We start from the raw sequence: 44,502 nt of genomic DNA, 5'->3' as shown, positions 1-44,502 counted from the left end.
TAGGCGGCCGCACGGCGGAGGACCTCGTTCTCCTGCTCCAAGAGTCGGATCCGCTTGTTCGCTTCACGCAGCTGCTTGCGCTCGTCCTCGGTGATACCGGGACGGTTGCCGTCCTCGATGTCGGCCTGCTTCAACCAGTTGGTCAGCGAGCCTTCGGAGACGCCGAAGTCCTTCGCGATCTGTGCCAGCGGCGCCTGGCCCTTGCGGGCCACGGCCACGACGTCGTCGCGGAACTCCTTGGGGTAGGGCTTTGCCACGGGGACATCCTTCCGCCTGAGGCCGAAACCTCAGAGGTCAGGTGTCAACCAAACTCGGGGCAGACCCAGGAGCCCGGCCGTCAGCAGCGCGATGGCACCGAACTGCAGGGCGTGCACACCCTTCCAGTCGCCGCTATCGGCGTACCTCGCGAAGATCGACACGTGGTTGTTTGCGTCGCCACCAGTGTGGAACTGAGTGATGACGATGAAGAGCAGTTGGCCAGCAAGCAATAGCCTGGCGGCTAGACGCAGCGACGCGCCCTCAGTCGAGGCACCGGTCTGCCGCAGGCGTTGAGCGGTTGACATGGTGGATCCCTCCCTAAATCACCGAATGACATCGAAGTGCGCCATCATCCCCGCCGCATGGTGCTCAAGGATGTGGCAGTGATACATCCAACTGCCGGGACGATCGTCAGGCAGCCACGCGATGCGCACAGTGCCCTGTCCAGGCACGTTGACAGTGTCTTCCCACGACAAGTACGGCGGCGGGTCGACGTGTTTACCAAGCGCCAGCGCTCGACCTGGCCTGCGGCGACATCCAGCACCAGGTCAGCCCTGCCCTTCGTAAGACGGACATTGCCGAACCGTCCGTCGTGCTTTCCTCGAAGTCCGCCGAAGGGCGCCAAACGGCCCCTCTTGTCGAGTTTGACGTCATCGAGCATGAGCACCCGCTCACGATCGAGGACAGGCTCGTCAGGACCCCGAACGATCGAGGCGCCGTAGAGCCCATTCTCCAATTGCTCGGTCTCATTGGTGTGGGGGTGGCACCAAAACGTCGCAGCGTCAGGCAGCAAGAACCGATACTGGAAGGACCGCCCCGGTCGAACGGGCTTCTGAACTAATTCGGTGCCGTCCATGGCAGCCGGAACTCGCAGGCCGTGCCAATGGCTACTAGTCACTTCGGGAAGGTTTCGCAGCTCGATCGCGAAGGTGTCGCCGACCTTCCCGCGCAAGACCGGCCCCGGCACTTGTCCGTCGGAGCCGGAACCCTGCCCCCGTGAGCCCGAGTCACGCTCACACTCCACGCTGACCGGTGCCAGTTGGTGGCGGACTTCCCTGCCCGTAGCGCTCGCAGTCATCTGCGCTCCCGTGAGTTGACGCTTCAGGGCCCGGGAACCCTGACCCTTTTAAGTGTCATCTGTTCGAACCCGGTGTCAAGGTCCATGCCCTCCCACATTGAAACGCTCGCGCGTTAAGGCAGCGGTCGCGGCCGTCTGACTGCTGGTCCGCGCCAAGTCGATGCTCGGACGCTCAGGTAGAAACGGCATGGCCACGCCCCGCCAACTGTGCACGCCCCTTCCTCTCGAGCGAAGTGTGGCCGCTAGCGGGGGACGCTTTACGCAAGCGAAGACGTCCCGGACGTCCTACTTCCGTGGTTACGACGTCGTCGCGTTCACCAGCCAATGGAACAACGGGGTCGATTCGCTGACCTCGGCCGACTCTGCGAGGTCACCATGGGCTGGATCACCGATGACGGTCTGCATGAGGGACGTCTGGTCCCGGAGTTCCGTGACGGGCGACGAGGTACCGGTGTTATGGGAGGCGGCGTTCCGCTCAACCAGGTGATCGTCAAGGCCGACGATCTCGCGTACCGCCCGCGCTACGCGACGCGGCCCGGCGCAGAGGTCGTCGGGTGGCGAATCGTCTGCGATGGGGCTGCCGCGGACCGCGGGATGCACCAGGCCACGCGCGACCACTGGCACAGCGACCTCCTCCCTCGCGTGACGTTTCGCCAGCAGGAGGATCTCGATGAGGCCCGGCTCTGGGCATCCGATGCCGAGGTCGCGGTGCTCGAGGACCGCGAGGACGTTGGCGAGCTAGTGCGTTCACTCTGGCAGGAGCAGCACGTTCGGCCCGCCGATGCCCTCCGCATCCTCAAAGAAGCTCGAGTACGAGCCGCGCTCGCCAATCGTGATCTGGAGCGGGCGGTCGACTCGGCTCTCCACGTCGGGCTGAACGCCCACGAGATCGAGCGCGCGAGCGGTTTCTACCCGATGGTGCGACACCAGCGCTCCCTCCAGGTCGCGTCGCTTCCCCGGGCGCCCGGCTTCACCGCCCAGCGTTCGGGTCCGCAGCTGTGATGGTCGTGCACAAGCTCACTGCGGGCGACGGCTACACCTACCTGACGCGGCAGGTGGCGTCGGCCGATGAGCGGCGCGCCCGGGGCCAGTCGCTCGCGGACTACTACACCGCGCGGGGTAACCCGCCGGGCGTCTGGTTGGGACACGGATCGGTGGTTCTGAACATCCAGGGAATGACAGTGTCCGAGGCGCAGATGAAGGCACTGTTCGGCGCCGGCCGCCACCCGGACCGAGAAAGAATGCTGGCCGACGGGGCTGAGGAGCAGGCAACCAAGCTCGGCCGCGCCTACCCCAAGACTTCCGAGACCAAGGACGGCGACATACGCCGGCCCGTAGCCGGATATGACCTCGTCTTCACACCCGTGAAGTCTGCGTCTGTCCTGTGGGCGCTCGGCGGATCGGAGATTCGCCGGGCGGTCGAAGACGTTCACCACGAGGCGGTCGACAGCACGCTGATGTGGATCGAGCGACACGCCGCCTTCACTCGCGTGGGGCACGGCGGCGCGGCTCAGATCGACACCACCGGAATCATCGCTGCCGCTTTCGACCACTACGCGTCCCGCAGCGGCGACCCGGACCTGCACACGCACGTCGCGCTATCCAACAAGGTTCAGGGCAGCGACGGGAAGTGGCGCTCCCTCGACGGTCGAGTGCTCCACTCGCTTGGCGTTGCGGCATCTGAGCGTTACAACACCCGCTTCGAGGACGGCCTCCACCGGCGTCTTGGAGTCAGGTTCGCCGAGCGCTCCGGCCAAGCGGCTGGCAAGCGGCCGGTGCGCGAGATAGTCGGCGTGCCCCCGAGGCTGACGGGCCACTTCTCCAAAAGACGGGCGGCGATCGAGGATCGTCACGCGGAGCTGCTCCGCGACTACCGCAGCACCCATGGACGAGAGCCGAGCCGGGTCGCGCAGCTCCAGCTCGCGCAGTATGCGACCCTCGAAACTCGGGAGGCGAAGGGAACCGGCAAGACGCTTGCCGAGTACGTCGCGTGCTGGTCCGCTGAGGCGACCGAGGTGATCGGCCGCCGCGGCCTGGCCATGATGCTCGCCGAGGTGACCAAGCAGCCAACGCCTTCACTGACGGTTTCCGCCGAGCAGATCGAGCTGACCGCTCGCGAGGTGGTGCGAGTCGTGTCTCAGGAGCGCTCAACTTGGACACGGTGGAACGTCTACGCCGAAACCGAGCGTGCCCTGCGGGGTTACCGGTTCGAAGCTTCAGGGCTGTCGCGCGACGACGTGACGGAGGCCGTCGTCGCCGTGGCGACGAGCGACCAGTTCTCTATCCGTATCGACGAGCCGACCCTAGTCGCGGAGCCGGCCGCACTGTGCCGAGAGTCCGACCACCAAAGCGTGTATCGGATCCATGGCGGTGAGCGCTACACGAGCAGTGAGATCCTCACGGCCGAGGAGTCGCTGGTCGCGGCCGCGATGGCACATTCCGACGCCGTCGATCCCCTCGTCGCCGAGGCCGCGATCGCGGTCTACGAATCCGAGGACCACGTACACCTCGACTCCGGGCAGCGGCAGGTGGTCGAGTACTTCGCGACCTACCCGGCGGCGCTCACCGTCGGCATCGGTCCGGCGGGTGCCGGCAAGACCACCGCGATGCGGGCTTACGCCGCGGTGCTGGCAGCCGACGGGCGCCGGCTCATCCCGCTCGCCAGCAGCGCGAAGGCGGCCCAGGTCCTCGGCAGCGAGGTCGGCTCTCGCGCGGAGAACCTGCACAAGTTCCTCCACGAGCAGGACCGTGACTCCGCCGACGACTGGTTTCGACTGGGGCCGAGGGACGTCGTCCTCGTCGACGAGGCCGGCATGGCCGGCACTCTTCAACTGGCGCGCCTCGTCGCCGTCGCCGCACAGCAGGGAGCCGTTGTACGGCTGCTCGGCGATCCGTCTCAGCTCTCCGCCGTCGAGGCGGGCGGCGCGCTGAGGCTGCTCGACGCCGAGGTCGGAGCCGTCAGGCTGGATCACCTCCACCGATTCGCCGATCCTTCCGAGGCCGAGGCCAGCACCCAGCTGCGGGAGGGCGACCCGGGCGCCCTCACGTTCTACCTGCAGGACGACCGCGTACGGGACGGCAGCCGGAAGGCGATGCGCAGCGCCGCGTACGAGGCTTGGGCCGCGGACATGCGCGCCGGACTGACCTCGCTGGTGATCGTCACCAGCGCGCAAGACGTGCGCGCCCTCAACACCCGGGCGCGAACCGAGCGAATCGTGCTCGGTGAAGTAGAGGCCGACGGCGTGCTTCTGCATGACGACACGTCGGCCGGCCAAGGCGACTGGATCGTCACCCGACTCAACCTGCGGTCCGCAACGTGCCACCACGGTCGCGAATGGGTGAAGAACGGCGACACCTGGGCGATCCGCAAGCGGCACGACGACGGCTCGTTGACTGTCCGTCACGTCGTGCACCGTGGCCAGGTCCGGCTTCCCGCCGCTTACGTCGCCGAGAACGTCGAGCTCGCCTATGCATCCACCGCGCACCGCGCTCAAGGGGTCACGGTCGACACAGGTCATGCTCTTGTCACCGACGAGACCACCCGCGAGTCGCTCTACGTGGCTTCGACAAGGGGTCGACTCCGAAACACCTGGTACGTCGCCACCGACGATGCCCTCGAGACCGACACCGATCGCGTCCCCGAGCCGCCCCGGTCTCGCCATGAGCTGCTCACCCGTGTCCTCGCACGTAGTGGCGCGGAGAAGGCCGCCGTCACCACCATCCGGGAAGCGCATCGCGAGGCCTTCAGCTTGCCAGTACTCGTCGTTCGCTACCGGCACGCCTGGGAGCACGCCGCGATGGAAGCGCTGGCGTGCGCGGTCCGGACTATCCCACGGCACCTTGGAGAACGGATCCTCGCGGATCCTGCTCGTAAGCGTCTCGCCTTCGCCCTCGCTCGAGCGGCAGCATCCGGAACGGAGCCAGGCCAGCTTCTCTCGGCCGCCATCGCGTACGACGACCTGGGTGCTGCACGTTCCCCGGCTGCCGTTCTCACAAGCCGGATCACGGACGTCCCGCGAGAGCTCGGCGTGCCTGACCTTCCCGTTACAGAGAGCCCGCTCCCTTGGCTGCCCGCGGGGACCGTCGGGCACGCGGCTTGGGACCGATACCTCAGCGCTCGGGCACATCTCATCGCCGCCCGGGCCGGCGAGCTCGGGACCCTCACCGCCGCCTACCGCGAGCAATATGGGCTTACGGGACTGCCGCCTCGAGACCTCGGCGAACCACCGCCGCTCGACACCGCCCAGTACGTCGCTTGGCGGCACGCCCGACGCGAACAGGAAACGACCCGGGCATCGAGTCGCACTCCACGACAGGCGCTCTCCGCGCCCGCCCCGCTCCCCACCCGGCTCCCGTCTCGAGGCACACACCCGACGCGCTGACGCCGTTTCCGCACTGACCAGGCACGCCGCTCGAGGAGGTGGCCATGGTTTCGCACACCCAGAATCCGGACGACGAGGTGTCGTACGGCGCCCTACTAGCAATGGCGACGGAGGCTACCGCCGCCGCAGTCGCAACATCCACGTCACCATCTCGCGACCCCCAACAGGCCGCTGACTTGCTCGTCGACTTCGAGCGGTTCCTGGCCGTCGGCGGACGGCACCTGGCACTGCTCATGGCTCCGGCCAGTTCACGCGGCTCCGGAATCAGGCAGGCGCACCGTGACGCCTCGTATCGCCTGTCTGACCTGACGATGGAGCGGCGCGGAGACAACCCCTGGGCCGACGCCGGCGACTGGCTGGGGCTCGCCCACGACGTGCTGGCCACACACCTGAGCCCCACCGGTCAGTTGCGCACATCGGAAGTCGAGGTACTGCTCGAAGCGGGCGTCCAGGGCACGGCGGTCGCCCGGGTCATCTCCCTGCTCGAGGAGCCCCTGGCACGCAGTCACGGCCTCGTGACGCGGGTTCGAAGCATCCAGCCCGCGCGGGAACCGTTCTTCAGCCACAACCGCGCCTTCCGGCTGCGTCAACTCATGCAGTCAGCGCTACTCAGCCTCGCCAGCGCTCCACCGCTCCCGGTCGCCCCTGGTAGCGCGGTCGAAGCGGTCGACCATCTCCTACCGGCCGTCACCAGCGTCGGTGTCGGTTTCGAGGCGCTGGGCAATGGACTGACGGCGCTGCGCCTCCTTCGTCAGCTCTCCTATCGACAGAGCCAAGGAGACGAACGCGCCAATACCCACACCTTGACGGAGCTGTGCACCCTCGGCGCCACCGTGAGCCGAACCGCGCAAGAGCTACTTCCACTCGCTCACAACCCGCTCGATCGCGTTCACCGTGCGAATGCCGTTGACCAGCTGGCCACCGCAGAGGCCGCCTGGAGGGATCTCGGTCAGCACCTCTTTCCTCGCGTGCAGGGCCTCACCAGGGCGCCCACCCTGTACCGCGACGCGATCATCACCGTCACGTCCGATGCCAAGCGACGACCGGCAGTCACCGAGGCTGTGCTCGGCACGCTTCCGCAGCTGGCGGTCGACGCGAGCCGGACAGTTGGCCGCCTCCAGGCGCACGGTGAGCTCGTCTGGTGCGGGCGCCGCCCAGGGCAACTGGCCACACGATGGCATCCGCTCGACCCCACCCAGGCGCGTGTTCTCGCGAGCGGGTTCGCCGCGGCCGGGCGGTTGAGTCGCACGGCGTACGAGGTCTGGCGCCACTCCCCCGGCGGCTCGACCACAGAGCGTCTCTCGTCCGCCCACACAGGGGGACAACGGCGGCTCGAGCTGGGAGCGACCTCGTGACAATCGCGCGCGAACGGCTTATCACCGCCCATGATGTGGCGGCTGGCTACTTCCGCCAGATGCTCGAGTGCCCACGCGGTGAAGGCCCTCGCCGCTACCTGACGAGCCGCGGACTCGACCAGATCCTCGACGACCCGCGCTGGACGGTCGGCTATGCGCCGCCGGGCTGGACCGGCATGCAGAGCCTCCTTCATGACCACGGGTTCAGCGACACCGAGATCCTGGCGGCTGGCCTCGCCACCACCGCGCGCACGGGATCCCTCATCGACCGCTTCCGGGAACGGCTCGTCCTCGGCGTCCGCAACTGCAGGGGCGAGCTCGTCGGGTTCATCGGCCGAGCCGCTCCCAATGGTCGGCCGGATGCACCGCGCTATCTCAACACCCCGACCACCGAGGTGTTTCGGAAGGGCGAGCTGCTGTTCGGCCTGGCCGAGCAGCGCGACCGCCTGTCCGCCGGCGCCGCTCCGGTCATCGTGGAGGGCCCGCTCGATGTCTTGGCTGTCGCGTCCGCGACCACGGAATTCGTCGCCGTCTCGACCTGCGGCATCTCGCTGCGAGCCGAGCAGGTCACGGCACTTCGGTTCTTCGTCAACACCCAGACCGTTCACGTCGCCTACGACGGGGATCACGCTGGCGAGAAGGCGAGTCGCCGCGCGTACCCGCTTCTGATCGGGGCCTTCGCTCTGCCGCGTGGCGCTCGCTTCTACGACGGTCAGGATCCGGCTTCAGTGGGTGCGGAGAGCCCGACAGCCCTTGTCCGGACGTTGCGCGCCTCGGATCCCCTCGCCGACTTCCTCATCGATCACTGCGTCAGCCGGCATCCCGATCATGCGACCAACGTGGACACCCGAATCGACGCCCTCCACGAGTCAGCTCGACTCATCGCGACCCTGCTCCCCGCCGACATCCCACGCCAGGTGGCTCGAACCGCGGACAAGCTCGGGCTCCATCACTCCGAGGTCAGCAATGACCTGGCATCTGCAATCCGGCAGGCCCAGGTGCCGTCCACCGTTCGTCCCGCGGCTCAGCTCTCACCGTCGCGCCGAGAACCGCTGCCCACGCTTCGTCCTAGTGCCTGAACCTCGAACATCCCAGAAGGAGCACACCGTGAACAGGACCGACGAACTCGACCGCCTCTACGGCCTCCTCGTCGCCCTCGGCGAGAACCACGCTGCGGCACCCGAGCCCGATCTGATGGACGCTTTCGCCATTGTCGCCGACCGGCACCAGCCGACGACCCTGATGCTTCCGCAGGAACAGGACAACGACACTCTGATGTCGCTCGCCGCCAGGCTGCTGCTGCACCTCGCGGAGACGGCGACCGTGCTCGGCGAAGCCCTCGACATGTACGACGCCTGGACGCTGGTGACGTCGGTCATCGAGAACCGCGGCAAGCCATGACGTACGGCGACGAACAGGAAGCAGCCTGCAGCGCGCTGCTCTCGGTGCTCCGTGCGGATCCCCCGCGCCGCGAGATCCCTCTGTTGCTGGCTTGTCGTCGGCAGTCGCAGCTCGCTGTCGGAGACCGGATCGGCGCGCTGAGGATCCGCAGGCGCCTCGAGCTGCCTCAACGGGCGCGCCAGACCCTCGACGCGACCAAGTACCCGGTGGAGCTCCTCGCCGACGTACACCGAACGATGCCGAGGCCCGATGTCCCTGATCTCGCGCCGACCGACATCTTGATCGGGCCGACCGCCGAGGCGGCGGTTGCGGGATGGCAGGCGGTGGCTCGGCACCTCACGCTGGCCAACGCAGACCTCCGCCGCTGGGCGGACGACCCATACCGGACCGACAACCGCCGCTGGCACCTCATCGCCGACCTCGCCACTGTCGTCGAGGCCCTGGTCGTCGCCGACCAGCAGCTTGCCGAGGCCGGCCACCTGGCACCCCGTGGCCGCGATGACTACATCGAGTCCCGACTTGCCGTGGCGAACGTCGCACGGGTGACCTCCTGGCGCGACATCGACCCCTCCCCGGACCATGCGGTGCCGGACGCTCCGACCGTTACCACCGCCCGCGGCGGCATGGTCTCCCTCATCACGCGGTCCGAGGACTACCCCTTCGCCCAGCGGCACCTCGCTCGACTGCTTCGCCCCGTCGCACCGAGCGACTGGGCGTACAACGACGTCGAACGGCATGGACTCCGTGCCGCGCGAGCCGTGGCCAGCGGCCAGATCCGCCTGGCGACCGTGTTCGGCGAGTGGGCCGACCGAGCGAGCGCACCGCTCCTGGCCGCTCGCTTCCGCGAGCGCATCGACGCGTACGCCGCTTTCGACTGCGCCATGAAGCGGCTCGCGGAGAGAAACCCCATGCCATCGCCCTATGTGGTCACCCAACAGTCCGAGATGGTGCGACAGCTTCGCAAGCACCGCGAGCAGCAACCGACCCCGTCTACGCTCACCGCGCTCGACGCCGCCACCCATGAGGTCGCGGTCAATGTCGGCCTGTCGCTGCGCCGCGAGACCATGGCACGCAGGAACATCCAGATCTTCGACGAGAACGAGCGGACCCTCCGCCCCATCACCAGCAGCCGCGAGCGCTTCTACGTTGCCTGCCGGCGGCTGGCCGAGGAGCCTGCCATCGAACCGGAGATGCTCATCGCGTCGCGGCATCACCGCGATGATCTGGCCGCTGCGCTCGCCCAGCGTTCGTCTGCCCCGCGGCGCGGCCACCGTCTCAGTCAGATGCCGGCCGCCCGCTGATCCGAAACGCCGTTGGCGTCCTCGTAGTCTCAGAGCGCTCACATGTAGCCGTCACACGACAACGACATCGAGAGGTCCGCCGGTCGGCGTACTCTCGATGGAGGTTCTCTCTTCTCGCCGAGGTGAGTCATGACAGCACCGAGTCGCCCCAGCCGCGTGGTGATCGTGGACGCGGACAACCCGCTCGTCGAGATCCAGGGCGAGTTCTTCTGGCGCGAGGACCACGAGGCCGCGCTCGCCGCCGCACGCGCGGAGGCGTACCGAAGCGGCTATCGGGCCGGCTACGGCGACGCGGCGAGCCGCGGCATGCCCCCGACCGTCGCCTACGTTCGGCGCCCGTCGCGAGTCGGCCGCGTCAAGGAGTCACTGCTGTGGCTTCTCTTCGTCGTCGGGCTTCTCATCGTCGCGATCACGGTCGGTCAGCAGCTGATCAGCCAGCGCTGATCCACAGGGCCGGAGAACTCGCGCACACGACCCCGAGTTATCCACAGATCGGGATTGACGGGTCCCGCTACCGCTCATCGAGCGCGCATGGTCGAAGGGACCCATCACCTTCGATCCGTCTCGGGAGTCGGTCACATGAAGGTCGTCACGCTCGCTGTCGCACCGCTCGTCGCGGTCATGGCGCTTCTGCTCGGGGTCGTTGTCGTGATCGCGCCCGACAAGTCGGCGCACGACTGCGGGACCACAGTCGACACGGTCATCGTCAACGCCGCCAACACCGCGGTTGGCGATGAGCAGCGCGCCAACGCCGCCACCATCATCGCGGTGGCGAAGGCGCAGGGTGTGCCGCCGTACGGCTGGGTCGTCGGCATCACAGCCGCGCTCCAAGAGTCCGGTCTGAGGAACCTGCCGCACGGCGACCGCGACTCGCTCGGGCTCTTCCAGCAGCGGCCCTCAGCCGGCTGGGGAAGCCCCGCCCAAGTCATGGACCCGGTCTACGCGTCGACCGCGTTCTTCACACACCTGCTGCGTGTCACTGGCTGGCAGGAGATGTCGGTCGCAGCAGCAGCTCAAGCAGTCCAGCGCAGCGCGTTCCCGGACGCGTACGCCAGCCACGAGGGACAGGCCCGAGGGCTGATCGCCGAGCTCGCCCCCGGCATCCCAGCCACATCCGCCGCGGCAGCCTCCGCATGCACGATGGCCGATGGCACCGTCGTCGCGCCGCTTAGGCCCGGGACGTACACGGACCTACACAACTACGGTCACACCTCGAGCCTGTGGACGTCGATCCACACCGGCGACGACCTGGCCGCACCCTGCGGGACACCGGTTCTGGCTGCGACCTCCGGCACGATCGTCATCGAGTCGGGCGGCGGATGGTCGTGGTCGGGACGATGGCTGGTCAAGGTCGAGATACAACCAGGCGGCTTGACCACCTGGTACGGCCACATGCGCTCCCTCGCCGTCCACGACGGTCAGGTCATCAGGGCGGGCGAGCAGATCGGCGAAGTGGGCGAGCTCGGCAACGCGACCGGCTGTCATCTTCACTTCGAGGTGCATCCACACGATGGCGGCTACCTCGACGACCAAGTCGACGCCGGCGCCTGGCTCGCCGCCCACGCCGGCCACGCCGGCCAGGCGGACGTGCTCCCGGCCGCCGCCGGTTCTGGCTCTTTCCGGTTGGCCAGCTTCAACGTGCTCGGCAGCAGTCACACCGGGCGGTCAGGTGACCAGCACCGCGGCTGGCCCGTCGGAGTCCAGCGCATCGTCGGCGCGATCAGCCTCCTCGACGCCCGCGGCGTCTCCGTCGCAGGGCTTCAGGAGTTCGAGGGGCCGCAGCACGACGTGTTCGCTCGTCGCTACGCCGGCCGGTGGGATGCATGGTTCGCCGGCGGCGACTCTCGCAATGCGGTCATCTGGCGCGCTGACACCTGGAGCCTTCTGGCGAGTCGGTCCTTCTCGATCCCCTACATCACCGGGACCGACGAGATGCCGGTCGTCCTGCTGCGCAACCGCACGACCGGCGCTCAGCTCTATGTCGTCAACGTCCACAACCCCTCGGACATGTACGCGCAGCTCGGCGGTCAGCGCGAGAGGGCCCTCCACATTGAATCCAGGCTGATCGACCAGCTATCGGTGACGGGCACCCCGATCGTCTTCACCGGCGACTTCAACGACCGAGACGCGCCCGGCTGCGCTTTCACACCCCGGCTGGGAAGCGCCTTCGACAGTCCCCGTGGCCACTGCGGCGCCAGGCCAGGCGAGGGCATCGACCACATCTTCGGTGCTCACGTCACCTTCAGCCAGACACGCAGCGACCCGTCCCCGCATCGACGACTGATCAGCGACCACGACCTCCTCACCACGACGGTCAGCACAACCAACGGTTGAGAACAGAAGGAGCCAGTCATGCACGCCAACGACCTGATCCCGCTCGTCGGGGTCAACCCCGACCCCGGCAAGCTTCCCGGCGGCCCCCAGATCCAGACGCTCCTCGACGGTCTGGGCGGCTGGGCTCTCCTCGCCAGTCTCGCCGGACTCCTGATCAGCAGCATGGCGTGGGCGCTCGGCAGCTTCGGCGGCAACTACCACGCCGTCTCTCGCGGCAAGACCGGTGTGCTGGTGTGCGCGGCCTGCGCTCTCATCGCCGGAGCCGCAGCACCGATCATCAACTTCTTCGCCACGCTCGGCTCGCAGGTCCAGTAATGCTTCCCGACCTTCCGGACCCGTTTCCGGACGGCGACGGCTGCAAGTGGTGGAACCTCGCCTGCCAGGGCAGCGAGCAGGTCGTCGACTCCGGGTTGAGCGCCATCACCAGAGCAACCGCATCCGGCGCGGGCCAGCTGCTCGGCGAGATCGTCAAGGTCGTCGACGAGTCCACCCAGGTCCCGCTGGCCGACCCGACGTACCGCGGCATCTACGCCGGCTTCCTCGCTCTCGCGGTGCCGCTCATCGGCCTCGTCCTGTTCGTCGCCCTCGCGCTCGCCGCGTTGAGACGAGACCCGGGGACGCTCGCGCGCGCGGTCTCCGGGCTGGTCGTCGCAACCCTCGGCGGGGCGTTCTACATCGTCTTCGCACAGCTCTTGGTCGGAATCGACAACTACTTGTCGCACGGTGTCGTCCGGGTGACGGGTCGCGACCTCACCGGCTCGCTCACCGAAACGGCCCAGGGATTCAAGAACGTCGCCGGGATGGACGGCGAGGTCAGCGCGAACATGCTCCTCATCGTCCTGATGATGATCATGCTCTTCGCCGGCCTGATGCTGTGGTTCCTCCTCGTCCTGCGCAAGATTGCGATCCTCGTGGTCGTCGCGTTCGCGCCGCTGCTCATCGCGGGCTACCTGTGGGAACCCACTCGCGGCTGGGTACGCCGCGCCACCGAAGTGCTCGTCGCGCTGATCTTCACGAAGACAGCCATCTACTCGCTCTTCGGCATCGGCCTCGCCCTGCTCGCGCGCGGCTCGGATCAAGGCATCAGCGACCTCGTCGGTTCGGCGATCCTCGTCACCGGCGCCTGCTTCGCGCCGTTCATGATGCTGCGACTGGTCCACTTCGCCGGCAACACCCACCTCGCCGGGGAGATGTTCGGCACCCTGCGCGGCGGCATGCAACCGGTCGTCAGCCACCTCCCGACTCCGGGTTCGGGCCGTCACGACATGGCCAGGCAGGCCGGCCAAGGAGCGCCACCGATGCAGCGGCCGAGCCCGGCGTCATCGGGCGCGGCGAACCCCATCCCGGCAGCCTCCATCCCGCTCGGCTCAGCGAGCGGCGGCACGGCCGAGGCGGCGAGCACTGCTGGTGGCCCAGCAGCAGTCGCCGTCGTCGCCACCTACGAGAGCGCCAGCAAGGCGCACGGGGCGGTCGGCCGGGTCGCCGACGCTGCGACGGACGCCGCTGAGCCACCGCTGACGGGACCACCACCCTCGGACCAGTCGCGGCCCGGCCCAAGTCCTCAGGAGCGTGAGTCATGACAGCACAGGCGGAACCGACGACCTACGTCTTCGGCATGCGAGACCGCGGCGGGCTTCTCCTGGGCTTCCGTGCACCTCAGCTCGCACTGCTGGGCGTCGGTGCTGCAGTGACCTTGATGGGCTTCCTCAGCGCAGGCGGCCGGGGCGGGATGGTCGGGGCCGCCCTGGCGGGCGCCGCCGCGTTCCTTGCGCTGTTCCCCGTGCAGGGCCGCTGTCTCATCGACTGGTGCGGCCCGCTCCTCGGCTACGGCTACCAGCGGATCACCGGCCAGGGCCGATACCTGGGCGGACCGACCGCGCTCCACCGCGCCCGCCATCTTCCGCAGCTCGATCTCCCAGGGCTGGCACAAGGGCTCAAGGTCTATGAGGCCAGCACTCCCCGGGGTGACGTTGCGGTCTTGAAGCTGAGGGACCGCTGGACCGTCGTGCTCGAGGTCCTCTCCCCCACCTACGTACTGGCTGACCGGGCTAGCCAGGAACGGCGGGTTGCGGCGTGGGGCGCCTTGCTCGCTCAGTGCGGGCAAGAAGGCTCCCGGGTAGCCGGACTTCAATGGCTCGAGCGCACCATTCCTGACACAGGGCGCGGTCTCCACGAGTGGTGGGAGGAGGCCGGACACCCCGAGACGCCCTTCGGTCCCGCCTACGAGCGTCTGATCGACGAGGCTGGACCGACCGCCACCCGACACGAGACCTACCTCGCTGTCTCCCTCGACACCCATCGCATCCACCGGCTGATGAAACAGGCAGGCGGAGGCCCAGAGGGCGCGGCCAAGGTCGTCCTGGCCGAGGTCGCCTGGATCCACCAGGCGCTCACCCGCGCCGAGCTCGACGTCCGTGCAGTGCTCGACAGCCACGACATCGCGGGGCTCGTCCGCACCCAGTACGACTCGAGTGCCACCCGCTTGGACCAGGACCGGCGGGGACGACGTACTCCCCTCTTCGCCGCCGGCCCCATGGCAGCGGTCGCCGAGTGGAGCCGCTACTGCACCGACGGTGATCTTCACGCCGTCTACTGGATCGCGGAGTGGCCGGCCGTCCCCGTCGAGGCTGCGTGGTGCTATCCGTTGCTGGCCCTCTCCGGCGTGCGTCGCACCGTGTCGGTGACGTCGGCACCGATCCCACCATCGAAGTCGATGCGCGACACTCGTGGCCACCGGGTCGCGAAGAGGGCCGACGCCGCCCAACGCCGCAGGCTCGGCCAGATCGAGACCGCGCAGGACGACGAGGAGCAGATCGCTCTCGAGCGGCGTGAGCAGGAGCTGGTCCACGGCCACACGGAGTACCGGTTCACCGGTTGGGTCACGGTTACGGCCACCACGGCAGACGATCTGGACGCCGCATGCGCTCTCGTGGAGCAGTCGGCCGTGCGATCGGCGCTGATCCTGCGCCGCGTCTACGGCGTGGTGGACCAGGCCTTCACCGCCGCCGCTCTCCCCCTCAACGAAGGAGTCCGCTCATGAAGCGCTGGGACACGACGTCGCGCCGAGGTTCCGGGCGGGGCAAGGCGCTCCTGCCGCTGCGCACACCGGCGCATCGCGCCACCACACGGAACCTCCAGGCCCTCTACCCGTTCGTCATCGACTCCGGTCTCGGAACGAAGGGCGTCTACATCGGACGGCAGACCAGCACCGACGCATCATTCGTGCACGACCCGTGGCAGCACTACCGCAGTGGAGTGGTGACCAACCCGAACATGCTGCTCGCCGGTGTCATCGGACGCGGCAAGTCCGCCCTCGCCAAGTCCCTCGCACTCCGGCTCTCCGCCTTCGGCGTCAGAATCTACGTCCCCGGTGACCCCAAGGGCGAGTGGGCGCCGGTCGCCCAAGCCCTGGGGACACGGCCGATCACCCTCGGCCGCGGCTTGCCGACCCGGATCAACCCACTCGACCCTGGCGTACGTCCCCGCGGCATGGCGGAGTCTGACTGGCTCCGCGAGGTCCAGGTACGTCGTCTCAGCCTCCTTGCCGCGCTGGCTGAGACCACGCTCGACCGACGCCTCACCCCTGTCGAGCGCACGGCGCTGGTTCTGGCCGTCGAGGCCGTCTCAGCCAATCGGGCGCCGATCCTGCCCGAGATCGTGCACGCCCTCATGAGCCCGCATCCCGACGCCGGCGCCTCGGTCAACATGACCGCCCGCGAGCTCATCGACGAATCCCGCAACCTGTCCCTCGAACTTCGCCGCCTCGTCGTCGGTGATCTGGCCGGACTCTTCGACGGCCCGACCACGCATGCTCTCGACTTCACCGCGCCCATCCAGGTGCTCGACACCTCGCGTCTCGCCGGCGATGACACGGCTATCGCTCTGCTCATGACCTGCGCCTCGGCGTGGATGGAGACCGCCCTGCACTCGCCCGACGGGCGCCAACGGCTCGTCGTCTACGACGAGGCCTGGCGCATGCTCCGTCACCTCGCGCTCGTCCGTCGCATGCAGTCGCAGTGGAAGTTGTCCCGCGCACTCGGGGTCGCCAACCTGGCCGTCGTCCACCGCATCAGCGACCTGGGCGCGGTCGGCGCTTCGGGCTCCGAGGCCGTCGCCCTGGCCCAGGGCTTGCTCGCCGACTGCTCGACCCGGATCGTCTACGCCCAGGAGTCCGACCAGGTCGACATCACCGCCTCCGCGCTCGGGCTCACGGACGTGGAGGCCGAGCAGCTCGTCCACCTTCCGCGCGGCCGCGGACTGTGGAAGGTCGGAAGGCACTCGGCCATCGTCGATCACATCCTCGGCGCCGATGAGATGCCGATCGTCGACACGGACCAGCGCATGCGCGGTCAGGAACGAGTCCAGCCGTGATCGGACAATCCAGCCGCGCCGACGCCGACAGCGATCTGTCGGCCGGCGTCATCCTGCTAGTTGGCAGCTCGGTCGTCGTCGGGGCCGCAGTCCTCTGGATCGCCGGTCGCCTGTCCCTCGTGATCGGCGGAGCCGGTTGGAGCGATGCGCCGTTCAGTCAGTCGCCGCACTTCCTCATCGGCATCCTGAGCGGTCATGCCGCGGACACGGCGTGGGCCAATGCCTACCCGTCGTCACACTCGCTCAACGCTCCAGTGTTCTGGAGCATCGCCTTCGCGATGAGCGCCTTCACCGTCGCCGTTGGCGTGGCTGCGTGCACCACCTGCCGTAGCGGCGTCACGAGGGGCACGCCGGCTCGCTGGGCCACCCGTCGGCGCGAGCGATCCCTCGCCGTACCAAGAGACCCCGAACAACGTCCCTGGCGCCTGGTCGCGGGTCGGAGCCGACGGACTCATCGGCTCCTCGCCGGCGACGATTGCGTGTCCGCCGTTGCGTTCGGACCGAACGGCTCCGGCAAGACGACCAGTCTCATTGTGCCCAACGTGCTCGACTGGCAGGGGCCTGTCGTCCTCACGACCGCCAAGCCACAAGACCTCGAGCCGGTCATCACGGCTCGACGGCGGAATGGCCCGGTGTGGGTCATCGCCCCTGGCGGCGCTCCCGGTCATGAGACGAGCGGTTGGTGCCCGGTGACCGCGTCGCATGACGACGAGGCAGCGGACCGTGTCGCCGAGTGGCTCGTCGACGCCTCGGGCATGACCGACGACCCTCGGGCGCGGCCGTGGAACGCCCAGGCCCGCAAGTACCTCAAAGGGCTGCTTCTTGCCACGCACCTGGATGGGGCTGAGGCGCCGATCGAGCGTTGGTGCCAGTGGATCTACGCCGGCGAGCGTGCTCGCGACCAGGTCGAGGACATCCTCCGCAGCAACGGCCACGACGAGACAGCGCAGGAGTACGCCGCCACCTTCACCATCCACGAGGAAGGCAAGGGGTCGGTGCTGTTCACCGCGATGGGCTTGGCCGACACCTACTCCCGGCCCGGCATCCGAACCGTCACCAATGAGGCGAGCGGACCGGACGGGTTCACAGCAGACCGGCTACTCGACGACGGCGGCACTCTCTGCGTGGTCACGCCATCCGGTCAGGGTGACCGGTTCGCCCCGTACTTCACCGCCCTGCTCACGGCTGTCATCCACGCTGCCGAGACACGCGCCGCAGGGGCCGGCGGCCCACTCACCCCGCGACTGCTGCTGGCGCTGGACGAGGCGGGCAACGTCTTTCGTTACCCGCGGCTCCCGCACCTGCTGACGACCTCGCGGGGCAACGGCATCCAGCTGTTGCTGATCTACCACGACCTCGCGCAGGTCGAGCACCTGTACGGCGGCCGTGAGGTTGCGCGCACCGTCGTCTCCAATGCCAAGCTCCGGCTGTTGCTGCCAGGGGTCGGCGACCTTGAGACGCTTCGCTACTGGACCGATCTTCTCGGCCGGACCCGAACGCTTTCCCACTCAGAGACCCGTGGCGCAGACGGACACCGAAGTCGCTCCCGCAACGATCACACGGACGATCTGGCGCCGCTCCACGTCCTGCAGCAACTCCCGGACGGCGAGGCAGTGCTGGTCTACCAAAACCTGCCGCCCACTCGAGTTCGGTTGCAGCCCTGGTACCGCACTCGTCGGTTCCGCCATCTCCGCAGCGTTGCATCACCTGCCGGCGGGATGCCATGAGTGAGGCGGAGGGTCTCCCCAAGCAGTTGCTCAAGCAGGCCCGGACGATCGCAAGGCTCCAGCGCGAGGTCGAATCTCTGACTGTCGAGACGAACGAAACCGTCGCCAACCTTCTCGCCCGCCTGGAGGCACTTGAGGACGCGGCCATCCCTCTGGACGGAATCCCACGCGTGCCGACCAGCTGGTGCTGGAGGACGGTCGGCCCGACCGGCGCAGAGGTCTTGTGGCAGGAGTTGCGCGACTGGGTCGGATGGGTCCGCCACCGCTATCCACTCGCTCGCCGCATCCCGATCTGCTGGAAGGAACACCCCGAACTCGTCGAGGAGCTCACAGCCCTGTGGCTGGCGTGGCAGGCGGCCTACACCGTCCTCGACGCACCGTTAACAGCGGCCGTTGAGTGGCACGACCGGTGGCTACCCGGGCTGCTCTACCGCGTCGAACACGGGCCGTTCGCCATCAACTGCGTGACCACGCACACGCCGCGGCCCGCGAGCGCATACGAGCAGAACGGCACCGCGTCAGTGCCAGTCGAGGCCTGAGGCGGCGGCGCGCGTCCAGCCTCGGTGACTTGTGGGCCGCTCGAAGCAAGCCATAGGCCGCAACAGTTCGCCCAATGTTGGGACACCGCTGAGACGACATCGCACGCCCTGCCGTGGCGTCCGTTGCCACCCACGTCTGAAGTGGCGCCGCCCATGGCATGCCGTGTATCCCGCAACATGTTACCTCTTCCGAGACCTGCTCACTTCATCGCTGTCTGCGCGCGGCGGACTCGATGTCGGCTCCAACTGGTTGGATTGCGGTATGGCAGGAGTCGATACCAGCCGCGGGATTGCGTATCAGAACGCGCAGGCCGTCCTGGTGGCGATCGATGTACTTAGCGACGCCAACCTCGCAAGTATGCGGCTTGAGGGTCGCGACGACATCGTCGACATCGAAGTGCACGACACGACTGGAGCGATCGTCCGCGGATATCAGGTGAAGACTCGCGTTCAGCACCGACCCTGGTCGCGAGCGCCCATCCTGGCCGTGCTCGAAAGGTGGGCCGCGCTGGATGTAGACGCGGACTTTGAATTCGTCACCGACGGTGAGCTCGGCGAGACGGCGATCGCTCTCCGCGACGCTGTGCATGCCGCCTCCGACGGGGACGTCGCGCCGCTCGCGGCCTTCCTGAACCGTCCGGTCCACGATCCCTCACTGCCGAAGTTGGCACGCACCCGGGTCCGTCAGGACGTGACGGGTGCCGAGGCAGTGCTCGCTGTCGCGGAACAACAGACTCGCTCCCTTCTGCCTGGCGCCCGCACTCCGCAGGATCTGCGCGCAGCCGCCCAAGCTGCCGTGAATGCCCTGCTGCGCGAGCTAGCAACGAGGGCGGGCAGCCTGGACGAAGGTGCACGTCTGATCACCAAGGACGAGATCGCTGCGTTCCTCGGAGGGACCCGTGACATTGCGGCCGAAGACCGATGGGAGACAGGCGTCAAGGCCGAGTATCTGGAGCATGCAGGGGCCGGCACCGATCTGATCGATCTGGGTTTGAAAGAGGACGTGCCGGATGACCTGGGACGTCGCGCCGAGTTGGCTGACCTCCTCCAAGGAGCCCGGGTCACCGTTCTGTCAGGACGAACCGGAACCGGCAAGTCGAGCATCGCGGAGCTCGCAGTCGATGAGGGCGCCCAAGTGGGTCGGCCCGTACTCCGTGTGCACGCGGAAGCCTATGTAGCCGCGCGCCTTGCCGATCTCGTCGCTGAGGGACTCGCCGCCACTTTGCGTCGACCGTTGCCGTCGCTAACGGGACAACAAGCGCTTTGGGATCCGGACACGGTGCTCATCATTGACGGCGTCTCAGAGGTGCCCGTTCAGATGCAACAAGCTCTGCGACACGACCTGCAGCCGGTCATCACGGCCGCGTCGGGCGCACACGTTGTGCTAGTCGGACGCGACCTCGCCACGCTCTCAAGCGTTGTGCCGACTTCAGTGCCGTACCGCCGTTACAGCGTGGCAGTCTTGACCCGCGAAAAACGTGATGCGCTCGTTCGGCGCCAACATCCCGAGGTGATCGAAGAACAATCTGCGGACGAGGCAAACCGCCTTGTTGCTCAGTTGATCGCAACCGTTGAACGAGGGCTCGGCGACGCCGCGGGTAATCCGATGCTCTTCAGCCTCGCACTTCGATTCGCAGTTGACGGAACGTCATTCGAAAATGACGCCGCGCTGTACGCGGCCACCATCACGCGCATGGCGGAGCGAGCGGGCGCGACACATGTCGACGTTACGTCTGCGGCGCTCGGCCTGGTCCTAGCACATCTGCTCGACAGCGGTCGACGCTTTGTTTACCCGCATGAGTATCGTCGACTCTTGCGCGCGGCTTCGAGGGAATTGGAGTCGTCCTACTTCGGCGTTGACGAAGCAGTCCTGGAAGCAAACATTCGACGCAGCGGACTACTTGTGCCACTCGGCGCGGATCAAGTCTTAGTCCCAGTCCACGACTCGTACGCAGACTACCTCGCCGGCCTTGCTCATGCTCGCGGCTTGGCGCCGCTACCGCGGACACTGTCCACGAGCGATGAACGCCGGCTCGAGTTCGCCGCGCAACTCGCGGGCGTTAGCGACGCGACCGCGGTTCAAGTCGCGCGAGACCTTCCCTTCAGCATCGTTCGCCTCGCTTCATATGACCGCCGCACCCTCGCGGAAAGGTCGTCGGTCGAGACGTTAGCCGCAGTATTGTCCCACCTGCTTCCACCAGGAGACCGGCGTTCGCCAGTTATCTGGGAGGAAGGTGAGTCCGCCGTCATCGCACTGCGCCAAGAGGAGCCGCCTGGTCGCCAGGACACGAGCGCAGCCGGTCCCGCCGCGTCAAGAGTTGTCATGCCATTGACGGCAAGCCCGCTGCTCGCAGCAGCGGCCGTTTGGCGGCTAACGCTGAGACGTCAACTGCGTTCGCGCGTTGGCCTACCCGTACGGCGACCCAACTCGTCCGAGGAGGCCGCCCAACTTGTGATCGATCACGTGACAGAACGCGAAACACACGTGCGGTGCATGTTGCTGCAGATGTTCCAACCAGTTGCTCGAGAGCGAGTCGCCGAGACTCTCGGCCCATTGGGTGTGCATGCGATCATCACCAGGCGCGACACGATTCATTCGGAATTTTCGATGGCGTACGCCCGTCGCGCCTCGATCAACATTGAAGTCGCCGAGGAGGCCGCAGGCGAGTCGGCTCGGGTGGTTGACGAGGCAGGAGCCGAGTACGCCTCGACAAGTGTCGAGAGCTTCCTTCGGAAGCATTCTAGAGAGGATGCCGCGGATCTCATGAAGAGTGCCGTCGAGAAGCTCACGAAACACGCGTGGCTGCAATGACGTCTGCTGACATTTGGAGCGCCGCAAACGATCTCGCCGTTGCGATAAAGGCGACTCCTCGAATCCTCGAGTTGAGCGAGCTGGCACCAGCCTCGCGGGTCGACCACCGTCCGTTGAGCCGCGTTCTGAATGAGTTTGATGCCGGTGGAGCCGGGATCACTAGCCATCCCCTCCGACTCTTCACTCAAGTCAACTTCGCGTTGTCCGCGATGCCGGACGTGCAAATCGGCGATTCGGAGCAATGGCAACGATTCCTCTCGCTGGCGAATCGCGTGGAAGCTGCGCACCACGCCTTAGTGGCATGGCTTCGGTCAAGGCTGCCGGGTTACCCGATGATTCTCGTCCCCCAACTCGTTCGGGAAGCGGCGCTCACAACGCAAGAATTTACCTACCGATACCCTTGGCGGCCCGCCGATTTAGCCGCCCGCCTGCAGTTTCAGCCGCGCGTCGTGGCCACCTCAGAACTTCTGGACGCCGAGGACCCAGAGAGCATCCGTCAACTCACTTCTAATCTGGCGGAGGCGCTGCGCTGCTCCAACGCATGGCAGCGGTACCAGTCGGCGCATGATGCACTCACTGCCGACGACGCGGCCCAGCTCAAGGCTGCACGTGTGGAGTTACGACAACTGGTTGCCCCCGAGCAACTGAACGCCTACGAGCCAAGGCTGGCGTTACCTCGGTACAACTATCGCGAGCACCACACACGCGAGGTAGTTGAGTCCCTCACTGGGGCGTCGAGGGACTTCGCGCTCGCGTTCGACGCTGTCAACGGCCTCATTGACTTGGTAGCGGCGGAAACACTTGCACAGCTTGTCCGCTTTGACGACGTCATCCACTTGACCCCCGGGACCATGGAGTTCGACGACGAAAGACCCGACTACGTGACCGTCCATACGAACGAAAGTGAGGAATTACTGTTTGCGACGCCGGGCCGGCTTATCAAGATCGCCCACCCCCTAATTGCGGATGTCGGTCGCGTTGAGGCCCTCGGGTACGCCTTCCAGAACGACCTCGCGAGCGTGAAGGTGACGTGCCGGCTACTCGCAAATTCGTCAGTTCTGCTAAAGCGGTCGCCGTAGGGGCGCCGGCCCCGCAAGGTGCCCCACTGAACCGCTGGGATGACGACTTCGTTCGCCGTCACGCAGCGCGTTTGACCGTCAGCAGCGGCCACGGCGTGTGCGCGATGAGTGCTGCACTCCGCCGCGGTTGCGCATCCGAAGATCAACGGATCCGTGGCGAACGCTTGACCAGACGCTCATGCACGTCCTCCAGTGAGCGCTGAATTCCCGCAACGACTAGGTGCCACACCGTCACTCCGCCAACGGCCATCAGCACCGCAAGAATGAAGCGAAGCGACCAGATCCACTGATGTAAGAGCAGCACCTTCCTCGCCCAAGCTGTCCGCCCCGGCGTCATGCCCTGAGATCGCTGCGAGCCGCTCGCGGGCGTACCGCAGCCGTGTGGCTCCGATCCATGCCCTGCTGTCCCGGAAGATCTCATCACCCATGGCCCCGATGCCGGCGCCCACGAGCGCAAAGGCAACGAGGCTCAGGATGTCGCCGATCCAGTGCGTCGACCCTCCTGCCCGGATGACAGCGTTCCCTGCGCCGATCAGAACGATGCCGGTGACGATCGCACCGGCTCGGATGAGGAGCCAGCGCCAGCGGCTTGACGACTGATGGCGTCGCGCAAGGTAGATCGTTGCGCGCGCCTCGGCCTGACGGCGCATCTCGACCTTCAGAACGGGGTCGTTCAGCTTCTCGGATAGATCGAGCTCGTGCCCGACCACTCGTCGTTGAAGTGCCGCCTGACCACCCGATGCCCACAGCGCACTGAACACCGCTGTGCCGAGTCCGATCCATGCAGAGTCCACGCTCGGCTCACCATCCGCTCGAAGTCGGTTTGTATGAGCACCGACATCACGGCCGGGATCCTGTCGCACGCCACCGACATTCCTGTCTGGTTACTCCTCCCGGGTCGGTGTGTTCCAGCGTCGATGCTGCGCCGGCCTACTGGTCAACACCACCCCCTTGAATGCTCATCTCGCGTCCCCGGTAACGGACTTCGAGGATGCTCGGTATCTCCAGGAACGGCCGCTCCCACCGACAACGGGGTTTGAGCGCCGCGGCGCCGAAATAGGAGTTATGAGCGATGGGCACGACTCGGGCCAGGGCCGAGCGGCGCACCAGGCCGCGCGCTCGATCGGCGCGGGCCGCCGCTGAGGTCGGTCGACTCACCCTCGCAGGTGCTCGAAGTCAAACACCGAGCCGCCCTTGTCGATGCAGTCGATGAGCACGCGCATCGGCAGCGGTGGACGCAAGGCGCACGACACGTGCACCGTCCGCCCGCACTGACACAAACCGGTCCACGGTGGGGGCCGAACCACGGAATGGAGAGCGAGACATGAAGGAAGCGATAGTGATGAGTCGCCAGATTGGGCTCTTCGTCGGCGCCCCCGTCGTCTCGCTTGTGCACCTGCCTGGCCTGGCCCAGGTCGTCTGCTGGCTCTCGACGGTCGCAGCGGCCGTCTACATGCACATCCGGTCGTGTGAACGCGACGAGCGAATCGCTGCGATCCGGGCCGATGCCAAGGCCGTGGCGACGGAACGCACGCACGAGCCAAAGAGGAGGAGAAGGAAGACGAATCGAGAGACATGAGCGGCAGGGTGCGTCAGACCTCGAATCCGCGTCATTGGGGCACTCGACTGTGGAGCTTCGTGCCCTCGAGCGAGTCACCGGTGAGCTCGACTGGCTTCTCGCGGCCGCGGGGCGCCCAGGCGGTGGCCTGGCCCTCGCCGGTGATGTAGCCGCCGGCGTTGGTGCCGGAGAGGCCGTCACATCCCCCACCGTCATTGAGACGACGGCAACGAGCAGCCGGCATGGAAGGAGGCGAAGCATCCGAGCGGTGTGGGCTGAATCAATTGACCTCAGCCGCGCCGGACCTTCGGGCCGAGCGATGCTCGGGGCGAGTCGATCACCGTTGCCGAGACTGGACCGGTCCCTGCGACATCGACCAGGGAGGAGGTGTCGTAGGAGTCGGGATCGAGCACGACCACGTGAACGAACGCACCTGCCCTGACCCATCGTTGATTGCCGATGCCGGCTGTCTCGAACATCTCCGCTGTCTGGCGCACCAGGTCCTTGCGGTCGGCGCTCACGATTACGGTCGGGACGCCGGCGTACATCTCAAGCACAGCGCCATCGCGCAGCAGGCGGGCCGCCGCGAAGGCCATCAGCTCGGTCTTGCCGGGGCCCTGGTGGTGCCAGATCAGACCGCCGGGGCCGTCGGCGCGGACCTTCGCGTGGATGGGGAGCGCAGCTTCCTACTGCGGGTAACGCGGCAGAAACGAGTCGAGCCAGCGAGCCAGGTGATGCCCAATGTCGGGGTACCGGCGGCGCCCTCGCTAGATTGGCCGCCGCTGATAGGAGGCGGCGGTCATGGCAGACACTTCTAACCCGGCCGTATGGAGCCTCGCGGGCAGCGCTCTGACCGGCGTCGTCACACTCGTGGGGATCGGCTTGACGCAGCGCGGGTCAAGCGCACGGGACTTGTCGCAGCGAGCCTGGGAGAAGCGGGCCGATCTGTACCTGGATCTCGTTCAATGGTCGATGCGAGCGAGGGACGCGGTGCACGGACCCGACAACAGCCTGAACCTCACCATCTCGGTGGCTGAGGTGGAAGCCATCGACATGGCAACCGAGATGTTCGCGCGGGTTCAGGCGTTCGCATCCGACCGCGTGCGCAACGCCATGGGAGCCGCGCGGGCTGCCCTCTTCATGCTCAAGGTCACGATCGCCGAGCCCGATCCCACGGACGATGACCTGCTAGAGGCGACTTCCAACGCGAGCAGTCGCCTTCATGCACTGACCACCACCATCAGGTCGGAGCTTGCGAAGTACACCCGGAAGCCCCCGATCCGTGAGCGCCTCCAGACTCTCGGGTGGCGCCTCCATCGGCGCTGGCTCCGCTGGAGAAATCGCCGCCGGGCCAGGCGACTCCGCGGACCCTCAGCTCCGAACTGAGAGCCTCGGTTCGCTCAGAAAGTGTTCCGGGCGTCACGGCGTGGCTTCTTCAGGCGCTTTCGGCACGAGGGTCGACATGACTGCCACCTGGTCGGCCTCGTGGCCTGCGAGGCTCTTCATCCGGGATCGGCTCTGGGCACTGCGCAACCACGCCCTGACGCCTTCTGGAGACACGGCTTCACCGGTGAGCACAGCCCGACCGACGACCCGGACGGCTGGCTGCCGAACAGCAACGCGGCCGGCGCGGCCACGCTCCGCTTCCGCGTGGAGACCCTCCTCGCCCTTGCCAAGCAGTACGACGAGCTCGTCGCTGAGGGCTCGGAGATACCTGACGACCTACTTCGCCCAGTTCCGGTCGTCCCAGGGGACCCGGCGGCTCGAGATCCCACGTGCCGCGAGCGCTTCGTCGAGCGCGCGGGATCCGGGTTCGCCCTAAGGCCAGTCCGCTCCCGTGACCAGCAGGACCTGCGGGCGGCGGGGCTGGTCATGGCGTGTATGCAGCCGCGCACGGCGTGGCGCGTCGGACGAGGACGAGGCGTTGGGTGGCGCGGGTGAGGGTCACGTATAGGTCGCCGGACCCGAGCCGGTCGACGATGTCGTCGGAGTCGAGAACGACGACGGTGTCGAACTCCAGCCCCTTGGCCTCCACCGGCGTCACCACGGTCACGTCCGCCGGCAGTTCCTTCGCGAGGGCCCCGGGCTCGCCGGTCACGACGGCGAGGGTGCCTTGGCAGGCGTCGAGCTCCTCGACGACCAGGGCCGGCAGGTCGGTGTCCGCGATCTCGACCTCGCTGATGGTGCCACCCCAGCGGGCCGAGTCGACGGCTGTAATGTCAACACCTACCTCGCGGAGGCGGTGGCGTGCGAACTCGAGGTGTTCGCCCGGGTTTCGGTAGTTCACCGTCAACGTCTCCTCGCGCCAGCTGGACAGGTGGGGGCCGAGAACGTCGGCCCACGTCCGTGGCCGTGCTGCCACGCCGGAGCGCTGGTCGAGGTCCCCGACGATGGTCAATGACCGCGACGGGCAGCGTCGCAGCACCATTCGCCATTGCATGGGGGTGAGGTCTTGGGCCTCGTCGACGATGACGTGCCCGTAAGCCCACGACGGGTCTGCGGCGGCCCGTTCGGCCAGTGGCCGGTGGTCGACCAGGTGGTCGTCCACGCCGTAGCGGCGTGCGAGCTCGTCCGGGCTGAGGGTCTCGGCCATGCCGAAGGCCCGCAGGGTGTCGCTCGCGAACCGGACCGCCTCGTGCTGCGCGGCCGCCTGGGCCGCGGCCGTGGCCCGGTCCGCGGCGCCCCGCGGCGGCGGTCCGAGAAGGGCCGCGAGCTCGTCGAGCAGCGCGATGTCCTCGCGCGTCCACGCAGCGTCACGCCGTCGTGCCAGCATCGCCCGGTCGGCGGGACGCCAGTCCGGCGCCGCGGCGCGCAGCTGGTCCTCGTCGGCGAAGAGGTCCCGCAGCACCTTCTCGGGGGTCAGCGGCATCCACCGCAGGTTGACTTCGCGGCGCACGTCGACGCTTCGGTGCAGGGCGGCCAGGGCCTGCGTGCGTGAAGTGCCCCCGTCGACCTCGTCAATCAGCTCCTTGGCCAGCCCGTCGGCCAGCGCGCTGCTGAGCCGCTGGGTCGGGTCGTTATCAGGGTTGGGAGTGGGTTCGGAGTGGCTGGGACCTCCCGACGTCGCGGAGAGGAACTGGTCGAGAAGGTCCTCGAGCACGACCTCGGTGTAGGTGTCGCGCGCTTGGTTGTGCGGCTCTCCGCTGGCGCGGGCCGCGTCCCGCGCTCGCCGCACGATCTCGGGGCGCAGGACGACCTCGACGTCCTCGATGAGCAGCGTGACCGGTTCGGCCAGCAGGCGTTGCCGGTCGCTGACGGCACGCCGCAGCAGCTCAACCATGCGCAGGTCGCCCTTCAGCCGCGCTACCAATGGGTACTCGACAGCGAGCACCGCCTCGTCGACCGGGTACAGGTCGGTGGCTTGCGCGAGGACGACGTCGGTCTCGCCGAGCGCGGGCAGGACCTGCTCGATGTAGCGCAGGAAGCCGGCGTTCGGGCCGACGACGAGGACACCGCCGGCCCGGCGGACGGGTTCTGTGTAGAGCAGGTATGCCGCGCGGTGCAGCGCGACGACGGTCTTCCCGGTGCCGGGTGCGCCGGTGACGACGAGCGCTCCCTTCCCGGGGGTGCGGATGATCCGGTCTTGTTCGCCCTGGAGCGTGCTGACGATGTCGCGCATCCGCCCGGTGCGAGGCGCGGCCAGGACCCGGGAGAGGAGGTCGACCGAGTCGCCGGCGCGCGCGCTCTCGGCGCCGACGCTCAACTCGGCCCCAGAGTCGTTGTCACTTGCCCCGTCCAAGGACAGCGCTTCCTCATGGACGCCGACGAGGCGCCGGCCTTCCAGGTGAAGCTGTCGGCGTCGTACCACCGAGCCAGGTGAGGCGGGGGTTGCTTGGTAGAACGCGGCGGCCGCGGGCGCGCGCCAGTCGACCAGCACCCGGCTCGCCGGGCGCAGACCGAGCCGGCCGACGTAGACCGTGGTGCCGTCGGTGAGGTCGAGACGGCCGAAAACCAGCCGCTGTTCGGCCGCGCGCAGCTGAACTAGGCGCTGGCTGAGGCGGGCGCCGTGCGCTTCGCGCTCAACCTGTGCTTGGGGCGAGAGGCGGCCCGATGACCGGAGCACGGCTGCGAGCTCCGCTTTGGCGGACTCAAGCGAGGTGTCGAGGCACCCGTAGAGGTCGGCGACAGCGGTTGCGTCTTCGGTGAACCGGTCCTCGGGACCGGAGCCGGGTCGGCGGCCTTGATGGGATGGGCACTGTTCGCGATCATCGAGAGTCATCGGTCGCCTCGCCCGGCACAGCTTCGCTGGGTGTGTAGGTGGCGAGGCGCTGGATCGCTTCTCGCAGGACGTCCGGACTGGTGCCGAAGTTGAGACGGAGATGCCCGGCACCCGGCGGACCAAAGTCGTCTCCTGAGCTCAGCGCCACCGCACAGTTGTGCAGGATGTCACCGGCCAGGTCGCCGGGCCCGGACAGCGCAGCCGCCGCGGGAACGTTGCGGAAGTCCAGCCAGGCCAGGTAGCTGGCCTGCGGCGGCCGGTAGCGGACCCGTGGGAGGTGCTCGCGCAGGAGGTTGCTGAGAAGGTATCGGTTGGCGTCCAGGACGCAGATGACGTCGTCGAGCCACTCCTCGCCGGCGGTGAACGCGGCGGTGCTGGCCAACACGCCCAGGTGCCCGGTTCGCCAGGCCAGCTCTGCGGGGAAGCGGCCGTGAATCTCCCGCGTGCGCCGGTCGGCGGTCACGATCATCGCCGCCTTCAGGCCGGCGAGGTTCCATCCCTTGCTCGCCGACTCCAAGGCAACGCCGCATCGGCGGGCCTCGGCGCTGACACTGAGGAACGGAACGAAGCTGGCGCCCGGCAGGACCAGGGGTGCGTGGATTTCGTCGCTAACGACCGTCACGCCGTGGCGCGCCGCCAGATCCGCGAGTGCGGCCAGCTCGTCGCGGGTGTGCACGGTGCCGACCGGGTTGTGGGGGTTGCACAGCATGTAGACGTCCACCCCGGCCCGGAAGGCTGCCTCGAGCGCGGGGAGGTCGAGCCGTGTTCCGGCGCAGGCTGCACCGCCGTCCGCATCGTCCTCGCGTAGGGGGACTTCGACGGTGCGGGCGCCGACCTCGCGGATCCAGCCGTAGAAGGGCGGGTAGACCGGCGGGCTGAGCGCGACCGTGCCCCTCGTGCCGTCAGCCGGGCCACTGCTCCCGCCTCCGAGCAGAACCCGCAGCGTCTCGACCATCGCGACACTGACGTCGGGTGCGAGACTGACCTGCTCGACATCGACGTCCCAGGTCCACCGTCGTGCCGCGAACGCCGCGAAAGCGGCGGGTAGCTCGCTGCGCGGAGCGGCATATCCGGTGTCGGACAGCTCGATCGCCGCGCGGAGCGTCTCCGAGATGGGGGGCGCCAGTTGGACGTCCATCTCGGCGACGAACAGCGGAAGGACCTCCGCTGGATGGGTGCGCCACTTCGCGCTTCGGCGGCGGCGAAGCTGGGTCAAGGGGGCCATCGGTGAGGTGGGGGTCATGCAAGCTCCTTGGGCGTGAGGTGGTCGGGCTCTTCATGCTCGCGGCCTACGTGCGTCGTGGCACTGGCGAAACCGCCGGGATCGAACGCCGAGAGCGTCGTCACGCCCGAGCCCGAACGTGCGTCCTGCGTGCGCTCCAAGCCAGCCCCCCGGGAAGGGCCCCAACCGTCTCCCGCTCACCCACGTCGACGACGCCGCCGCGGCCCTCACGCAGCTCGCTGGCCTACCTCGCGAGCAGGTCGCCGCCCGCACGTTCGTCGCCGCCCCCCGGACCCCTGTGGCGCAGCGGGACTTCCTCGAGCAACCACCGACGCCATCGGCGCCCCTCGCCCCTCATCTGTGCCCGCCACGCTCGCCAGGCTCGTCGCCGGGGCCGGCAACGCCGAGGTCATGACGCTTGACGCTGTCTGCGACCCCACCGCGCTCGAAGCCACCGGCTTCAAGGTTGCGAAGAGGCTCTCGGCCGTCGCGTTGTCGTAGGCCGATCCGACTCTTCCATCGACGCCAGCAGCCCCGAGTTGCGCAGCGTCTTGCCGAACTCGTGGGACGTGTGATGCGAGCCTCGGTCGGTGTGGTGGACCAGCCCTGGCGCGGGCCGCCGGGTGTGGATGGCCATGCCGATGGCATCGAGGACCGCCGGCGACGTGCGGCTAGCTCGCGTCCTCGGCCTCGGTCGCCGGCCCCTCGAGGAACGCGATGAGCGCGGCGACGGTGTGGTGCCTGTGCAGCGGATGCCGCAGCGGCAGCTCGTCGTGGACGATGTACTCGTTGCGTCGCCCGACCCGGGTCCTGGTCAGGTACCCGGCTTCCACGAGGTCGCCCACGATCGAACCGGCGGCTCGCTCGGTGATACCGACCGATGCGGCGATGTCACGCAGCCGCACCGTCGGGTCGCCCGCGATGCGCTCCAGCACGTGCGCGTGGTTGGTGAGGAACCGCCATGAAGGGTCCCCGACACCGGAATCTTGATTCATGAGTCGTAAGTCTATAGTGTGTTGTCGGTCAGCTGAGGATCTGGTTTTCGGGCATGTCGTTCCGCGGCGGGGGTCGGGAGGTTGGAGGCGGCGCTCGCCACCACACCAAACCAAAGAAGCACGCCATGGCTCTCTTCTCGCGCCAGTCGTCACCGGCCCCATCGCCAGCGCTGTCGCCTACCGCAACGCCTCCGGCTCCGGCCGCCGGTCCCGTTCCTCCGGCTACCCCTTCCGAGGGCCGCCAGGCCCGTCGGGGGCATCCTGGCTGGGTCGTGGCCGCGTCCTTGGCAACCGGGGTGCTGGCGGCGCTCCTTCTGGTCTTCGCGCCGTTCGTCGCGGTGACCTTGACCGCGATCACCGGCGCTGTCCTCTGCGGGCTCGCGATCGGGTGGGCGATGCTGCTCGGCCTCTCCTACCGGTTCACCGACCAGCCCCAACGCTGGGCCGCGGCGCCGGCGCTGTTCATGGGCGTCGGCGGGCTCCTGCTGTGGGCATTCGGCGGGTCCCAAGACGTCCTCAGATGGATCTGGCCACCCGCCCTGCTCGCCCTGGTGGTGTGGATGGCGGTCCGGGTCCAGCGCGACCTGCTCAGCCGCGCCGGGCGCGTCCAGCTGTACGCCGTGTTCATCATCCTCGCCCTGTGCGCGGTTGGCGGCGCCTGGCAGACGGTCGCCGCAGCAGGTGAGTCCAACCCGTTCCTGACGTCGGGGCAACTGGTCACTGTCGACGGCCACCAGCTGCGGCTGGAGTGCACCGGCACGGCCAGCCCGACCGTCATCCTCGAAGGTGGCGCCGGTGCCACCTCGGCCGACATGGGCTGGATAGCCCCAGCCGTCGCCAGCCAGACCCGGACCTGCGTCTACGACCGCGCCGGCCGCGGCGGCAGCCAACCCGCCGCCACCGCCCAGGACGGCGCCCAGATCGCCACCGACCTCCACACGCTGCTCCACAAGGCGAACGTCCCCGGGCCGTACGTGCTCGCCGGGCACTCCTTCGGCGGCCTATACGTCCGCATCTTCGCCGCGCACTACCCCGACGAGGTCGCCGGCCTGGCCCTGTTGGACTCCACCGCGTCCTCCCAGCCGGCCAAGTCCGTCATCCCCGCGCCGGACAGCACCTCCTCCGACACCATCGGCCGGGCCGCCACGCTGGCATCCCTGACCGTCCCGGTCGGCATCGCACGCTTGTACGGCGCCGTCATCGGCGACAGCGGCCTCCCACCCCACAACGAGGAGCAACTCACCTACGACACCACCCAGGCGAACACTGTGCGCAGCGTCGCCGACGAGTACATGCGCGGTGGCGCCGCGAGCCAGGAGGCCGCGTCCCTGCGGGACTTCGGCGACAAGCCCCTCTACGTCCTCACCGCCGGCTCCGGGAACGACCAGTCCTGGAAGGCCGATCAGAACAGGTCGACGAGCCTGTCGACCAACAGCGTCTGGCGCGTCGTCAACGGCGCCAGCCACCAGGGGCTGCTTCAGGAGAAGCAGTACGCCGCCCAGACCAGCCGGGCCGTCCTCGACGTCGTCATCGCGGTCCGCAACCACCAGCCGCTGACGGCCAGTCGCTGAGGCCGGACGCGGACAACCGGACGCGGACAACCACCTCGACCGTGCCGCGGCCGCAGGACCCGGCGGACCATCGAACAACCCGGAGGTCACCATGAAAGCCCTCACCCAAGACCGGTACGGCACCACGGGCGTGCTGAAGTTCCGCGACATCGAACAACCCCGCGCAGGTGAGGGACAGGTCCTCGTTCGCGTCCTTGCGGCCGGGATGGACCGCGGCGCGTGGCACTTCATGACCGGCGAGCCCTACCTCATGCGGATTCTCGGCTTCGGGTTCCGAGCCCCGAGCGTCGCCGTACCGGGCACCAACTTCGCCGGCGTGGTCGAGGACGTCGGCCCCGGCGTCACCCAGTTCCAGCCGGGTGATGAGGTGTACGGCGCGACCCGCGGAACCTTCGCGGACTACGCGGTGGCACCGGCCAGCAAGATCGCCCCGAAGCTCCCGCAGCTGTCCTTCGAGCAAGCCGCCGTGCTGCCCTACCCGACGTTCGTCGCCATGCAGGCGCTGCGAGACCACGGCCGGGTCCAGCCAGGTCAGCGGGTCCTCGTCGTCGGCGCGTCCGGCGCCGTCGGCACGATCGCGGTCCAGCTCGCGGTCGCGTTCGGGGCCACGGTGACGGGCGTGTGCAGCGGCGAGCATGCCGGCCTGGTGCGCTCGCTCGGCGCCGACGATGTCATCGACTACCGGACGCAGGACTTCGCCGACGGCTCACGCCACTTCGACCTGATCCTCGACATTGGTGGTCGGACCTCGGTGGCCCGGCTCCGCCGCGCCCTCACCGGGACCGGAACCCTCGTCATCCTCGGCGGTGAGGGCGACCGCTGGATCGGCGGCATCCAACGGCAGCTGTGGGCAGCCGTCTCGACGCGATTCCTGCCGCAGAAGCTCGTCGCGTTCGTTGTGAAGGAGAACGCTGATGAGCTGCTGAGGATGAACGAGCTGGTCGCCGCCGGAAAAGTTGCTCCTGTCGTCGGGCGAACCTTCGCGCTGGCCGACGGCGCCGCGGCCGTCGAAGCCTTCGAGAAGGGCGACACACAGGGCCGCATCGTCATCACGCCCTGACTGTCACCGGTGTGTCCCCCGGCTGCCGCGCGACGGGATGGCGGGGTCGGGGGTAGCCACAGTGAGCGCCGCCGCGCTCGAGCGGCGCTTCTGCTGTACTCCACCTGGCGATGCGTGGCCCGAATGCGCGATGCGTCCCGCCTCGGGTTCGTGCGAGCGTTGACAGAGCAGGGCCGCCCACGAGTCACGCGGAGGTGTGATGGCAGCGGATGCTGAGCGGCAGGCACCACGTCGGGCCGGTGACAGCCTGCGAGCCCTGTGTGTTCCTCTGCTCTGGGGCGCCGTGGTCGGCATTGTGCAGTCGGCGTCCCCCTTCGCCCTGTGGTGGCTGACACCGGCCACCGTCTACGCCCTGGGGCTAGCGTTCATCGCAGCGATCTACATCGGTTTCAGCGTCTCGGACGGCCGAGCGCATGTCATCGCAGTCGAGTGCGTCGTCGCCGGCGTCTTCGTCGTCATCGCCGCCGTCGGGGTCACCGGCTCGGCGTGGCTGCTCGTGGCCGGGCTGGCCGGCCACGGGGTGAAGGACTGGGTGCAGCACCGCACCGGGTACGTGGCGAACATGCGGTGGTGGCCGCCGTTCTGCGCAGCCGTGGACTTCGTCGTGTCGGGGCTCCTGGCCGTCGTCATCCTGACGGGCGCGAACCTGCACGGATGAACCCCGGCGGTCGGCAACCACGTCTGACTATTCGCCGACCGGATCACGCGACCGATGTCGAGGGCCAATCGCCCGAGATTGGTGATGCGCGCGCGGATCGAGCGGCGTGTCATGGAGGGAACGCGGACGGTTCCGGGGGTGCCCGATGTCGGTACGGCATGAGGTGATCGTGGTGGGCGGCGGCCAGGCTGGCCTGGCCATGGGCTACTTCCTGGCCCGTCACAAGCAGGACTTCGCGATCCTCGAGGCGGCCCACGAGCCGGCCGCCGCGTGGCGGGACCGGTGGGAGTCACTGAAGCTATTCACTTCAGCTCGCTACGACTCGCTACCAGGACGTCCGTTCCCCGGTGACCCGAACCGGTATCCGACCCGTGACGAGGTCGTGGACTACCTGGGCGACTACGCCGCCCACTTCGAGCTCCCGGTCGAGCTGGACAGCCCCGTGCGTGCGCTGCGACGAAACGACCGATTCCTCCTCGACGTCGGCGAGCGCTCCTACGAGGCGGACCAGGTAGTCGTCGCGACCGGACCGTTCCAGACGCCTCGAATCCCGTCGTGCGCCGGACGGCTGGGCGCGGAGGTCACCCAGCTGCACAGCAGCTCCTACCGCAACCCGGACACCATTGCGCCTGGTCGCGTGTTGGTCGTCGGCGGCGGGAACAGCGGCTACCAGATCGCCGCCGACCTGGCCGACACCCACGAGGTAGACCTGGCGATCGGGTCGCGGCAGTTGCCGCTCCCGCAACGGATCCTCGGGCGGGACCTCTTCTGGTACCTCGACGCGATCGGTGCGCTGCGGCTCACCAAGGATTCACGCCTGGGCCGTCGCCTCGCCGCTCGCGAGGACACCTTGATCGGCTCCTCGCCGCGGCAGTTGCGTCGCCAGCACGCGGTCACGCTGCACGGTCGCGTCACCGACGCCGACGGCAGGGTCGTCCGGTTCGCTGACGGCTCGTCGGTGGAGGTGAGCACGGTCATCTGGGCGACCGGGTTCCGCGTGGACCTGTCGTGGATCGACCTGCCCGTCCTCGACGGTGAGGGCCGCCTGATCCACAACCGAGGGGTCAGCCGGGAACCTGGCCTGTACTTCCTCGGGCAGGTCTGGCAGCACACCCGCGGTTCCGCGCTCCTGGGGTGGGTCAAGGACGACGCGGAGTACATCGCCCAACACATCGGCGACTTCCGGGCCGGGCAGTCCGCGCGCGGCGCCCGGCCGCACCCCAGCCACCCTCGCTGAGTGAGCCCCGGCGCCCACCCCCCGATCACCGGCCGATCACCGGCCGATCACCGGCCGATCACCGAAGCAACGGACGCGAGCAACGGACGGAGCACAGAACATGCCTACTAACCCCCAGCACTTCACCACCGACGTCACCGACCTACCGCCGGCCAAGCCCACCGCCGTGGTCGAGCTCTCTGACGGTGATCGGTACGAGCTGAGGATCGCCCCCGTCGCCAAGCGCGTCGGCGACACCGTGGTCAGAATGTTGGCGTACAACGGCTCCATCCCCGGCCCCATCCTTCGGGTCCGCCAGGGCGCGCAGGTCTCGGTCGAGATCGAGAACGAGGGCGACCTGGAGAACACCGTTCACTGGCACGGCCTGCGCCTGGACAACCGCTACGACGGCACGCACGAGACCCAGCCACCCATCCAGGTTGGGGACCGTTTCACGGCCCTGATCAGGTGCCCCGATCCGGGCGCCTACTGGTTCCACCCGCACATCCGCTCCGACTACGGCATCGAGATGGGGTTGTACGGCGGCATCGTCGTTGAACCCGACGACCCCGGCTACTGGCCTGCGGTGCATGAGGAACTGTTCCTGACCCTCGACGACCTGCTACTCGAAGAGGGCAAGGTCGCGCCGTTCAACCGGGAGGAGACGACCCATGCCGCCATGGGGCGCTTCGGGAACGTCATCATGGTGAACGGGGAGACCGACCTCGCCTTGTCCACGAACCGGGGCGAGGTGCTGCGCCTCTACCTGTTGAACACCGCCAACACCCGTGTCTTCAACGTCGGGCTTCCGGGGGCGCGGATGAAGCTGGTCGGCGGGGACAGCGGCCACGTCGAGCACGAGGAGTGGGTCGAGGAGGTCGTGCTCGCGCCCTCGGAGCGGGTCGTCGTCGACGTGATGTTCGAGGCGGCCGGCGAGTTTGCACTACAGCACCGCACCCCGGACCGGACCTACCCGCTCGCCGCCATCACTGTCCTCGAGGAGCCGGCCGAACCGTCTCTCGCCGACAGCTATGCGGAGCTGCGCACGAACCTGGACATGGCGGGCGAACGGACCCGCATCCAGCCGTACCTCGAGGCGCCGCCGGACAAGACGCTCTCCTTCCTCGCCGAGATGAACTTCCCCGACCCCGAGGGAGGCGCCCCAGCGTTCTACGCCTGCCCGATGCACCCCGAGGTGGTCAGCGCGAGCCCCGCCCACTGCCCGCAGTGTGGCATGAAGCTCATCGCGGTCGCAGCCGTGACGACCTATGTGTGTCCGATGCATCCCGAGGTGGTCAGCGACGAGCCTGGACACTGCCCGAAGTGCGCGATGAAGCTGCTTCCCAGCGTGCTGGTCGACAGCGCTGCCAGCGCCGGCCACGAGCATCCCGGCAACGGCGACGGACACCAGATGCACGACGCGCCAACAGGCCACGAACACGGAACGCACGGCGAGCATGCCAGCCACGGAACCTCCGAAGGTCACGGATCCTCCGGCGGCATCGAGTGGGAAGACGACATGGTCGAGGTGAACCGCATGACCACCCCGGCGAACTTCCAGTGGAAACTCGTCGACCAGGACACCCAGGCCGTGAACGGCACGATCGATTGGCAGTTCCGGGTCGGGGACCAGGTCAAGATCCGGCTTGTCAACGAGATGGCCGGGGACCATCCCATGCACCACCCGTTCCACATCCACGGCGCCGGCCGCTTCCTAGTGCTCAGCCGCGACGGCGACGTCGAGCCCAATCTCGTCTGGAAGGACACCGTCCTGCTGCGCACCGGCGAGACGGTCGACATCTTGTTGGACGTCACCGAGCCCGGCACCTGGATGGCGCACTGCCACATCGCCGAACACCACGAGACCGGGATGATGTTCAACTTCACGGTGGCCGAATGACGACCACCCGCACGCGCCGCCGCCTCGTACGCCACGGTCGGCGTGTACAGACCGCAGATCCCGACGGACGCCAGGCGAGCCCAGGCCCTAGGCCCTCCTGACCAAGGTGAGCTCCTCCTCGGCAACGTGAACGCGCCAGGCTTTGCAGCCGGCGCCGCCAGAGGCGACCGCCCCATCGGCCTGGCCCGCTCACAGGTGCGGGCCTTCGATGACGACGACCGTGAGATCACCGTAGACACGGCGAGCTCGGCGTGCGAGGCCTGCGCGAACGTGATTGCTACGGACATGGCCGTCCTCAGTGGCCTTGGAACCCACCTAGAACCCTCTGCTGACCGGCAGAGCGGGTCACTGGGCAGCAAGAGGTCGGGCCTTCTCCACAGTGGCGCGGCACCCGGAGACGGCCCCCGGGACAGCACCCTGTCTACAGGGTGCAAGAGGTGTAGGTCGTTCTCGCCTCCGACTCGACACGAGGAGCGACGTCCTCTACGGCCGGTAGAACAACAACTCCAGTCTGCGGCGCAACGCGAGCGCGGGCTACGGTGTCGAGATGGGTTCGCAGATGGACTGGGCTCTTGCTCAGGTGGATCTGCGCCTCCGTCCTCTCGGTCGCAGGCATACCCATTCGCGCGCCGTGGGACGGCGCGCCGCTGCGATCGGCCCAGCCGTCGTCGGCGATCAAGCGCCGACGCTCGTCCTCGCCGCACTCCTTCACGACATCGGCTACGCCCCTGAGCTGGCGGCAACCGGCTTCCATCCGCTCGACGGTGCGAGGTTCGTTCGCGACGAGGGACGCCCTGACGTTGCGTCGCTCATCGCTCACCACACAGGCGCCCGCAACGAGGCGCGGCTACGTGGCGTCGCCGAACTCGATGACGAGTTCCCGTTCGAGGACTCGCTCATCCAGCGGGCGCTCACCTTCTGCGACCTGACCACGACTCCCGACGGCCGACCCACCAACGTCAGCGACCGCGTCGTTGAGATCGTGCGACGCTACGGAGACGACCACGTCGTCAGTCAGGGCGTCCAGGCGGGCCTAGTCGAGTTCCTCGGGATCGAGCGCGAGATCGACACGATCCTCAGCGGATCACCGGCGTCGATCCGCTGAGGTAGTCGGTGACGCGCAGCCGGATGCTGTCCACCATCGGGAGGTCGGGGACGTCCGCGGGATCGAAGAAACGCACCTCGAACGACTCGTCGCTGACCGCCACCTTGCCGCCGACGACCCGGCATTCAAAGCAGATCGAGAACTCCTGACGGACCTCCCCGTCGTCGTACGCGAAGACGTGCTTCGGGTCGCTGTAGATGCCGACGATCCCCGTGGCCTCGACGTCGAGGCCCGTCTCTTCTTGGACCTCCCGGATCACGCACTCGGCGAGCGACTCCCCCAGCTCCATGACGCCGCCGGGCAAGGCCCACTTGCCATTGTCGCTGCGCCGGTGAAGCAGGATCCGTCCGGAGTCATCGACGACGACCGCCGAGGCGGCCGGGACCAGAGAGTTGGCGGCCGGAGCGTCCGGGTCGTCGTAGTAGTCGACACGTCCCATCGCAGCTCCATCCCTCAGTCCGGCGTACGACGATCCTCCTCCATCGGCTTCGCATCGGACCAGACCGCCTCGAAGTGTGAGGCGAACCGGGAGAACAGTCCGTTCGACATCAGCCGGCGCATGTGCAGAAGCGGCGCGGAATGACCGGGCGTCGCGTAGAGGTGTGGCGTCAGGAGCATCTCGTCGTCGAACCGGAAGATCGAGTTGTACAGCGGCGCGTCCTGGAACCGGAACTCGGCGCCACGCTCGATCAAGGGCGCGAAAGCGTCGAGCGCGCTCTTGATCCGGACCTTGACCGTGATCGCCAGATGCTCCTCGTCGTCGCGCCATTGGACGTGCGGCGAAGAGGGATCGGCAAGCGCGGCCCTGATCCGGCAACCGTCGTCGATCTTCTGGCCGAGCAGGTCAACGAGGCCAGGGTGCTGCTGCGGAAGGAAGTAGAGCGTGAACCCCAAGAGGTCGATCTGGCGCTCGGCGCGGACGAAGAACTCCCACCACCGCTTGAGATCCAACTCGGAGCGATACGCGTACGCCGCCACCAGCTCCGCGGCAACGCTTGTCGAAGGATCCAGCCGCCGGACGCCCGGCCATAGGAACTCCTCGTCTTCTTCGAGCAGTTCGGCGATCACGAAACGGCTGCGTGGGTGCGGCACACGCCCTTTGAGCCAGCGCTGCACCGTCTTCGGATCGACGCCGGTGCGGTCCGCAACCACCTCGTTGGTCAGGCCAGCACGGGCCAGGCCCGCTTGAAGTCGCTCGTTGCTCATGCCCATCACCCCCGAGGGACGCCAGAGCGATTCGGTAGACGTCCTGAACGTCCCACCGGTGCGGTTCCGCGGTCAATCAACGGTGTGGATAACTGAAGCATCGGGAGAGGAGTCGGCTGTGAGTACACCCGTTGCACGCAGGCACATGACGATCTCCGACCTGTGCGGAGAGCTCGGCATCGCCCGCTCGACGTTCTACGACTGGCGCGCCAAGGGCCGCGCGCCTCGGTGCATCAAGCTCCCGAACGGCGACCTCCGGATCCGGCGGACCGAGTACGAGCGGTGGCTCGCCGAGCTCGAGGGTGCCGGCTCGTGACAGGCGACCACTCCTTCGACGTGCGGGTCTACAAGCCGTACGTCTACAAGGGAAAGCGCGGCAACACCTATCGGGTCCGCTGGAAAGTTGGCGATCAGCCGTGGGCACGGACGTTCTCGAAGTCGGCGCAGGCAGACGCCTTCCGCAGTGAGCTGATGTCGGCTGCACGACGCGGCGAGCCCTTCCACCCTGCCACGGGTGAGCCCGCCTCCTGGCTGCGCGGGAGGCTGCAGAGCTTGAGCTGGTACGACTTCGCCTGTCAGTACGTCGACATGAAGTGGAAGAACGCCTCCGCGAAGTACCGGCAAGACATCGCGCGCGCATTGGTGGCGGCGACTCCCCCTTTGATCGTCGGCGCGCCGCCGGCCAGCGATCGCGAGATGCGGTCAGCGATGAACCTGTGGGGGTTCAACGCCAAGCGACGCGACGACGCACCCGCGGAGGTCGCGGAACGGTTGCGCTGGCTATCAACCAACACACGCCCCCTCAGCGATCTGCTGCTTCCCGGCGTCGCCCGAAAGGTGCTCGATGCCGCCACCTCCCGGCTCGACGGCGTGCGCGCGGCTCCTGACACCGTTCGCAAGCACCGGATGCTGCTCGCGAACGCGATGGACTACGCCATCGAGCTCGGACTTCTCGACAGCAACCCGATCCGGGCCGTGAAGTGGCGCACCCTCACTGCGTCGACGACAACCCGAGAAGTTGACCGCCGGAGCGTCGTCAACCACCGCCAGGCCCGCGTGCTCCTCAACGCGGTTGGGGAGCAGAAGCCGAGCGGCCCCCGACTGGTCGCCTTCTTCGGCCTGATGTACTACTCCGCCCTCCGCCCCGAGGAAGCCGTCAGCATTACCCGCGACGACATCAACCTTCCTCCCATCGACGAGCCGGAAGGGTGGGGTGAGCTCCATCTGACGGCGGCAAGCCCGTACGCCGGCCGCCACTGGACCGACGACGGTTCGCTGCGGGAGACGCGCGCACTCAAGCACCGGCTCGAGGGTGACTACCGCAGCGTTCCGATTCCGCCACCCCTCGTCCCGCTCTTGCGGTCGCACCTGACGAACTTTCCACCACGGGCTGACGGCCGAATCTTCTACGGGGTTAACGCCGACCTCTTGCCGTCAAAGACCTACATGAAGGCGTGGCGGGCCGCCCGCAAGTCAGCCCTGACTCCACAAGTGGAGATGACGGCTCTCGCCCGCCGGCCGTACGACTTGCGCCACGCTGCCGTCTCGACGTGGCTGAACGCCGGTGTGCCTGCTCCGCAAGTAGCCGAGTGGGCGGGCCACGGCGTCGACGTACTTCTCAAGGTCTACGCCAAGTGCATCGAGGGCCAGGAAGCCGTGGCGAAGCAGCGGATCAGCGCGGCGCTCGCTGAGAGTTGAGAACACCGCTGCGATTCACAAACGACCGGCGCGGATGGCGCATCGGTGGCGTTGTGACGCATATTCGGGTGCAGCAGATGGCGAGAAGCTCGGTAAGCCACTGAACCCATGAAACGCTGGCTCGGATCCGTGGCTGGGACGTCGTTGGCGTCCGGGCCGCGGGGGCGGCGACTCTTCACGCTGCGGCACGGACTGCCACCGCGCCTACGGAACCCTCCCGAGGAGCCGCCCGATCCCTTCACGGAGTGATGGCGCTCGCTCTCTTCAGGGTCCGCGCCGATAGAGCCACCTCGCGAATCTCCTCAACTAGACGGCGTAGACACGCCGAATAGACACATGAGCGGACTGAGCGGGTCGCCGACCCGGTGTCGCGCGTCGCGGCAGGATCACCCGGGGAGGCGGTCCCGGTGCAAGGTCGGGAGCGCGTTCGTGACGGACCTCGTCCCCGAGTCCGGCTCACGGAGACATCCCCAGTAAGCGGTCTAGCAAGCCGCCGGACGCGTACCCGCATTCCTCACATGTCCAGCTCGGCCAACACCGCGGCGATCATCCGATGCCCTTGCTCCTCGAAAGCCGCATCGCCGACCTTGTAGGCCCACGCCGCCGTGCCCACCGCGTCGCGGACCCGTAACCGCATCCAGGCCTCCGGCTCCCGTGGATCGGCGCCATACCCCTCCAGGAAGGCGGCCTCAAGGGACGGATCCTTCCGAAACTGCTGAGCGACAAGCCGCCCGAGGTCCGTGTGCGCCGGACGCAGGTCGGCCCGCCCGAAGTCGATTACACCCACCACGCCGTCGTGGACGACCCAGTTGCGTGGCTGCCAATCGCCGTGGGTGGGAACCAGCAAGGAGCGCGGCGTCGGCCACCGCTCGACCAGCGCGGTCAACGCGGACACCGCTGTGGCGTCGATCCGATGGTCGGCGGCGAGCCACGCGAGTGTCTCGGCCTTCTGGCGACCTTCGAACTGACCGTCGTCCTGGACACTCGACTGCCCGTGAAACAAGGCCAGCAGCGCACCGGCCTGGTGATAGATCCCAGGATCGACCTCGGACCGATCGGCCTGCACCAGCCGGCCCGGCAGCCAACGGGTGACGAGCAACTTCGCATCAGCGTCAGCGGCCACCATTGCGGGTGCGCGCCCGCGGGACGTCCACGGCCGCAACCAGCGCCGGTGCGCTTCGATCTCGCGCGCGATGTGGTGGTCGGCCTCGTCACCGGCTTTCGCAACGTAGGCCGACCCGTCCGACGCCCGGAGTTCGAGAACCCTAGTCCCGACGAGCCCCCAGCTGTGGTCGCGGACCGGCTCGGCGTCGGGCAGCCACGATCGCAGCAGAGCCTGCTGCCGGGCAGTGAGCGAGTCGGTCAGCCGCGGCACGTGCCTCAGCGTAGGCCAGCCAGACGCAACAGGTGCTCAGCGGGCACAGCCAGACAGCCGAGTCCTGATCACCGCTCAGTCTCGGGTCCGTCCGTGCCGACAACGTTGGCGAAGGTATTTCGTGCGCGCGCAACGAATAGGCGCGGCTGCTCGTGCGACCGCAGTGGTGTGGTGCGGCTGTGACGCGGCTGCCGCATCCGGAGTGGGGGACCATCCTGTGCGAGCACGGCCTCGCGGGAAGTTGTGTGGGCGGGGTGTCTGTCCAATGGGAGGCGACCAGCCCCATGTCGGCGCCTCCCTGGTCCGCTTCGTCTTCTTCCGCTCGATGGCGGGCTCCGACGCCGACCGTCGAGCTCCCGCCAGGAACCTGGCGGTGCCCTCGGGGCTGAGGCGCGATCGAAAGCGCGTGTGGGCGGCTGCACGCTACCAATCGGTGAAGTGGCCCTCACCGTGCTGGTAAGGGCCACTCCTGAATTTCGCAGTCATGCCAGCGAGGCATCGGCTGATAGGCCGTCAGCTGGGTTGTGCGGGTGTGGCGTTCGGGACCTGGTAGCCCGCTGCCTCCTCGGTCGGCATCAGGATCCAGAGGATCGGATAGAGCAGGATCTGGCTGCCCGGGATGATCAGGAGGACAAGCAGGAAGAGGAGCCTGGCCGTCCAAGGCCCGATGCCCAGTCGCCGCCCAAGTCCTGCGCAGACACCGCCGAGGATCCGCTGCTCTGAAGATCGGGTCAGGCCTTGCTGTGCGAACCGGCGTCGGATGTCGTCCATGGTCGTGCACTCCTTGGTACGTGATGTCGGGAACTGACACCTCAACTGTGACGAACGGCAGAGCGGCGCACATCAGGCGCATCCCTGGGCCGCCCCTGAGCGTGGCCTCTCACGGGCACCGGGGCCTTCAGGGTCACCGTCGCGGCAGACCCTCAGCATCGCGCGACGGGGCACCAGGACCGGCGACCTGCACACGCCGTCTCAGCGGGAACTGGATCGTCCGCGCCACGCGCCCCAGCTCGGGGGCGCCTCGTGGCTCCGGCCGTCGCAGGGCATCCGGTAGCACCATGCGCCTTGTCGCGGCGGTGCGACGCACCAGGTCTGCCGTCGAAAGCAGCGCATTTGCGAGTCCGCCGGCCCCGATGGACTCGTCGCCGCGGGACTGGGCGTTGAGACGATAACGGGTTGTGCCCGGACCCCTCTCAAACGTAGGACGGAGATCTCACCCGCTCGCCTGCGGACGACGATGCGGGGCGGCCCCTCCGCAACGACCAGTTCGACAAGCCGAATAGTCCGTACCAGATCGAGTGCGCCGACCTGGATGCGTGGATCGAGCCGAGGGCGGCCTAGCCCCAGCCGCCGGTGGACATCAGAGGTGAGCCGGTATGACACACACTTGCGGCCGAGCGGAGCGCGCCCTGTCGGCCGCGCGTCCTACCTCCTTGGACGGTTGGCCCATTGCAGCAGAGAGGCGAACCATCCAGGACGCCGGGTGCACCCATGGATCACGGCTTGCTCGTCCTCGAAGCAGTTGATCACCGGGTGTGGGAAGTGGAAGAACTGTGATCGATCGAAGATGCCTTCCGCCTGCCATTCGTAGCGGACCCCGATGGAGCCCACGTAGGCAGCCATGATCCACGTGGTGACGCGGTTGATGTCCCGGTCGGTTGCTGCGAAATCTGGACTGATTGAGAGTCCGGAGCCGAAACGCTTGTGGACGGTGTCGGTGGTTATCAACCCCATGAATCGCGCTGGGTTTCGTTCCGCTTGATGAGTCAGGATGGGAACGATGGCCAGGTATACGAACGAGATGCGTGAGCGGGCGGTCCGGATGGTCGCCGAGGTCCGCCCGGAGCACCCGCACGAGACGGCCGCGCTGCGGCACGTCGCGGGGTTGTTGGGGATGAACGTCGAGACCCTGCGGCTGTGGGTCCACCGCGCGCAGGTCGATGCCGGAGTCCGGCCCGGGACGACCTCGGAGGAGGCTGAGGAGATCAAGCGCCTCAAGCGTGAGGTTGCCGAGCTTCGCAGGGCGAACGAGATCTTGAAGTCCGCCTCAGTGTTTTTCGCCAAGGAGCTCGACCGTCCCAC

Annotated in this window: 40 protein-coding genes and 1 pseudogene; 27 read left to right on the top strand and 14 right to left on the bottom strand. The window is 67.9% G+C overall.

From position 1 onward, the window contains the following. The 4 genes and pseudogenes from BM236_RS17410 to BM236_RS19635 form a co-directional block, all read right to left on the bottom strand. Positions 1-257: transposase (locus BM236_RS17410; RefSeq protein ID WP_217645396.1), on the bottom strand; the 257-nt coding region annotated here is incomplete at its 3' end. 30 nt (positions 258-287) lie between these two features. Beyond that, positions 288-563 (bottom strand): hypothetical protein, encoded by a 276-nt coding sequence (locus BM236_RS17405; protein ID WP_091126407.1) that lies wholly within the window; start codon positions 561-563, stop codon positions 288-290. Between the two features lie 18 nt (positions 564-581). Further along, positions 582-734 (bottom strand): multicopper oxidase domain-containing protein, encoded by a 153-nt coding sequence (locus BM236_RS19640; RefSeq protein ID WP_425434213.1) that lies wholly within the window; start codon positions 732-734, stop codon positions 582-584. A gap of 230 nt (positions 735-964) precedes the next feature. Further along, positions 965-1,336: pseudogene (locus BM236_RS19635) on the bottom strand (multicopper oxidase domain-containing protein); the annotation flags it as partial. A gap of 375 nt (positions 1,337-1,711) precedes the next feature. On the opposite strand from BM236_RS19635, the gene BM236_RS17395 reads away from it, so the two are divergent. The 16 genes from BM236_RS17395 to BM236_RS17325 all read left to right on the top strand — a co-directional run bounded on the left by BM236_RS17395 (position 1,712) and on the right by BM236_RS17325 (position 22,637). Next, a complete protein-coding gene (locus tag BM236_RS17395; RefSeq protein ID WP_139230157.1) occupies positions 1,712-2,338 on the top strand; it encodes a hypothetical protein in 627 nt (208 codons plus the stop codon). Then, on the top strand, positions 2,338-5,718 hold the full coding sequence (mobF, locus tag BM236_RS17390) for a MobF family relaxase (protein WP_091126410.1): 3,381 nt from the start codon (positions 2,338-2,340) through the stop codon (positions 5,716-5,718). The genes BM236_RS17395 and mobF overlap by 1 nt, the downstream gene beginning before the upstream one ends. A 44-nt stretch (positions 5,719-5,762) precedes the next feature. After that, the gene (locus BM236_RS19130) at positions 5,763-7,073 is read left to right on the top strand and encodes a hypothetical protein (protein WP_175507740.1); all 1,311 of its coding nucleotides are present in this window, start codon (positions 5,763-5,765) and stop codon (positions 7,071-7,073) included. Continuing rightward, complete coding sequence (locus BM236_RS17385) at positions 7,070-8,152, top strand: toprim domain-containing protein (protein ID WP_175507739.1); 1,083 nt, start codon at positions 7,070-7,072, stop codon at positions 8,150-8,152. Before BM236_RS19130 ends, BM236_RS17385 begins: the two co-directional genes overlap by 4 nt. 28 nt (positions 8,153-8,180) lie before the next feature. Further along, positions 8,181-8,474 carry a hypothetical protein gene (locus BM236_RS17380; RefSeq protein ID WP_091126400.1) on the top strand — a complete coding sequence of 98 codons (294 nt, stop codon included), beginning with the start codon at positions 8,181-8,183 and terminating at the stop codon, positions 8,472-8,474. Beyond that, positions 8,471-9,775 carry a hypothetical protein gene (locus BM236_RS17375; RefSeq protein WP_091126398.1) on the top strand — a complete coding sequence of 435 codons (1,305 nt, stop codon included), beginning with the start codon at positions 8,471-8,473 and terminating at the stop codon, positions 9,773-9,775. Before BM236_RS17380 ends, BM236_RS17375 begins: the two co-directional genes overlap by 4 nt. A 129-nt stretch (positions 9,776-9,904) precedes the next feature. Continuing rightward, on the top strand, positions 9,905-10,219 hold the full coding sequence (locus BM236_RS17370) for a hypothetical protein (protein WP_139230156.1): 315 nt from the start codon (positions 9,905-9,907) through the stop codon (positions 10,217-10,219). Positions 10,220-10,354: 135 nt separating this feature from the next. After that, positions 10,355-12,109, top strand: a complete 1,755-nt coding sequence (locus tag BM236_RS17365; RefSeq protein ID WP_175507738.1) for a peptidoglycan DD-metalloendopeptidase family protein — start codon at positions 10,355-10,357, stop codon at positions 12,107-12,109. Between the two features lie 18 nt (positions 12,110-12,127). Further along, positions 12,128-12,424 carry a DUF6112 family protein gene (locus tag BM236_RS17360; RefSeq protein ID WP_091126393.1) on the top strand — a complete coding sequence of 99 codons (297 nt, stop codon included), beginning with the start codon at positions 12,128-12,130 and terminating at the stop codon, positions 12,422-12,424. Further along, positions 12,424-13,689, top strand: coding sequence for a hypothetical protein (locus BM236_RS17355; protein ID WP_091126392.1), 1,266 nt, complete (start codon positions 12,424-12,426; stop codon positions 13,687-13,689). The genes BM236_RS17360 and BM236_RS17355 overlap by 1 nt, the downstream gene beginning before the upstream one ends. Then, positions 13,686-15,149 (top strand): SCO6880 family protein, encoded by a 1,464-nt coding sequence (locus BM236_RS17350; RefSeq protein WP_091126390.1) that lies wholly within the window; start codon positions 13,686-13,688, stop codon positions 15,147-15,149. The genes BM236_RS17355 and BM236_RS17350 overlap by 4 nt, the downstream gene beginning before the upstream one ends. Continuing rightward, positions 15,146-16,480 carry a VirB4 family type IV secretion system protein gene (locus tag BM236_RS17345; protein ID WP_091126389.1) on the top strand — a complete coding sequence of 445 codons (1,335 nt, stop codon included), beginning with the start codon at positions 15,146-15,148 and terminating at the stop codon, positions 16,478-16,480. Before BM236_RS17350 ends, BM236_RS17345 begins: the two co-directional genes overlap by 4 nt. Beyond that, the gene (locus tag BM236_RS17340; protein WP_091126387.1) at positions 16,477-18,207 is read left to right on the top strand and encodes a type IV secretory system conjugative DNA transfer family protein; all 1,731 of its coding nucleotides are present in this window, start codon (positions 16,477-16,479) and stop codon (positions 18,205-18,207) included. The genes BM236_RS17345 and BM236_RS17340 overlap by 4 nt, the downstream gene beginning before the upstream one ends. Further along, complete coding sequence (locus tag BM236_RS17335; protein WP_091126385.1) at positions 18,204-18,746, top strand: hypothetical protein; 543 nt, start codon at positions 18,204-18,206, stop codon at positions 18,744-18,746. The genes BM236_RS17340 and BM236_RS17335 overlap by 4 nt, the downstream gene beginning before the upstream one ends. Positions 18,747-19,008: 262 nt before the next feature. Next, positions 19,009-21,558 (top strand): AAA family ATPase, encoded by a 2,550-nt coding sequence (locus BM236_RS17330; RefSeq protein WP_091126384.1) that lies wholly within the window; start codon positions 19,009-19,011, stop codon positions 21,556-21,558. Next, on the top strand, positions 21,546-22,637 hold the full coding sequence (locus BM236_RS17325) for a hypothetical protein (protein WP_139230155.1): 1,092 nt from the start codon (positions 21,546-21,548) through the stop codon (positions 22,635-22,637). Before BM236_RS17330 ends, BM236_RS17325 begins: the two co-directional genes overlap by 13 nt. Before the next feature lie 176 nt (positions 22,638-22,813). Here BM236_RS17325 and BM236_RS18775 read toward each other — a convergent pair whose 3' ends face one another. Then, entirely contained in the window at positions 22,814-23,431 is a 618-nt protein-coding gene (locus tag BM236_RS18775) for a BCD family MFS transporter (RefSeq protein WP_139230154.1), read from the bottom strand. Positions 23,432-23,961: 530 nt separating this feature from the next. Between BM236_RS18775 and BM236_RS17320 the strand changes: the two genes are divergently transcribed. Next, a complete protein-coding gene (locus BM236_RS17320) occupies positions 23,962-24,216 on the top strand; it encodes a hypothetical protein (protein WP_091126380.1) in 255 nt (84 codons plus the stop codon). A 31-nt stretch (positions 24,217-24,247) separates the two neighbouring features. Here the strand turns inward: BM236_RS17320 and BM236_RS18770 are convergent, their stop codons facing one another. Continuing rightward, positions 24,248-24,439: a hypothetical protein gene (locus BM236_RS18770; protein ID WP_139230153.1), complete on the bottom strand. Its 192-nt coding sequence runs from the start codon at positions 24,437-24,439 to the stop codon at positions 24,248-24,250. Positions 24,440-24,485: 46 nt separating this feature from the next. After that, complete coding sequence (locus BM236_RS18765) at positions 24,486-24,866, bottom strand: DEAD/DEAH box helicase family protein (RefSeq protein ID WP_217645397.1); 381 nt, start codon at positions 24,864-24,866, stop codon at positions 24,486-24,488. A gap of 130 nt (positions 24,867-24,996) precedes the next feature. On the opposite strand from BM236_RS18765, the gene BM236_RS17310 reads away from it, so the two are divergent. After that, positions 24,997-25,581: a hypothetical protein gene (locus tag BM236_RS17310; RefSeq protein WP_091126379.1), complete on the top strand. Its 585-nt coding sequence runs from the start codon at positions 24,997-24,999 to the stop codon at positions 25,579-25,581. 484 nt (positions 25,582-26,065) lie between these two features. Here BM236_RS17310 and BM236_RS17305 read toward each other — a convergent pair whose 3' ends face one another. The 3 genes from BM236_RS17305 to BM236_RS17295 all read right to left on the bottom strand — a co-directional run bounded on the left by BM236_RS17305 (position 26,066) and on the right by BM236_RS17295 (position 30,631). Next, complete coding sequence (locus BM236_RS17305) at positions 26,066-28,258, bottom strand: HelD family protein (protein WP_175507737.1); 2,193 nt, start codon at positions 28,256-28,258, stop codon at positions 26,066-26,068. Positions 28,259-28,400: 142 nt separating this feature from the next. Continuing rightward, complete coding sequence (locus tag BM236_RS17300; protein WP_217645395.1) at positions 28,401-29,657, bottom strand: MalY/PatB family protein; 1,257 nt, start codon at positions 29,655-29,657, stop codon at positions 28,401-28,403. A gap of 650 nt (positions 29,658-30,307) precedes the next feature. Next, positions 30,308-30,631 carry a helix-turn-helix transcriptional regulator gene (locus BM236_RS17295; RefSeq protein WP_091126374.1) on the bottom strand — a complete coding sequence of 108 codons (324 nt, stop codon included), beginning with the start codon at positions 30,629-30,631 and terminating at the stop codon, positions 30,308-30,310. Positions 30,632-30,903: 272 nt separating this feature from the next. Between BM236_RS17295 and BM236_RS17290 the strand changes: the two genes are divergently transcribed. From BM236_RS17290 to BM236_RS17265, 6 genes are all read left to right on the top strand, one after another. Then, positions 30,904-32,202, top strand: a complete 1,299-nt coding sequence (locus tag BM236_RS17290) for an alpha/beta fold hydrolase (RefSeq protein WP_217645394.1) — start codon at positions 30,904-30,906, stop codon at positions 32,200-32,202. A 91-nt stretch (positions 32,203-32,293) separates the two neighbouring features. Then, on the top strand, positions 32,294-33,262 hold the full coding sequence (locus tag BM236_RS17285) for an NAD(P)-dependent alcohol dehydrogenase (protein ID WP_091126371.1): 969 nt from the start codon (positions 32,294-32,296) through the stop codon (positions 33,260-33,262). 283 nt (positions 33,263-33,545) lie between these two features. Next, positions 33,546-33,920, top strand: coding sequence for a hypothetical protein (locus BM236_RS17280; RefSeq protein ID WP_139230152.1), 375 nt, complete (start codon positions 33,546-33,548; stop codon positions 33,918-33,920). 145 nt (positions 33,921-34,065) lie between these two features. Then, on the top strand, positions 34,066-35,157 hold the full coding sequence (locus BM236_RS17275; RefSeq protein WP_091126367.1) for a flavin-containing monooxygenase: 1,092 nt from the start codon (positions 34,066-34,068) through the stop codon (positions 35,155-35,157). Positions 35,158-35,257: 100 nt separating this feature from the next. Beyond that, positions 35,258-37,036 (top strand): multicopper oxidase domain-containing protein, encoded by a 1,779-nt coding sequence (locus tag BM236_RS17270; RefSeq protein ID WP_091126366.1) that lies wholly within the window; start codon positions 35,258-35,260, stop codon positions 37,034-37,036. Between the two features lie 547 nt (positions 37,037-37,583). Continuing rightward, positions 37,584-38,141 (top strand): HD domain-containing protein, encoded by a 558-nt coding sequence (locus BM236_RS17265; protein WP_091126364.1) that lies wholly within the window; start codon positions 37,584-37,586, stop codon positions 38,139-38,141. On the opposite strand, the gene BM236_RS17260 is transcribed toward BM236_RS17265, so the two are convergent. Together BM236_RS17260 and BM236_RS17255 are read right to left on the bottom strand one after the other, a co-directional pair. Then, a complete protein-coding gene (locus BM236_RS17260) occupies positions 38,113-38,580 on the bottom strand; it encodes an NUDIX domain-containing protein (protein WP_091126363.1) in 468 nt (155 codons plus the stop codon). The genes BM236_RS17265 and BM236_RS17260 overlap by 29 nt on opposite strands. 14 nt (positions 38,581-38,594) lie before the next feature. Beyond that, positions 38,595-39,347 carry a helix-turn-helix domain-containing protein gene (locus BM236_RS17255; RefSeq protein ID WP_139230151.1) on the bottom strand — a complete coding sequence of 251 codons (753 nt, stop codon included), beginning with the start codon at positions 39,345-39,347 and terminating at the stop codon, positions 38,595-38,597. 118 nt (positions 39,348-39,465) lie between these two features. On the opposite strand from BM236_RS17255, the gene BM236_RS17250 reads away from it, so the two are divergent. Continuing rightward, the gene (locus tag BM236_RS17250) at positions 39,466-39,663 is read left to right on the top strand and encodes a helix-turn-helix transcriptional regulator (protein WP_245750407.1); all 198 of its coding nucleotides are present in this window, start codon (positions 39,466-39,468) and stop codon (positions 39,661-39,663) included. Beyond that, positions 39,660-41,045 carry a tyrosine-type recombinase/integrase gene (locus BM236_RS17245; protein WP_091126357.1) on the top strand — a complete coding sequence of 462 codons (1,386 nt, stop codon included), beginning with the start codon at positions 39,660-39,662 and terminating at the stop codon, positions 41,043-41,045. Before BM236_RS17250 ends, BM236_RS17245 begins: the two co-directional genes overlap by 4 nt. Before the next feature lie 514 nt (positions 41,046-41,559). Here BM236_RS17245 and BM236_RS17240 read toward each other — a convergent pair. Both BM236_RS17240 and BM236_RS17235 read right to left on the bottom strand, forming a co-directional pair. Next, positions 41,560-42,420 carry a phosphotransferase family protein gene (locus BM236_RS17240; RefSeq protein WP_245750406.1) on the bottom strand — a complete coding sequence of 287 codons (861 nt, stop codon included), beginning with the start codon at positions 42,418-42,420 and terminating at the stop codon, positions 41,560-41,562. 513 nt (positions 42,421-42,933) lie between these two features. Next, the gene (locus tag BM236_RS17235; RefSeq protein ID WP_091126356.1) at positions 42,934-43,191 is read right to left on the bottom strand and encodes a PspC domain-containing protein; all 258 of its coding nucleotides are present in this window, start codon (positions 43,189-43,191) and stop codon (positions 42,934-42,936) included. Positions 43,192-44,191: 1,000 nt separating this feature from the next. Between BM236_RS17235 and BM236_RS17225 the strand changes: the two genes are divergently transcribed. Next, positions 44,192-44,502: transposase (locus tag BM236_RS17225; RefSeq protein WP_139230150.1), on the top strand; the 311-nt coding region annotated here is incomplete at its 3' end.

The organism is Nocardioides terrae, assembly GCF_900112345.1.
Lineage (GTDB): Bacteria > Actinomycetota > Actinomycetes > Propionibacteriales > Nocardioidaceae > Nocardioides > Nocardioides terrae.
This window is presented reverse-complemented; position numbering and strand designations above follow the sequence as displayed.

Coding starts and splice junctions, on each gene's coding strand:
- BM236_RS17405 (WP_091126407.1), bottom strand. CDS start 563: ATGTCAACCGCTCAACGCCTGCGGCAGACCGGTGCCTCGACTGAGGGC.
- BM236_RS17395 (WP_139230157.1), top strand. CDS start 1,712: ATGGGCTGGATCACCGATGACGGTCTGCATGAGGGACGTCTGGTCCCG.
- mobF (WP_091126410.1), top strand. CDS start 2,338: ATGGTCGTGCACAAGCTCACTGCGGGCGACGGCTACACCTACCTGACG.
- BM236_RS19130 (WP_175507740.1), top strand. CDS start 5,763: ATGGTTTCGCACACCCAGAATCCGGACGACGAGGTGTCGTACGGCGCC.
- BM236_RS17375 (WP_091126398.1), top strand. CDS start 8,471: ATGACGTACGGCGACGAACAGGAAGCAGCCTGCAGCGCGCTGCTCTCG.
- BM236_RS17370 (WP_139230156.1), top strand. CDS start 9,905: ATGACAGCACCGAGTCGCCCCAGCCGCGTGGTGATCGTGGACGCGGAC.
- BM236_RS17365 (WP_175507738.1), top strand. CDS start 10,355: ATGAAGGTCGTCACGCTCGCTGTCGCACCGCTCGTCGCGGTCATGGCG.
- BM236_RS17360 (WP_091126393.1), top strand. CDS start 12,128: ATGCACGCCAACGACCTGATCCCGCTCGTCGGGGTCAACCCCGACCCC.
- BM236_RS17355 (WP_091126392.1), top strand. CDS start 12,424: ATGCTTCCCGACCTTCCGGACCCGTTTCCGGACGGCGACGGCTGCAAG.
- BM236_RS17350 (WP_091126390.1), top strand. CDS start 13,686: ATGACAGCACAGGCGGAACCGACGACCTACGTCTTCGGCATGCGAGAC.
- BM236_RS17345 (WP_091126389.1), top strand. CDS start 15,146: ATGAAGCGCTGGGACACGACGTCGCGCCGAGGTTCCGGGCGGGGCAAG.
- BM236_RS17335 (WP_091126385.1), top strand. CDS start 18,204: ATGAGTGAGGCGGAGGGTCTCCCCAAGCAGTTGCTCAAGCAGGCCCGG.
- BM236_RS17330 (WP_091126384.1), top strand. CDS start 19,009: ATGGCAGGAGTCGATACCAGCCGCGGGATTGCGTATCAGAACGCGCAG.
- BM236_RS17320 (WP_091126380.1), top strand. CDS start 23,962: ATGAAGGAAGCGATAGTGATGAGTCGCCAGATTGGGCTCTTCGTCGGC.
- BM236_RS18770 (WP_139230153.1), bottom strand. CDS start 24,439: ATGCCGGCTGCTCGTTGCCGTCGTCTCAATGACGGTGGGGGATGTGAC.
- BM236_RS17310 (WP_091126379.1), top strand. CDS start 24,997: ATGGCAGACACTTCTAACCCGGCCGTATGGAGCCTCGCGGGCAGCGCT.
- BM236_RS17300 (WP_217645395.1), bottom strand. CDS start 29,657: ATGACCCCCACCTCACCGATGGCCCCCTTGACCCAGCTTCGCCGCCGC.
- BM236_RS17295 (WP_091126374.1), bottom strand. CDS start 30,631: ATGAATCAAGATTCCGGTGTCGGGGACCCTTCATGGCGGTTCCTCACC.
- BM236_RS17285 (WP_091126371.1), top strand. CDS start 32,294: ATGAAAGCCCTCACCCAAGACCGGTACGGCACCACGGGCGTGCTGAAG.
- BM236_RS17275 (WP_091126367.1), top strand. CDS start 34,066: ATGTCGGTACGGCATGAGGTGATCGTGGTGGGCGGCGGCCAGGCTGGC.
- BM236_RS17270 (WP_091126366.1), top strand. CDS start 35,258: ATGCCTACTAACCCCCAGCACTTCACCACCGACGTCACCGACCTACCG.
- BM236_RS17265 (WP_091126364.1), top strand. CDS start 37,584: ATGGGTTCGCAGATGGACTGGGCTCTTGCTCAGGTGGATCTGCGCCTC.
- BM236_RS17260 (WP_091126363.1), bottom strand. CDS start 38,580: ATGGGACGTGTCGACTACTACGACGACCCGGACGCTCCGGCCGCCAAC.
- BM236_RS17255 (WP_139230151.1), bottom strand. CDS start 39,347: ATGAGCAACGAGCGACTTCAAGCGGGCCTGGCCCGTGCTGGCCTGACC.
- BM236_RS17235 (WP_091126356.1), bottom strand. CDS start 43,191: ATGGACGACATCCGACGCCGGTTCGCACAGCAAGGCCTGACCCGATCT.